A 56216-nucleotide genomic window follows, 5' to 3' on the forward strand; every position below is an offset into this window, starting at 1 on the left:
GCTCCGGTGCTGTCGATTTGGGGATTGAGGAGGTACGCGGCGTGCGCTTGGTTGGTGAGCCGGGGGTCGTCGGCGCCGCCGAGACGGATTGAGCGGACCAGCAGCCGCAGCATTTGCTCATCAGCTTCCGGCATCGCCGTCTCGGTAGGGGTGAGCCAGTAGCCGAGTTGGTGCGGCCGCAGCGTTTCCAGCGTCACTCCGCGGGCCCGCGCCGCTTCGATCGCGCGGGACTCTACGTGCCGTTGGTGTCCGGTGCTGTCGTCGTCAGCGCAGTGTTCGTCAGCGATCCAGGCCAGCACGAAGCGGCGCCAGCGGTTGGCGAAGCCGGGGTCGTACAGCTGCTGGTGCTGGAGTTCAGCCGTGAACGGTACCGGGCCGATCTCCGGGCTCCGGGGGCGAAAGCGCCATACCCAGTGGTGCAGCCGCGGTGTGAACCACGCCGCTTCCGCCAATGCCCTGGTGTCCGACGGTGCCAGGCGCCCCTCGGCTACCGCCGTGAGCGCCGTCAGTGCGTCGGCGTGCTTCAGCCCCGCACTCTCGGAGAGTGGGCCGTCTGGCCCGGTCCACCAGGCCCTGGCCGAAGCCGAGAGACAAGTCTCCTCCTCCGCTGCCTTCCTGAGTGCGCCCCTGCTCCGTTGCATGTAGTGGATCGACCGCGCCAGGCGGAGCAGGCTGTCCGACTCGGAAGTGCTCAATGCCCCGGCCTGTACGGCCTCGTCGAGCTTCGCACGCACATCGACGAGAGCGACCGACAGCGGATGGCCGTCCGGAGTGTGTGCAACGCCAACCTCGTCGTCCGCATCGATCACACCGGAGCGGTACATCTCGAAGACACGGCCGATGCCGTGCATTCCGTACGGATGCAGCTCCGCGGCACGCAGCGCGCCCATACTCGCCGCACCTGCGACGGTGACGCCCTGCGCGAGCAGCCACAGGATCTCCTTGTGCCGCACGGGAGGGACGGTGTGGAAAACGCCGTCGATGAGGAGGACGACGTCACCGGCGCGGTAGTCGAGGGCCAGCAAGTCGCCGTGCCGCACCGGAGGGTGCGAGCAGAAGTCACCCAGGATCTCGGTGACTTCGCGGGCCGTGACGCTCGGTCCGTGGAAGACGTGCACGGTCATCGAACGCCCCCTTTCGTCAACTGCCGTGATGCATCGGGCTGTTCGTCATGCAGCATCCCTGGGGCGACCACCCTCACCACGGCGAACTCCTCGCGCTCAGCTAGTACGACACGCATGGGCGCGCTTCCGGTCACCTCGTGGACCCGGCCGGCCAGCCAGTCGGCTTCGGCGACGTCCGTCTCGAAGGGGCGATCGGGATAGCCGGAGAGCACGTCGGCCCAGGCCACGGCTTGGTCGGGTAGTTCGGGGCGGGAGAAGTGCCCAGGACGGTACCTGGCAGAGGCGATGTCGTCGCGAGCGCCGGAAATCTGGGTGAGCCGCGACTGCGCGGCCTCAGTGATCGCGCGGGACAGAGCGACGGCCGGGTCGCCGTGCGCACCGGTACCGTGCATCACCGAGGACGCCAGGTCCTCGTGCCAGAGGCGAGCGCTCATGCACGGCACATGAGTCCGGCCCGGGATGTCCTCAAGCTCCAGGAATCCGCCGGCGCTGGAGATCCGGGAGATCAGATCGGCGCAGTGCTCGTCGTCGACGGATGCCGGATCGATACATCGACGTTCCTGTACGGGCATCTCAGCTTGAACGGTGACGCTGTCCCGTTCGATGACTTCGTACAGGGCATGCACCGTTGCTTCCGCGAGCGTGTTCCCCGAGGCCAGACCGTTGGACGTGTTGGTGAGACCGGGAACCTGCCAGGAGTCCGGCATCTCCCCCAGGGCCACAGCGCCACGGGGTACGGGCACCGTTTGGCCAGACGGGAGGAGCTGCGCGTCAATCCAGTCCAGCCGTGTGTGCTCGGAGATAAGACTCCCCGCGGGCCACCTCAACTCGGTGACGTCGTAGGGCAGACGAAGACCGGACGCCGCGACACCGGAGAGTGTGGGAGGCGGAACCGCGTTCTCCGCATGCCACAGCTCAATAGCCTCCATGGCAGCGGAGAGACTGGCCAGCAGCTTGCTGGCGCCCTTGCCCTGGGACACCGACAGTGTGGTGGCCAGCGGCCGCACTGACATCACCACAGGGATGCCGAGCGTATCCAGGCCCGTCACGTCGGCGAGCCGCGTGATGCCGTACTCACCAAGGAGCGGCAGCAGTGCAGCCTCGGTCTCCTCCGGCGCGCGAACCCGGTGAGTTCCGGTGAAGAACACCTTCTGCACGCATCGACCCCCTGCTCTGTCATGTAATCCCGTGTTGTCATTAACACCGCAGGCCATTTATTCGGACAGGTCTGGCGGCCGGCGGCTTGCTGCGCATGATTCGTCAACTGGTCAGAAACACAGTCGGGTTTGTAGCTTCAAGAGTCGCCGAGACGGGCGTTCGGCCTCATAGGCCAATAGCCTCAATCCGACTTTTTGCTCGCGGCAAGATAAAGCTCTCGCGGGCGTGGCGGCGGCTGTGCGCCGCCGCCACGCCGTGCACGAAGGAACCCCAACAACGATGAGACCGCTATCAGGACCCAAGCGTGCTCAGGACCGAAGGGGTCAGCGGTCGACCAGCGTGAATCCTCCCACTGTGCCATCGGCCGCGCTGTAGGGAGTGGTCTCGGTGTCAGTGAAGAGGTCGTCAAGCTCGGCGTTCTCAGCGGCGGTCAGATCGATCATCACTTATCTCCCGTTGCGTCTTAGCTACGTGACATTCCGAGGAAGTGCTTGCATGCGCAAGACATCCCGGAGATGTCCTTGCCCGCAAAACCCTAGGCGAAACCGCTGATGGGACGTCAAGTCCCTTGCAGTTCCGTGTCATTGGGCGAACCAATGTCCAACGCGCACACACTTTATCCACAGTGTGTTTTGGGTTAAAGAAACGCTAGGGGTGGATTGATTGTCACTCTGGTCGAATACGGGCAAGATCGCCCACCGCTACGGGTGCAGAATCATGAGAGCGGGGGGATGTCCCATTAGGGAGTTCTGTTGCGAAAAGACGGGTAATCGTGCGCGGTTCGTGCTCGCGCCGTGATGCCCGCAATGCAAACTTGAGTGGCAATATTGAGCGACTTGCACGAACTTCGAATGAGCCGTCATGACATGCCGGTCTGTCCGCGCGTTTCGCTCTTACGTATTGGAAACAGAGAACGTGAAGTGCGGAAACTCCACGCTGCTGGCGGTGCCTCAATAGGCGACCCGCTGTGGAACCAGCCAGAATCCATCAGGAATAACCCCCGCGCCCTGTGCACAGTGATCCGAGGGTCGTTGCCATGCTGAAGCCACGGGTGGACGTTCCCCTCCCCCCACCAGCACGCACCCTGATATTGGCCCAGTTGATCACCGCGACGGGCAAGGATGCCTCCATGACGTGCGCGGTGCTGTACTTCGCTCGAATTGTGGGCTTATCCCCGACCCAACCACGATCTTCTTGCTGACCGGAATCTCGTTTTTTGTCTGCGGGTGTGGCCGAGGGGGCTCAGCGGCTGATCGACGCCATGAACGCGGTGGAAGCGATGGCCGACCTGCAGGAGAGCGCGAGAGCGATCAGCGAGGTGCTGGCCCGTCGGGCCAACCGTGGTGGGGAATGGCGCAAGATGTGCCGCCAAGTGGTGCTGGATCTGCGGGCGCGGGAGCCAGCCGTCTCGTACAGGAAGATCGCCGCGCTGCTGTCCTGGCGCAACGACACCGGCCCCGCTCGCTCCCGACCGGCGCCGCCTCTGATCCGCGAGCCCCCTCTGGCCTTCGGGCCGGAGGGCCCTCTTCGTCTGTGCGTACTCAGCCGGTCAGGAGCCTCAGCATCCGATCCGTGTCAGCTAGGTCGTTAACCACCTCTGCGGCTCCTGCGGCTCGCAGCTCATCGGGGGTCGTACGCCCGGTCGCGACGGCCACCACGCGGACGCCCGCCGCCAAGCCGCCCCGCACATCGGAAGGCGTATCCCCGACGAGCACGGCCGACTCCTGCGTCGATGAGCGGCAGCAGTGCAGCCATGGTCTCCTCCGGCGCGAACCCGGTGAGTTCCGGTGAAGAACACCCTCTGCACGGCTGCGCATGATTCGTCAACTGGTCAGAAACTCAGTCGGGTTTGTAGCTTCAAGAGTCGCCGAGATGGGCGTTCGGCCTCATGGGTCAATAGCCTCAATCCGACTTTTTGCTCGCGGCAAGATAAAGCTCTCGCGGGCGTGGCGGCGACTGTGCGCCGCCGCCACGCCGTGCACGAAGGAACCCCAACAGCGACGAGACCGCTATTAGGGCGCGAGCGTGCTCCGGATAGAAGGGCTATCAGCAGCCGACTGGCGTAAGTCCCTCTACGCCATCGGCCGCGCTGTAGGGAGTGGGCTCGGTGTCAGTGAAGAGGTCGTCAAGCTCGGCGTTCTCAGCGGCGGTCAGATCGATCATCACTTATCTCCCGTTGCGTCGTGAGCGACGTGACATTCCGGAGACGTGCCTGCATGTGCAAGACATCCCGGAGATGCCCTTGCGCCAGCAACCCTAGGCAGGGCAGCTGAAGTGGCGTCAAGTCGTAAGGCCAGGATTTCTCCTCCCCCCGTCAGGTTTCAGGACAGACGCCCCCGTACGTTTCGATAGGTACCTGGTTTCACCAGCATCGCCTTTACCCTCATCTGCTACCGATATCGGGCCAATTGAGCGACCTGCAAGACCGGCTTCGCCATTGCATGCGCACCAAAGATGTCCAATGCGCACACACTTTGCCCATTTTGCCCACAGTGTGTCCCAGATCACAAGAGCATCAGGGAACGATCGATTGCCACCCTGGTCGAATGCAGGCAAGGTCGTCCACCGCTACGGGTGAGGAATGCATGAGGGCGGGGGATGCTCTATCAGGGAGTTTCGTTGCGAAAAGACGTGTAATCGTGTGCAGTTCGTGCTCACGTCGGGGATAAGCCCCGCACCCTGTGCATAGTGATTTGGGGGTCGTTGCCATGCTGAAGCCATGGGTGGACCTACCCCCGCCAGCACGCACCCTGATATTGGCGCAGCTGATCACCGCGACGGGCAAGGGTGCCTTCATGACGTGCGCGGTGCTGTACTTCACTCGAATCGTGGGCTTCTCCCCGACCCAACTCGGCATGGGGCTCAGTGTCGCCGGAATCGCAGGCGTGGTTGCCGGTGTCCCATTCGGGCATATGGCAGACCAACGTGGCGCGCGCAGAGTGTCGGCACTACTGGTCGTATTGACCGGAGCTGTGACCGTCGCGTACGTCTTCATCGACTCATACCGGCTCTTCATAGTGCTGGCATGCGCCTACATGCTCTTTGATCGTGGTGGTCAGGCTGCTCGCCAGTCGCTGATGACGGCAGTTCTCAAGGACCGGGATCTCGTGATGGCCCGTGCTCAGTTGCGGGTCACCATCAACATCGGCGTCTCCATAGGTGCAGCGTTCGGTGCCGTCGCGTTACAGCTAGACAGCCGGGCGGCGTACATCACGATCTTCTTGCTGACCGGAATCTCGTTTTTTGTCTGCGCCGCATTCATCACACGCTTGCCTCGGGCCGAGCCAGCACCCACCCGACAATCAGGCGAGCCGAGGTTCGCCGTGCTGCGAGACCGCCCTTATGCGTTGGTATCACTTATCAATATGTTCCTCGTGACACACGCACCACTGTTGGATGTGATCCTGCCCCTGTGGATTGCGCTGCATACCGGTGCTCCGCGGTCCCTCGCTGCGACGCTGATCGTCCTGAACACCCTGACCGCCGTAGCGCTTCAAATAAGAATCAGCAGACGTATAGACACCCTCGCAGGTGCTCTGCGCGCCTTCCGCATGGCAGGACTGGGACTCGCGGCAGCCTGCGTACTCTTCGCTCTCTCATCGGGAAGAGGGACCTGGTCGGCAATCGCCGTGCTCATCCCAGCGGCAGCGCTGCACGTATATGGCGAGATGACGCAGTCCGCCGCATCCTGGGTCGTGTCCTACGAACTGGCACCTGACACCCAGCAGGGGCAGTACCAGGGCCTTTTCAACACCGGCATGGCCGTCAATCAGACGCTTGCCCCAACGGCACTGACCTTCCTCTTGATCGGATGGGGCGTACCGGGCTGGCTGATCCTCAGCTGCGTGTTCCTCCTGGCAGGCTGGGCCATGTCGCCCGTAGTTCGTTGGGCCGTGCGCTCACGCCCCGCGACCGACCCCGGTCTGGCGGCCGGAACGAACGGGCATGTGCGGCGAGGGGCGGAGTGGGCTCCTGGCCCACAAGCCACTCGCCAGGATGCTGGAGGTGCTGGGCGTTCCGCGGGCTGAGTAACGGGCCGCGGAAGCGACTGCGCAGGAGATCGCAGTGTCCGACGCCGTGGTGCTGCTCACCGACCAGGCGGAATTCGACTACGAGGCGGTGCTGCAGCATGCGCCCTCCCCATAGTCAACTCGGGCACCGGGCCGGTATCGCGAGGTTCTTACGGGTCCGCTTGTCCCGCTATCAATTGGGGTTCCGCCCCTACCAACGCAGTCCGCGACTTCTATTCTTCGAAGAGGTTCCTTCACGTTGGCCAAGGCGCCGCAGGGAATGCTGCGGCAGTTTTCCGAGATCACCCAGCTCACTGTCCACCACCACGCAGGCAGCGGAGAGGCGGAGATCAGCATCAAGCTGCAGCCGTCCATGTGGGAGGTCGGCGAAGGCGGCGCCGGGGATGCCCTCCGCGACTCATGCCGAAAGCGGACTGCCCTATCGGCGCAGCGTCAACTCGCCGCGCTCGTAGATCCATCCCCGCTGAGGAGGGTGCGCAGCCGGCGAGCTACGTCGGTGGTGCTGTGCCCGTCCCACACGGGCGCCGTCTCTACCTCGGGCACGTCACCGAACAACGACCAGCTATTGGCTCGGTAGTGATTGCTGACCTGCCCCGTGGGGAGCTGCGCCACGACTATGAACCAGCCGCCCCCGAAGCATGGTTCACCGTCGTGGTGCTTCCATGAGCGGACGACGGGATACTTGGCGGCCAGCCACGCCCGGACTGCGTGTGCGTGGTAGAGCAGCCTGAATTCGTACAGCTCGTCGAAGGTGTGGAACCCGTCGGAGACGCTGCCGGTGTCGGTCATCACTGGCTCCAGATTGTGTAGAGCCCATGGCGCGGGCTTCGCCGCTGACACGCGGCGGGTCCTGCCCACCTTGCCGGGCACCTCGACAGCCTGGCCGGGCCGAAATGGTCAGCCCGAAAATGTAACTAAGGCCAGACTTCATTGCAAGCGTTGTCTGCCGAGAGCCGCTCGAGTGAGGACCCGGGATAGCGGCGGCAGACTTAGGGACCGCTCCCAGATCGGGTTCTTGCGCGGTAGAATCGACCTTTTCTGGGTCGAGTAGGAACGCGTCGCCGCTCTCGGCGCGACGCAGGTCCCGATCCGCCGAGCGCGCGTGACGACGGCGAGGCTCGACGAAGCCGCCAACCGCAGCCCCGTCGATCGAGCTGGTGAACTGGCGCGAGACGTAAAGGACGTGTTGGTGATGAACAGCAGCAAGCCTCGTCGGCCGGACGTCACGACGGTCGAGATCATCGGTGGTCCAGAAGCGCTCGAGGTCGGCCTTGGCAGCTATGACGCCCGGTGGGCGGAGGTCTACCTGCATCACCGGCGTCGGATCCTTGACGCGTTGGCGGCAGTGGACGTCGATATCGAGCACATTGGATCGACTTCGGTTCCAGGCCTTGCCGCCAAACCGATTGTTGACATCGTCGTCGCGGTGGCCGACATCACAGCGGAGGAGGACTACCTCGACGCGCTGTTGGCCGCAGGTTACGAACTGCGGGTTCGCGAGCCAGGACATCGGCTCGTGCGTACGCCGACTCGCGACGTTCACGTGCACGTATATGAACGAGGGGACGCAGCGGTGCACGAGTACCTTCTCTTCCGTGACCACTTGCGCACCAATGCGGACGATCGCGCCCTGTACGAGAGTGTCAAACGAGCTCTGCTCAGCCAGCAGTGGAACGACATGAACGACTACGCCGACGCCAAGAACGACGTCATCCTCGCGATCAAGACTCGAGCCAGGGCAGCTCGCCAATGACGCTGGATGGTGTCACGGGTTCGTGATCTGTGAATCCGTTCGACTGGCGACGCCTACGTCACCGGCGCAGAACAGCCAGCAGAACAGTCATGAGTCACGAACTGCCACCGTCGCCGGGATCCACTGAGGTTTTCGGGTTGTCGTTGGTGGTGACGGTTGATGATCCCGAACCTTCGGGGAGCGCGTCGTCCGGGCAGCCGCAGCGGGCGCCCGGGGGTTCGCTCCCACAGTTCCTCCGCCACGGTCCATGGTGACGCCCCCACGAGCCAGACAACGCTCAGCTCGGCTACCCGACAGGTTCACCAGCAGCACGCTGTTTCATCGCGTTAGCCGTAGAACCGGCCCGGGCCTGTCATTTCGCGGTCTGGGCCAGGCGGTACGCCTTCGAGGTCGGTTTCTCGAGGAGGGCGCCGACACGGGCCTGGCAATAGCGTTCGGCGATCGTCAGGAGCATGTCGGCAAGCTGCGGGAGAGCAGCACGCCGATCCACGTCCAGGCGGGCTTCCTTTGAGCGGAGTGCGGCGACGACCTGCCGGGCGTGCTCGTCGAGAGCTTTGCGGCGGTGCGAGAAGCGGGGCACGCCGCTCCGCGGCCGGTACGCAGTGCGTAGGCCGCGGGCGACAGCGCCGAGCCCGACGTCACCCAGCTCCTGCCGCTGGTCGATGGCCTGCTGCCGGTGCGGGGCAAGCGGGGCCGGCCCCGCCGCAAACCGCGAGCGGTCTACGCCGATCGCGGGTACGACCACGACATCTATCGCCGACGGCTCCGCGAACGGCGCATCACTCCGCGGATTGCGCGTCGCGGACAGACCCACGGGTCAGGGCTGGGCCGCATCCGCTGGGTCGCCGAATCCGCCATCGCCCATCTCCACGGCCCGCGTCGTTTACGCATGCGCTGGGAGGGCCGGGACGACATGCACGACGCGTTTCTCCAACTCGCTCAGTGCATGGTCCTCGCCCGCAGACTCCCAGCTTTCTGAAAGCACTCCTCAGCGGAAGCCTTCCTGTCCCAGCCTCGGACGAGCACGTCCGGGGTGAGCTCTGCGATGCTGGCGTAGCCGTTCAGGCCCATGGTCAGGTCTGCTTCTGCGAGCAGGCAGGAGAGGACGAACTCGATGCCGGCCTGGCCTCCGATCGCGGCGCCGTAACCGTAGGGGCGGCCGATGCCGACGGCGGTGGCACCCAGCGCGAGGGCCTTGACGATGTCAGGGCCTGAGCGAAGGCCGGAGTCGAAGATCACCGGCATGGCGTCGGCGGCCTCGACGACCGCGGGCAGCAGGTCGAGGGCGGGGGCGGTGGCGGCCTGCCGGCCGCCGTGGTTGGAGCAGTAGATGGCGTCGACGCCACCGTCACGAGCGCGGCGTACGTCGTCGGGATGGCAGATGCCCTTGAGTAGGAGCGGGAGGTCGGTGAGGCTGCGCAGCCAGGTGAGGTCGTCCCAGGTCAGGGTGGGATTGCCGAAGGTCGTCGCCCAGTGCATGGTTGCGGCTTCTGGATCCTCCTCGGGCGGGGCGGCAAGCCGTGAGCGGAAGACCGGGTCGCTGAAGTAGTTGGCCAGGCAGTATCCCCGCAGTTGCGGGAATGTCGCGTGCCGCAGGTCGCGGGGCCGGTAGCCCAGGGTCCAGGTGTCGAGGGTGACCACGATGCCGCTGAAGCCGGCGGCATCGGCGCGGCGCACGAGGCTTTCCGCGAGGTCGCGGTCGTTGGGTGTGTAGAGCTGAAAGAATCCGGGAGTGTCACCGAGTGCGGCGGCGACGTCCTCCAGTGGGTCCTGCATGAGGGTTGAGGCCACCATCGGCACACCGGAGGTCGCCGAGGCAGCGGCGGTTGCGAGGTCGCCGTGCTCGTCGTCGGTCATCACGCCGATGACGCCGATCGGTGACATCAGCAGCGGGGTGGGGAGCCGGTGGCCGAACAGCTCGACCGACAGGTCGCGCTCGGCTGCGCCGGCGAGCATGCGCGGCATGATCCCCCACTGCTCGAAAGCGGTGACGTTGGCGCGCTGGGTGTGCTCATCACCGGCCCCACCCGCGACGTAGTCGAACAGTCGGTGTTCCAGCTTCTCCCGCGCAGCCGCTTCCAGGCCCGCGAAAGTCACCGGGTACGGCGGCGGGTTGTCGCCCCCGAGCCCCGTGAAGTAGAGCCCGATATTGAAGTCCGCGTAATTGGCCATCTCGTCTCTCGCTCCTACTGGCGGTCGGTCCTCTGGGAATCGCTTGAGGGGTCGGAGGAGGCCCGCGAGAATGCGTCGAGAACTGACGGCAGCATCAACCGCTCCATGAGCCGGGCATCGAGGCTTCCCGGCTCCACGAACGCCTGGGCGTTGCCGCCTTCACGCAAGGCGACCGCGAAGCGGCCCACCAGAGCGGGATCAATGACGAACTCGCGGCCGGCCATCGCCAGTAGTTCGGTGAAGATCCGCCCGATCTCCTGACGGACCTCCTCGTCCTTGCGGGCCAGGGCGGCCGCCGCCGCGGGGTTGCGGATCGCATACAGGGTGAACTCTGTCGAGATGAGGAACCACTGCCGATCGTTGTCGGACTGGCGGCTCGCGAGGCTGGCGAAGTGCTGGAGCGGATCGCTCGCTCCAGAAGCCTGCTCCAGAGCGGTCCGCAACCGTGTGAGCGTCACATCGGCATGCGCCTCGAACATTGCGAAGAAGAGCTCGTCCTTGCTTGCGAAGTTGGAGTAGAACGCGCCGCGTGTGAAGCCGCCCCGCTCGCAGATCATTCCGATACTGGCCCCGTTGAAGCCACGCTCGGCGAAGACCTCGGCGGCGCTCTCCAGCAGCCGGGCGGTCGTCACGGCACGCTGGCCGGTCGATCCTCGTGGCACTGCTCCTCCATGCTCGTCCCTGCAAGATACATGAGTGTATCCGAAAACCTCCAGTCAGTGTGCGTCGATGGCGACGCTTCTCGCCAGAGCTGCTGGTGTGGCGTGAGTGGTGCGCTCACCGGCCGAGCGATGGAACCCCCGGACCGCTATGGGTCGTTCCCTCTCCCTGGCCTTCCCTCGCAGGTAGGGGGTCCATGCGCCCGCCGATCACGCCACCCTCGTCGTTCCCGGGTGGACCGCACCGCTTGACACGTCGGCCGGATAGGCCGGAGTATCGGCCCTATCGAATACAGGTCTGTATTTTATAGAAGGAGTAGTGATGACGAGCACAGTCACGCCCGACGTCCTGGAGATGGTCCGCGCCAGCATCGGGCCCGCTCCCGACGACTTCGAACTGCCGCTGCCTCCGGTCAACCTCACCGTCGAGGAGGAGCGGGAGCACCGCAAGCGTGAGCTCGCGGCCGCGTTCCGGGTCTTCGGCAGGCTCGGTTTCTCCGAGGGGGTGGCCGGCCACATCACCGCCCGCGATCCGGAACACGCCGACACCTTCTGGGTCAACCCGTTCGGCATGAGCTTCAACCAGATCAAGGTGTCGGACCTGATCCATGTCGACCACGTCGGCAACCTGCTCCATGGCAAGCGACCGGTGAACCGGGCGGCGTTCTGTATCCACTCCGAGGTTCACAAGGCCCGGCCGGACACGGTCGCCGCCGCCCACGCCCACTCACCGCACGGCAAGGCCTTTGCCGCGCTCGGCATCCCGCTCGCGCCGATCACGCAAGACGCGTGCGCGTTCTACGAAGATCAGGGGCTCTACTCCGACTTCCGCGGCGTCGTGAACGACATCGAGGAGGGCCGGCGGATCGGTGTCGCGCTCGGCGGTGCGAAGGCGGTCATCCTCCAGAACCACGGTCTCCTCACCGTGGGGCAGTCCGTCGCGGCCGCCGCGTGGTGGTTCATCACCATGGAGCGCTCCTGCCAGACCCAACTACTGGCGATGGCTGCCGGCACGCCGACCCTCGTCGACCACGACACGGCGGTGGACGTGCGGAATCAGACGGGGAATCCGGTCGCCGGCTGGTTCCAGTTCCAGCCTCTGTGGGACCAGATCGTCGCGGACTCTCCCGATCTGTTCGACTGACCTCCGCACACCCGTGGTGACCGTGGTCAGCGTCGCCCGCGCAGCTTTCGCAGAACTCGCGTGATTCCCGCCATGCAGCTGAGTGCTGACGCTATGCCCGGCGTGGTCCGCAGATCGAAAGGTTCCCCTCCCGATGGCAGCCGACACGCACTCAGCCGCCGCTCCACCGCCGGGCCTGGTTGTCTCGCGACTGGCGAAGGTGATCGGACTCCTCGTCTTCACCGAACTCGTCTACGGCATCATGCGCGGCTTCTACAGCCCGATCATCACCGATGTCGCCGACCACCTCGGTATCTCCGATGGCGAGTTCAACTGGTTCGAGACCATCCAGCACGGCATGGCAGCACTCATGGTGCTCGCTTTCTCCCGACTCGGCGACGTCCGAGGGCACAAGCAGGTGCTGATCTGGACGACGTCTCTCACGGCGGTGGGGTCGTGGATTCTGGTGTTCGCCCCGTCGTTTACCACCTTTCTCATCGGCTACGCGCTGCAGGGGGCATGTGCTGTCTGGCTCCCGATCGAGATCGCGATCATCTATCGACGGACAGCGGGGTCCGAGGACCAACACCGCCTGAGCCGACACGCGGCAGGATTTCTTGTCGGTGCGTTCTACATCTCGATCATCGCCGGGTCCGTCTCCAGCGGCGCCCTGGCGGGCGCGGTGCCGCTCCCGGTGTTGCTGTCGATCCCAGCCGTCCTGACCACCGCCTGCATCATCGTGGTCCGGTTCGGCATCGAGAGTGACGGGCCGACTGCCTCTGCGGCGCGTCCGGACTGGGTGGGGCTCGGGCTGCTGGCGGCCTCGCTTGCCTCGTTCCTGGCCGGCATGGTGCTTCTGCATCTCCAGGGTGCGACGAGTCCACTCGCCTGGCTGCTCGTCATCGTTTGCCTGCTCATCCAGATCCCGTTCGTACGCTACGAAGCGCGCCAGCGTGAACCCGTGATCGACGTGCGGCTTTTGAGGATCCGCGCGCAGTGGCCCGTGCAGTTGGCGGCGCTCTTGTTCGGCATCGCGGTTCTCGGCGCCGAGATCCCGCTCGTCACCTTCGCCCGCACGGACCCCGACGTCACAGGCTATGGATTGGGCGCCGGCGCACAGTTCGTGTCCGTCGCGATCGGAACTCACGTCATCTTCATCGCGATCGGTGCGGTCGTCTTCCCGTTTGTCGCGGGTCTGCTCGGAGCACGCCGGGCGGTGGTGTCCGCGGCATTCGTCGGCTCGGCCGGATTTGGCCTCTGGCTGCCCTTCCATGATTCGCCCGGTCAAGCGGTGGTCAACCTGGTTGTCACCGGTCTGGGTTCGGGAGCCGTCATGGCTGCCTTTCCCGTTCTGGCAGCGGCGGCGGCGCCATCGGATCGAACCGGATTCGCAACGGGAATGACCAATGCGGCCAAGACCATCGGCGGCACCATCGCGACAGCTGTCTTCGCCATCGTGCTGTCCGCGACCGGTTCGCTGGGAGGGCTGGACGAGGGATACGCCCCCCTTTCGGGATACCTCACCGTGTGGACGACCTGTGGAGCAGCCGCACTCCTTGCCGGACTCACGCTGTTACTGCTTCCGCGGTCGATCGGCGACGAGCCCGCGACGACGGACTCAGCTGTGTCGCAGTCGGGAGGTCACTGAATCCTCCGGTCCGCCGACGGCAGTCCGTGACAGCAGCTCCCAGCAAGGCACCCCGCCTTCCGACGAAAGGACCCCACGTGGCCGTCATCACCCAGGCCGAGGTGCACCACCTCGCCGTCCCGCAGCCGCACCCCATTCGGAGCAGCTACGGGTCCGCCCTCGATGTCCTCGGTGTGGTGGTGGTGCGGGTCACGGACACCGACGGCAGGGTGGGGGAGGGGTGGACCACGGTCATCGGCGGCGGCGGCGCCTCCGTGGCGTCCTTCCTCAGCACCGAACTGGTTCCGCTCGTGATCGGGACAGACCCGGCACGCGTCCGCGACCTGTGGCAACGCATGTTCATGCACTCGCTGAGCCGGGGCCGCAAGGGCGTGGCCATGTACGCCATCTCGGCGGTCGACATCGCGGTGTGGGACCTGCGCGCGAGGACGGCGAACCAGCCGCTCCACGCCCATCTCGGCAGTGTGGCCCCCGAGGTTCCCGTCTACGGAGACGGCTGCTGGGTCTCGATGTCACACGACGAGCTACGGGCGGCCGCCGAGGACTACGCCGCCCGCGACTTCTGGGGCGTCAAGCTGAAGGTCGGAGCAGACCTCGACGACGCGGTCCGACGGGTCGAGATCGTGCGCGACGCGGTCGGCCCGTCCGGTCGCGTCATGGTCGACGCGAACCAGCGCTATGACCTGCTCACCACCCGTCGTTTCGCCGCCGCGATCACCGACCTGGACATCACCTGGCTCGAGGAGCCGATCCTCGCAGACTCCATCCACGACTACGGTCGGCTGCACGGCACGATAGGGGTGCCGATCGCCGCCGGTGAGAACGAGTACTCGCGTTACGGATTCCGAGAGCTGCTGGAGCACGGAGCCGTCGACATCCTGCAACCCGATGCCCATCGGATGGGCGGGGTCACGGAGTTCATGCGCGTCCTCGCGCTCGCCGACACCTGGAACATCCCCGTGGCTCCCCACACCTCATGGGAACTGCACAGTCAGTTGGTGTGCTGTGGAACCACAGCCCTGGTAGTCGAATACTACGACTGGCTGCCAGAAGACTTCTTCGCGGTCCGTCCGCAGGTCACGAACGGTTTCGTGGCGGTGACTCAGGTGCCAGGAACAGGTGTCTCGATCGATCCCGCCTCGTTCGAAAAATACCAGGTCGCGCAATAGCCGCTGCGGACGCCGCGCGCGACCCCCGACGTCAACTCCGGCTCCGGCACCGGCACCGGCTCGAGAACGTTGCGACATTCCAGGAAGGCACCTCACATGGGCATACGGCTGGTCGGTTTGCGCGAGGCCGGCGGGAACACCGTCGTCGCGAGGCTCGCCGAGGATGGCGCCGGGGTCGCGCCGATCTGCGGGCTGGAAGAGTTCTGGGCCGATCCCCACCATGCGGTGACGCTGCCACCGAGCGGACCTTCGCTGGCCGCGACCGATGTCGACCTGGTGCCGCCCGTGCTTCCCGACGCGCGCGTGATCTGCGTCGGCTTGAACTACCTGGCGCATCTGGCCGAGGGAACGTACGCAGCAGACGGGATCCCTCCCCATCCCACGCTGTTCGCTCGCTGGCCGGCCTCACTTGCGGTGGACGGGGCGGAGATCCCGATTCCCCCCGATGAAGACGGTCTGGACTGGGAGGGGGAGGTCGTCGCCTACGTCGGCGCGACCCTCACCGACGCGACGCCGGAAGAGGCACTCGGCGCGGTGGTGGGCTACTCGACGTTCAACGACGTCACCGCGCGCAGAGCGCAGAAGCTGACCTCGCAGTGGACCCTGGGGAAGAACGCCGACCGTTCCGGACCGCTCGGGCCACTGGTACCCGCCACCGAGGTGGGCGACCTCCGCCACGGGCTCACCATCCGGACGCGGGTCAACGGTGAGGTGGTGCAGGAGGGCAGCACCGACCAGATGGTCTACACCGTCGGTGACACTCTCGCGCTGATCAGCCGCACGTTCGCCCTCCGCGCGGGCGACCTGCTCGCCACCGGAACCCCTTCAGGGGTCGGCTACGCGCGTACGCCGCCCTGGCTGATGCGGCCCGGCGACGTCGTCGAGGTCGAGGTCGAGCGTCTCGGCACCTTGCGCAACACCGTGGTGGCCCGTCCCGGCCGGGTCGCACAGTGACCGGGCCGCTGGACGGCCCCATCACCGGAGCGCATATGGAGCGCGTTTCGTGAGTCGGCAACGCGTACTCGAGCCGCCTTGGTGCCGGACAGTCCGCTCCGCATCGAGTGAGTCGCCTCATCGAAAGGGAAACGGCCATGACTGGATGTCACCTCGCCGGCCTGCTGGAGAACTCGGCCGGTATGTATCCGGAGCGCACCGCAATCGTGTTCAGCGACACCAGATTGACCTACGCCCAGGTGGACAGGGCGGCGAACCAGGTGGCGAACCTGCTGGTCGAGTACGGCGTGAAGCCCGGCGACAAGGTTGCGCTCTCGTGTCCGAACCTGCCCCTCTTCCCGATCGTCTACTTCGGCATTCTGAAAGCCGGCGCGACTGTCGTGCCGCTCAACGTGCTGTTGAAGGCGCGCGAGGTGGCCTACCACCTCAATGATTCCGCCGCTGTCGCCTACTTCGCCTTCGAGGGCACGGCGGAACTCCCCACAGGCGACACGGCACGCCAAGCGGTCGACGGGACTGATGTCGCTCTCGTGGTCTTCGGGAGCGGGCCGGCGCCGTGGTCGCAGCAGTCGCCCGCCTTCGAGAGAGTCGAGCGCCACGACGACGACACCGCGGTGATTCTCTACACCTCGGGAACGACGGGTCAGCCCAAGGGCGCCGAGCTGCGCCACCGCAACATGCACTTCACCGCGCTGTCGGGTAAGGGCATGTACGGCGCGGACGCAGAAAGACCCGACACGTACCTGTGCGCACTGCCACTGTTCCATGCCTTCGGCCAGACGGTGATCCAGAACGCCGCGTTCGCCTTCGGCGGCACTGTGGTGATGCTGCCGCGGTTCGAGGCCGCATCCGCGCTCGCCACGATGGTTCGCGAGAAGGTCACGTTCTTCGCAGGTGTTCCCACCATGTACTGGGGTCTGCTCGGCGCGCTGACCCCCGACGTCCCGGTCGCCGAGATCGCCGCCCACCTCCGCGTCGCCGCCGCGGGTGGCTCAGCACTACCTGCCCAGGTGCACACGGACTTCCAGAATCGCTTCGGCGTCACCATCCTCGAGGGATACGGGCTGTCGGAGACCTCTGCCATCTCGTCATTCAGCGTCTATGGGGAAGACCCACGCGTCGGCTCCATCGGCAAGCCGATAGCAGGCGTCGAGATGAAACTCATCAACGACGACTGGAGCGACGTACCCACGGGCGACCCCGAGATGATCGGCGAGATCGCGATCAAGGGCCCCCAGATCATGAAGTGCTACCACGGCCGGCACGAGGCCACGGCCGAGGCGATCAAGGACGGCTGGTTCCGCTCCGGCGATCTGGCCAGGAAGGACGGCGACGACTACTTCGTCATCGTCGACCGGTCCAAGGACATGATCATTCGTGGCGGATACAACGTCTATCCCCGCGAACTCGAAGAGGTGCTGATGACGCATCCTGCGATCTCGCTCGTCGCGGTGGTCGGCGTCCCGCACGTCTCCCACGGCGAGGAGATCAAGGCCGTCGTCGTGGCCGAGCCAGGCGCTCAGCTCACCGCGGACGAGCTCATCGCCTGGGGCAGGGAACATTTCGCCGCGTACAAGTACCCGCGCCTCGTGGAGTTCCGCGATGCGCTGCCCATGACGTCCACCGGAAAAATACTCAAGAGAGAGCTGAGCTGACGATGGCACACCTGCGAGACCAACCCGCCGGGGTCGACGGGATCACGATCGACTGGGACGCCCCGATCCGCGTCAGTGACGGCACGGTCCTGCGTGCAGACGTGTTCCGTCCGACGGAGCCGGGCGACTATCCCGTGATCCTGGCGATGGGCCCCTACGGAAAGGGCCTGCACCTGGCCGACGGCTACCCGGCCAACTGGCGGCGCATGCACGAGGCGTACCCGGAGGTGGCGCACGGGTCGACGGGTCGCTACCAGAACTGGGAGATGGCGGACCCCGAGAAGTGGGTCCCCGACGGATATGTGTGTGTCCGCGTCGACTCCCGGGGCAGCGGACGGTCCCCGGGCTTCTTGGACGTCTTGACCGCGCTCCAGGCTCGTGACCTGTACGAGTGCATCGAGTGGGCCGGGCAGCAGGAGTGGAGCAACGGGAAGGTCGGCCTCCTCGGTATCTCCTACTTCGCGGCCAACCAGTGGCAGGTGGCCGCCCTGCGGCCACCCCATCTCGCGGCGATCTGTGTGTGGGAGGGCTTCGCCGACCACTACCGCGAGGGTGCGCGCCATGGCGGGATCGCGTGCGAGTTCGTCAAGGGAGCACAGGCACGCCAGATGTTCACCGTCCAGTACGGCATGGGCAGCCGGGGACCGACCGACCGCAACACCGGCCGTCCCGTCGCTGGTGACGTCGATCTCGATGACGACGTCCTGCGGCAGAACCGGCGCGACCTCTACGCGGAGCTCCTTGCGCGCCCGGTGAACGGAGAGTTCTATCAGGAGCGCTCCGCCGATCTGTCCCGGATCGAGGTGCCCTTGCTGTCGGCCGGCAACTGGGGCGGGATGGGACTGCACACGCGCGGAAACGTAGAGGGGTTCCTGGCGGCCGGATCCGAGCTCAAGTGGCTCGAGATGCACGGGGACACCCACTTCAATCCGTTCTACAACGATCGCGGGCTCGGGCTGCAGAAGCAGTTCTTCGGCACATTCTTGAAGGGGGAACAGAACGGCTGGCTGGATCGGCCGCCCGTCGAGCTTCTCGTGCGCCATCCAGGAGAGAGGTTCGAACCGCGATTCGAGCAGGAGTGGCCGATCGCACGGACCGAGTGGACCGAATTCCATCTGTGTCCGGAGACCATGGAGCTGCGCACCTCGCCGGGCGCCTCGGGCACCTTGAGCTACCAGCCGGAACACGAAGACCTGCGCTTCAGGCTCCCGCCTGCCGGCCACGACCGAGAGTTCACCGGTCCAGCCGCGGCGAAACTGCGGATCTCGTCCGCCACGGCCGACGCCGATCTCTTCTTGAGCCTGAGGCTCTACGACCCGCAGGGCACCGAGGTCACGTTCATCGGGTCCAACGATCCGAAGGTGCCGATCGCGTTGGGCTGGCTCCGCGCCTCCCACCGGCGACTCGACACCGACAGGTCCGAGCCCTATCGACCGGTGCACAGCCACGACTCCATCGAGTTGCTCGTCCCCGGCGAGCCCGTCGACGTCGACATCGAGATCTGGCCGACGAGCATCGTGGTCCCGGCCGGCTACGTCCTCGAGCTGGGCATCGGTGGTCGCGACTACAGCAACCAAGGCACCGAAATCGAGAACGCGATGTATCCGACGACGGGCGTCGGTCCCTTCATCCACACCGACCCGGAGGATCGTCCGGCAGAGATCTTCGGCGGCGCGGTCACCCTGCACTTCGGTCCCGATGTGACGTCGTACCTGCTGCTCCCGGCGATCCCGGCTCCGTGAGCAGTCGCTAGGCGGATCTGCGCGCACAGCGGATGGCGGCTGTAAGGAAGTGACGAGGTGGACAGCTTCCGCTGGCGACGCGGATCCGTGGGCCCTGTGGGTCCGGGGACCAGCCAACGGTAAACGGGTACCTCGGCGACGCCGCCGCGGAGGTACCCGTTGTTGTGAACCGCCCGGCGTACCGGGTGGCGCGGGTGGGGGTCGTCGGACGCCGGTGTCCGAGGTCCATGACGACGTCAACTCGGCATCGCAAGAAGGCGGACGGGCCTACGCCGGCCGGCAGCCGGACACCCCTTCTGCCTCCGATCCCGGTATCCATGAGCTTGAGTGTGCCGTTGCGGCACAGTGTTGACTCAGGTCAGGGCTGATCAACATCGCTACGCAGTGTCTGACGCGGTCGTGACCGGCCGGCCGAGACCCACGCGAGGCCGTGGCCCGGACGCCGATGACGTGGCCGGGACGCCGATGACCGAGGCGTGACGCCGGACATGCCGCGGACCGGCCCCCTTATCGCTCTGATGGGAACACTCGTATGGGTATTACTTGGGAAGAGTACCGGGAGCACGACGCCGTCGGGCTGGCCGAGCTGGTGAAGTCCGGGGCGGTGAGCCCGGTTGAACTGCTCCAGGCGGCGATTGACCGTGCCGATGCCGTCGAACCGACGATCAACGCGATCCGCCACCGACTCGACGACGACGCCCGTGCCCGCGCTCGCGGCCCGCTGTCCGGGCCGTTCGCCGGCGTCCCGTTCCTGATCAAAGACTTGGGCCAGCATCTCGCCGGGGTTCCGACCGGCAGTGGGAATCGATCGCTGGCACGCTTCGCGCGCCCGGAGACGTCCACGGTGGTACAGCGTTGGCTCGACGCCGGTCTGGTCGTCTTCGGCCGTACCGCGACCCCGGAGTTCGGCGCTCGCGCGATAACCGAGCCGGTCGCGGGGGGCCCGACCCGCAACCCCTGGGACCCGTCGCGGACGCCCGGTGGCAGCTCCGGCGGGTCCGCGGCGGCCGTCGCGGCCGGGGTCGTCCCGGTCGCGGGCGGGAACGACGGCGGGGGCTCCATCCGGATTCCGGCTGCGGCCTGTGGGCTGTTCGGGCTCAAGCCGGGGCGTGGCGTCGTCCCGTCCGGGCCGGACGTCGACGAGGTCTTCCACGGCGCCGCGGTGCAGGGCGTGCTGTCGCGTACGGTCCGTGACTCCGCCGCGATGCTCGACGTGCTGGCCGGCTCCGTACCGGAGGGCCCGTACCGGGTGGCTCCGGCGGAGCGTCCGTACGCCGACGCCGTCGTCGACGGCCCGCGCCCGCTGCGGATCGGGCTGAGCACGGTGTCCTCGCTCGGCGGACCGGTTGATCCGCAGGCCGCCGCCGCGGTTCTGGACGCGGGGGAGCTGCTCACCGCACTCGGACACGTCGTGGAGGAGGCCGCCCCGGCCATCGACGGGCAGCGCCTGGCCACCGACTTCCTCACGACCTGGTACGCGATGGTCGCCGCCGAGGTCGCCGCTGCACGGGAGTTCACCGGTTGTGCCGAGGACGACTTCGAGATCGAGACCCGGATCATGGCCGCGATCGGCCGGAGCCTTCCGGCGCCGAGATATCTGGCCACGCAGTCCCGCTGGCACCAGCACACCCGGGCGCTGGCCGCGTTCCACGAGCGCTACGACATGCTGCTCACCCCGACCACGGCCCGGCCGGCGTGGCCCATCGGCGAGTTCGATCTCGCCCTGCCGGTCCGGCTCGCCGCACGGGGGCTGCTGGCCGCCCGGATCGGCGGTGTGCTGGGCCGGATGAACCTCGTCGAGAAACTGGCCGCCGCGAACCTCGAGCCGGCGCCCTTCACCCAGCTGGCGAACGTGACCGGGCGTCCGGCGTCGTCGGTGCCGCTGTGTCGGACCACGAGTGGGCTGCCGCTCGGCGTCCAGTTCGTCGGGCGCCCGGGTTCGGAGCCCGAGCTGCTGGCACTGGCCGCGCAGCTGGAGCGAGCGCGGCCGTGGGCGCATCTCCGGCCGTCATTGCCCGAGCAATATGGACGCTCCTTTATGTAAAAGGATGTTACGTATGACCACTTTGTTCTCGCGTATTATCGCTGGCGAGCTGCCCGGGCGCTTCGTCTGGCAGGATCCGGAGATCGTCGCGTTTCTGTCCATCGCTCCGTTGCGGCCTGGTCACACTCTTGTTGTGCCGCGGCGTGAGATCGACCGGTGGACGGACGCTGACGGGGCCCTCCTGGCGCGTTGCTTCGAGGTGGCCCAGGCCATTGGGCAAGGGGTGCAGCGGGCTTGGAACGCTCCGCGCGCCGGCCTGGTCATCGCAGGCTTTGAGGTGCCGCATTTGCATATACATGTCGCTCCCGTCTGGGACATGTCCGACTTTGATTTCAGCAAGGCCAAGCAGGAGGAGGATCAGTCAGCCTTGGATGAAGCCGCAGCAAAGCTCCGTGCCGCCCTGCTGGAACTCGGTTTTGAACAGGCAGGGGACTTCCGCCCCGGAGCGTGAACCGGAACTCGTGCGAGCTCCCAGACCGCTGGCGAAGATCTGCTCGGCGTGGTTGTTGAGCCCGTAGCCGCTGGTGAGGGCAACCGCCGTGAACAGCCCGGCCTGCTCCGTCTCGGCCGCGAAGTGGCGGCCGAGACGGTACGGAGGCCGTGAGGCTTGGCGGCGATCCCCTTTGTGGCCACTTCAGGGTGCCCATGGCAGCAGTTGCAGCCGGGAGGACTCCTCGAAGACTCCCGTTCCAAGCCCGGCGCCTGCAAGAACGTGGCCGCCTTGCCCCAGGGTTCCGCAGTCCCGTTCCGGTCAGGCATTGAGGTCCGTGTGGACCGCGCGGGCGACGCTCTCGATGGTGTCGATGCCTTCGTTCATCGTGCCGCTGCCCTGCGAGAGCACCGTGAGCGTGTAGTCGTGGCCGCCGCCGGTGAAGGTGCCGAGGCTGTGCACGCGCCAGGCGTTCGTGACCCGCTCCAGCCAGCCGTTCTTCACGTGCGCCTGGGCGTCGCTCGGCGCGCCGGCCGGGGCGCCCCAGCGTTGTGAGGGGATGACCTCGCCCGTCAGCTTCAGGATGTAGGCGCGGGAGTCGTCGTCGAGCACCCGGTTCGCGCGGGTCACGAGCTGGAGGAGCTTCGCCTCGTCGTTGGCGGTGATCTGGGTGAGCCCCCAGAGGCCCTCGCCGTCGAGGGTGGTATCGGTCATTCCAGCGGCCCGCAGGAATCCGTTGACCTTGTCGGTCCCGAGCTGGTCCCACAGCGTGGTGGTGGCATTGTTGTCGGACTCTGTGATCATGGCGGTGGCCAGCTTCCTCTCCTTCTGTGTCAGGGCGCGGTCGTCCTTCCGCGCGTCCCACAGCAGCGTGGCGAGCACGGTCACCTTGACGGTGCTCGCGGAGTCGAACTTCCGGTCCGCGTCCAGGGTGCAGGTGGTGTTCGTGGTGCGGTCGTGGAGGCTGATCGCCGTCGTGGTCGTGGAGCCGTCCAGTGCCGACGCGATGTCCTCGGAGAGCCTGGCGGCGAGTTCCGGCTCGTCCGAGGTGCAGACCACCGGCTGTGAGGGGACGACCCGGGCTGCCCCCGCCGAGGTCAGCGTCGGCACAAGCGCGCCAACGGCCAGCACGGCTCTTGACGCCGGGGCGGTACGGGGAAGCCGGGATATTCGTCGGTGTCGGCCCATGGTGTGCTTGCCCATTCTTTCGTGGTGCGGTTCGCCACGCGGGTACGTCGCTCCGTTGCGACGGCACCCAGCGTTCTGGCTCTGTACGACGCCACGGTCAAAAGGGGGGTGGGGTTCAAGGACGGGTCCGGGTCTCATGGGATCGTTCCACGATGGGCACAGCACCCCAGGGGGTGTTCACTCCGCGGAAGTCCGCCCCGAGGGCGGGCGGCGAGCCAGATCGTCTTCCGCGCGACGGTGGTGCGGACGCGCTGCGTGCCGCGACGGTCGGCGGTTTCGCTCTGGTCAGCGCGTGACGGCTCACCGTGGACCCTGACCGTGAGCGGTGAGGCCGGCTCAGCCACGGACCGTCCGCCGTGCGCAACCCGGAGAAGCTGTCGCACATGCAAGATCTTCGTCGTTCTCGAAGGATCAGCCGATGGCCGTCTCTCTATCCGGGCATCCACTCCGACGCCGGGAGAAACCCCCGGATCAGGTAGGACCCGTACACCGCTCCGCAGGACGCGACCCGCGCATATGATCGTTCGCAGGTCACCGAGCTGGTACCCGGCACACTTGTGTGTCGACGTGAGCAGGGAGCGGAGATGGCCGGCGTGGCATCGACCAAGCGCAGTGGGATGAGCGAGCACCGGCGTCATCGCTTGCGGCTGGAGATCTCACGGGAGGCGGCCCGTCTGTTCTGGGCGCAGGGTGTGGACGCGACCAGCGGCGATCAGATCGCGGAGGCCGTGGGCCTGTCGACGCGCACCATCTGGCGGCACTTCCGCAGCAAGGAGAGCTGCGCCGAGCCCATCGTGATGCGGGGCGTGGAATGGGAGATGGCCATGCTGCGGAGCTGGCCCCGGGACCTTTCCCTCGAAGACCATCTCTCAGCGGAGCAGATGAGATTCGGCCGCGAAGCCGGCGAGATCGACCAGGCTGACCAGGTACTCGCGATGAAAATGATCTTGCTGGGAGACAGGGAGCCGGCGATTCGCACGGCATGGCTCATGGCCTGCGATCAGATGGAGCGGGAGATGACCGGGGTCATCGCGGTGCGACTGGAGCTCCCGGCCGACGAGCTTCAGGTGCGTCTGTACGCGGCGGCGGCCTCGGCTGCCCTGCGGGTCATCAGCGAGGACATCGGTGCCGCCTTGCTGGAGGGCGCCGACCCCCGGGGACTCGCCGACGCCACGGAACGTCTGGCGGGCGCCATCCGCAACGCCACCGGGGGAGCCCTGGGGGACCCGATCACCGCTTAATGCGGCACTCCGGTTGACGAGCCCGCCCACAGGTGGTGGCGCGACGCGACATGAGGCGATACGGCAACCACGGGGCACCCTGCCGACCGCGCTTGTCACGCGGTCGGCAGGGCCGGGCGGACGCCACGGGGTACGGGGGAACCCCGGCGCCGCCATCGCCTATGTCACGGCAGAGACAGCCGAATGGTTCATTGCGACGCCTCACGGTCGACTCTGAGCCGCTGGCCGACCGGGCGGCTGCGAGGCATCGGGCGGCGACCATTCTCTTCCGCAGGGTGGTCAGCTTCCCACGCTCGGCGGTGGTGAGCAGGTCGTCGCGTTCGCCGACGTCGGCGTCGGCCTCGGCCTGGCGGATCCAGTCCCCTTGCCCAGGGTGCATTTCTGGTGGGTATCGATGCGGCTCCGCACCTGGGCGGGGTTCGCGCCGCCCCATTCCAGGGCGCCGTTGATGGAGCGAATCGTCTCGCCGAAGCCGGGACCGCCGGCTATGGCGTCGTGGGCACGCTGACCGTGCCGAACAAAGCCCCGGCGGATTCATGAACGCGACCCGCGGACCCGAGCGTCGGCGCCTTCCCGTCGTACCCCTCTCGGCCTTCGCCGCGGTCTTCGCGGTGATCGTGGCTTATGGGTCCGGTATCCCGAATACCCGTCCGCGGAGATAGGCCCGGGGCCCGCGCCATCGGACGTCTTTGCCGCGCGGCCGCTCACCGGCCCGGCCCCACCCACCTCTTGTGCTCGGAAGCCGTATCTCAACCAATCCTGGAACCTGCGAGTCAAACGGAGACGGCCCGCTCCTTTGGAGTCCGGGTCTCCTCCGCGTGCGGATTTCGTCGGTCGCTACTACGGGACGGGCGCGGACTCGGTTCAACATTCTTCGGGAACACGAGTGGCCGCGATGCCGCCGGACGGGATCGGCTGAACGGTGGTCGGGGGACCCCGGGCATCGGCGGGTTCGAGTCGGTCGCCCATCCGCTCGGCGGTGGTCATGCCCGTGGGCATCGTCGCGTCGGCCAACTTCCCTCGTGTCATCTCACGCGACGGATTCGCGTTGAACTGATGTGCCGCCGTGCCCGTTGCGGGATGTACTCCGCCGTGACCGCCATGTGCTCGCACTCGCGCGGATCCGCCACCGGCAGGGCGATCCCCCCCGCCCATGAGGAGCTGCTGCGCGCGTTTGCCGCCTGGCGGCTGACCGACGACCCGGCGTCCGCCGCCGGCTACGACCGGGAGCTGCTCGCCGTGTGGTCCGGGCTTGCGGGCCGGGGCCGTGATGCCGCGGGGGACGCCACATCGGTGCTCCACGTCAAACGCCGTATACACGCCCTCTCCGCCGCGGCCGCCACGCCAGAAACCGGAGCAACCTGAGAGGGAAATCGCAGGTCAGCGGCGTGGATATGGCGAAAGAGCCGCCTCCGTCGCCGCGGTATCCGGCCTTCCTGATCACCGGAATCGACTGTTCTATCTGTCAATCGAACGTCAAAGCGATGTGGAACTCCGCTCGAAACACTCGCCCCGAATCGCGGCCTCCGAGCCCTGCTTGGCGGCCTGACCTCGACGAGGTCACGCATCGAGGGAGTAGTACGAACGTGAGTTGGACCGCCATTGGTTCTTCGGGGGCGGAGAGCGCCCGGGAACGCGCGCTGCACACGCTCTACGACGAGCAGGCGGGGCCTCCGTACGCCTATGTGGTACGGCTGTTGGGCGGTGACCGATACCGGGCCGAGGACGTGGTGCAGGAGACGCTGCTGCGCTGCTGGCGCACGCAGGACCTGAACGCCGACCGGCCGCTTCGGCCGTAGCAACTGTCGCCCAAGCACCGGGAAGTGCTGTACGAGACGTACTACTCCGGCAGGTCGACGCAGGAGACGGGCCAGTTGCTCGGCATTCCGCCGGGCACCGTCAAGTAGGCAGCCGGTCTGCGAACGACGCCGTGGTTCACGTCAGTGCTGTGGCGATCTTTCTACGCTCCCAAGGCCGACCGCAAGCAGACGCAGTGCCTCATATGACCGGCTGTCCGCCTCTGCGGAGTAGACCACCAGCTGCTGCCCCGGTGCGGAGGGCACGGGAAACCGTTCGAGATCGAGTGTGAGGTTACCGACCCGTGGGTGAGCGATCGTTACCCTGCCATGGGTGCGGCCCCCCACATCGTGCCGGGCCCAAAGACGGCGGAAGCTCTCGCTGCGCATGGACATTTCGCCTACCAGCTCTTCCAGGTCCGGATCGTCGGCCTCCGCGCCGGCCAGCCCGCGCAGGCACGCCACGAAGTCCTGACGCGGATCCGGTTCGACCAGGAAGTCGTCCGGCTCCAAGAACACGGTTCGGACGAGGTTGGTTCCCGGTGTGTGCGCGGGGGAGAGGGCCTGGGCCAGCGGATTCGCCGCCAGCACCAGGAAGGTATGGGTCTGTACGAACGCGGGAGTCACCGGCCAGGAGTCGATCAGCCGAGCCAAGGTGGGAGACACCCGATGGCGGTGAGCATGCCGGCGCGAACGCGGGACAGAGCTGGCGAGCGCGAACAAGTGCGTGGTCGCTGACTCGTCGAGCCGTAGGGCCTGAGCGAGCGCCCGGAGGATCTCCGCTGACGGCCGCCGGTCACGGCCCTGTTCGAGACCGAGGTAGTAGTCCACGCTGATACCGGCGAGAGTCGCGACTTCCTCGCGGCGCAGGCCGGGCACGCGCCGTCGTGCGGTCTCGGGAAGACCGACATCCGCAGGACGCACCAGCTCGCGACGGGCCCGCAGATAGTCGCCCAGCAGATTTATGGCGCGGTCATCCATGAAGGCAAGGGTAAGCCGGAACGAGCGACGGACCCTGGTGCCGGCAGCACCAGGGTCACGGCTCACTTCCTCGGCTGCGACGCGGGACCTAGCGTCTGGTCCATGGCAGCAGAAACACTTGACGGCCTGACCGCCGTCGTGACCGGAGCCAGTTCCGGTGTCGGCGCGGCGGCGGCACGGCGGATGGCCGCGATGGGTGCGTCAGTCGTCGTCGTGGGCCGTGCGGTGACCAGAACCCGTGCTGTCGCCGACGAAGTCGGTGGCACCGCCCTTCCCGCGGACTTCGCGCGCTTCAGCGAGGTGCGGGAACTCGCTCAGCACCTGATCTCCCACATACCGCGGATCGACATCCTGGTCAACAACGCCGGCATCGTTTCGCCCAAGCGGAAAACGACGTCAGACGGTCATGAATTGACCGTGCAGGTCAATTTCCTATCGCCCTTCCTGCTGACATCGCTTCTCTGGGAGAAGCTTCTGCAGGCCCCCTCCGCCCTTGTCATCAACACCAGCTCCAGCCTCTACCGGTTCGGCAAGCTCGACCCGGACGATCTGGATCAGAATCGGAGCCGTTACGGGCAGATGCGCTCGTACAACGCCTCGAAGCTGGCAAGTGTCGTACATGCCGCCGAGATCAACCGCCGGGCACCGGACACCATGACCGCTGTCGCGTTCCACCCCGGCACCGTCCGCTCCGGCCTCGACCGCGACTCCGCACTGGTCACGGCGGCAAAGGCAAGCCTGGTCGGTCGGCGCCTGACGCGGTCACCGGAGGAGGGCGCCGAGCCGATCATCAGGATCGCCACCACCGACCGCGGCAGACTGAGAGACGTCTTCTACAACCGGTTTGAGCCGGAGCCACTGCGCACCCCTGCCGCGGACGCGGATCTCGGTGCCCGGCTGTGGCAGCGGGCCCACGAGCTCACCCACGCATCGACATAACAGTCGCTACCGAGACGACGTGCTATCCGGCAGATCCTGGGTCGCGGTGGTCCGCCGCTGTGCTGCGGGTTCTCACGAATTTCCTCGCGCCGACCGCCGACCGCCGACCGCCGACCGCCGACCGCCGACCGCCGACCGCCGACCGCCGACCGCCGACCGCCACGGCCCGGACGGCGGTTACGTCGCGTCCCGGCCGTGTCCGAGATGCTCGTCCAAGAAGCGCTCCACGGCACGGTACAAAGCGATCAAGTTCTCCGGGTTCTCGACGGAATGCCCTTCGTCCGCCATGAGCATGTACTCGACCGGAACCCCCCGTGCCCGGAGGGCCTGGACCATGTTGTCGGATTCTGCCTGCGCTACCCGGGCGTCGTTGGCGCCCTGGGCGATGAGCAGCGGTGTACGGACCTGGTCCACCCGGCTGATCGGTGAGCGGGCCAGCATGTCGGCCTCCTGCCGCGGATCGGCGGGGTCGCCGACCCAGCGGAACCAGTTGGCGGCAAGGGCCGGCCGGACGAACTCCGGCTGACCGCGCATGAAGCTGGCGAGGTCGGAGACCCCGAAGATGTCCACCGCGGCGGCGAAGACATCGGGGGTGAAGGTGACTCCGACCAGTGCCGCATAGCCCCCGTAGGAGCCGCCCAGGATCGCCACCCGGTCCGGGTCCGCGTATCCCTGCTCGACGGCCCAGTTCACACCGTCGATCAGGTCGTCGTGCATTTTGCCGGCCAGCTCCCCGATGCCGGCCTTCATGAACGACTTGCCGTACCCCGTGGAGCTGCGGAAGTTCACCTGAAGCACCGCGTAGCCCCGGTTGGCCAGCAGTTGGACGAGGGGGTTGAATCCCCAGCTGTCCCGGTCCCAGGGACCGCCGTGCACGAGCAGGACCAGCGGCAGTCGGTGCGGCTCTGTCCCGACCGGCAGGGTCAGGTGGGAGGGGAGCGCGAGACCGTCCCGAGCGGTGATCGTCACCGGTGTCATCGGCGCCAGCTGCTCGGGATCCAGGTGACCACGGGGCCGGAACAGCAGGCGACTCTCTCCCGAGGAGTGGTCGTAGAAGTAGGTGGCCCCGGGATCGCGGTCGTGGGTGAAGCTGACGACCCACCGCTGCTCGCTCTCGTCGGACGAGATGGAGGCCAGGTCGCCCTCGGACAGGTTCCTCAGGTTCTCCAGGACCTCGGCGAAGTGCGGGTCCAGTGCGTGGATCACCTGGCGTTCGCCGAGGTAGCGAACCCCGATGAGCTCGCCGGTAAGCCGGCTGAAGATGAGGGGCGAGGGCAGTGCGGGAAAGACACGGGCTCGTGTGTCCAGGTCGTACTGCGGGTGGGAGTCGACCTCCGTCTCCTCGCCGGTTGCTGTATCCAGCCTGGCCAGGCGGAGTCTGTCCGAGCCCCGGTTCGAACCGAAGAGCACGCCGCCGGCGTCGGGGGTGACCTCCAGCGGATAGACGCCCAGCGGGTAGTCCGCACCGTCGAACTGCGCGATGTGGCGCGACGTCTGCGTGGCCTCGTTCCAGCGCGAGAGCCGGAGGTCGCCCTGTTCGGTGACGTCGATGGTGAAGGGGGCTCCGCTGCCGCCGTAGAAGAGGGTGGTGGCAGCGCCTTCGGTGTTCTCCGCGAGGGTCCGCAGGTCACCGGTGGCGATGTCCAGCTCGAAGAGATCGAACGCAGCGGGGTTCCGGCTGTTCGAGGAGAACACCGCCTTACCCGGCCGCGCGGCAGGCAGCTTCAGATCCATGATGCGTGCGCCGGGGAAGGGAGTCAGGTCGGTCGCCGCTGCGTCCGGGTCTTCGAGATCGACGCGGTACAGGTGCCGGTTCTCGTCGCCCCCCTGGTCCCGGGTGTAGAGCAGCCACCTCGGATCGTCGGTCCAGTGGTAGCTCAGCAGGTTGCGGTCCTCGGAGGTGACCCGCCGGGCGCCCCCGGGCGTGTCGACACTCTCGATCCACAGGTTCAGGTGGTTCTCCCAAGGAGCCAGGTACGCGATCTTGGTGCCGTCCGGCGAGAGGGAGGCTCTCGAACGGACGGGAGGGGCGAAGAGCTCCTCGACGCTGATGGTCTTCGGCAATGCCATGTCGGTCCTTCCTGCGGCTGTGCCGGACAGCGAGTGGTGGGCCCCGCGGCTGAACGGCAGGGGCTCTCGGTGGATCCGCAGCCTCCGGCCCGCGGCCGTAGCTGTCACTTAATGACATTGTCATTAAGTAACAGTCATGGCAAGCGCACTCGGCTGACCCATGCGTCGGCTCGGCTGTGGCAGACGAAGCCGTGTCCCGGCGAGCCTTGCCTTCCCGCGAGCGGTTGATCGATCCACGGTCAATGTATGGCGCAGATCACACATGTGAGGGGTGGCCAACGAGTGTCACTAAGTGTCAGAGTTGCATTTAGTGACGCATCGGTGAGGCCGCTCACGGTGACCTCGTCAGCGCCTTCCCCGCAGGGGGAATTTCAGCCGGTGCTTTGACGGAACGCGCCCTTTGTGTGTCGCGCCACATCAGTTTGAACTGATGGCGAGGGGTGCCAATAGTCCCCCCCCCGTCCTGTTTCCACGCATTCAAGGAGTCCACATGGATCTCACGCTTCCCCAGCAGATCTACCTGTGCGCCTACGCCTTTGAAAAGAATAAGTTCCCGGCTACTCTCCTGCAGTTCCGCGGTCAGCGGCTGCGCGCTGCGGCCCTGGTCGAGTTGATCCTCGCGGGACAGGCTGAGGCCGACGGGCGCCAGGTTCGCCCACTTGGAGACCTGCCACCGACCGACCCGTTTCTCGCCTCTGTTTGGGAAGAGCTGCGCGCGGGGCCGAAGCGCTGGATGCCGCTGGTGCACAACGCTGCGCACAAGGCGGAGAAGCCGGTCGAAGACCAGTTGATGGCTGCTGGGATCGTCGAAAAGAAGGCCGGCCGCACCTTGAGCCTGCTTACGGGAAGCAAGGTTGTCTTGCGGCGGGAAGAGGAGGCCCTAGCCGTACAGCAAGCGTTGCGTACGCGGGTCACCACCACTCCCGACCCGTCCTCGCTACCCCTGGCGCAAGTGGCACTGCCGGTGATCGCCCTGGAAAGCGACGCGACCATGGGGGTCGTACTGGACCGTCCCGAGCGCCGTAAGTACAAGCGCACGCTTGAGGAACTCGCCAGGACATTCGATCGAGGAATACCGGGCCTGCGCAAAGCCCTGTCAAACTCGGTGCTTTCCAGTCGGTCCGTCGGCGGCGGGTGGAGCTGACCAAGGAAAACCTTGAAATGCGTGCGTCCTCAAAACGCGAGCCCAAGAAGGCCGGATCAACACGTTGCTTCACGGCCTCTGCGCCGTCGGTGTGGTAAGCGCGTACCAGGCGAGGTTCGTGACCAGCTTGCCCACGGGCCGCCTGACCGCTGAGGTCGAGTCAGCGGTGGCCCGCCCCGCCTCTCTTCCGAAGCCTTCAGGGTTCGTTCCCCGCTACCCCGTCGCCCCCGTCTCGGGGACACAGAAGACATGTACTTAATAGTGAATACTGGACAGAAGTCGAACGACTTCACCACGCTCGTGCCCATGCCTTCGGGGCATACCGCTCATCTGCCGGACGGCGACCGCGAGGCCCCGGTGTTAGCCACGACCCGACCGACCGCGGCCGGCGGTGCGGGCGCGTGAAATCCAAAATCGATCCGCTGACCGTCGCGGCGATGGCGGTCGCCGTGGTCGCCATCTCGGCCACCGCCCCTCTCACCGCCGCCGCCTCCGCCTCGCCGCTCGCCATGGCCTTCTGGCGCAACGCCCTGGGCTTCGTCACGCTCGGGCCGTTCCTGCTGATACTGCGCCGCCGCGAGGTGGTGCGTGTCGCACGCGGTGAACGCGGCCTGCTGCGCCGGGGGCAGTGGCGGCCCCTGGCCTACGGCTTCCTCGCGGCCACGTCGCTCGCCCTCCACTTCGCGGCTTTCATGACGAGCACGCGGATGACCACGGTCGCCATGTCCACGGCACTCGTGGCCACTCAGCCCGTTTGGCAGGCCCTCATCGCCGCGGGTCAGGGCATCCGGGTCGCTCGCAGGACCTGGGCGGGTCTGACGCTCGCCGTGGTGGGAGCGGCCGCGGCCGCCGGTCTCGACATACAGTCCGGCGGCGCGGCACTGATGGGCGATCTACTCGCCCTCGCCGGGGCCGTGGCTCAGGCCGGATACACCGCCCTGAGTCAAAAGGCTCGCACGGATATCAGTACCCCCATGTATTCGACGGTCACCTCGCTGGTCTGCGGCCTGGAACTCCTCGCCGTCTGCTGGCTGGCCGACATCCCGCTCACGGGATTCGATACGTCCACCCACCTGTCGCTGCTCGGGCTGCTCATCCTCCCCCAGCTTCTGGGGCTCGGCTCGATGAACTTCGCCCTCGGCAGGGCATCGGCAACGACGATGAGTGTCCTCCTGCTGCTGGAGACTCCGGTGGCCGCTCTCGCCGCATGGTGGCTGATGGGGCAAGGCGTCGAGCCCACGTCCATTCCCGGGCTCCTGCTGATCATCGTCGGCGTCACCGTCGTGGTAACGAGCGGCGACGGGGAACAAGCCGCGCCACAGCAAGGCAAACGCCGCAAGGGAACACCGCCGTATCCGGACCACGCCCCGTACACACCACAACTACCGCCGACGACCGGTGGATTCACCACTGGTGAGCGGGAACTGGCCACGCCGAACCGAGCTTTCATGGCCGCCTGGCCGACGTCACCGGAACCCCAGCCTTTCGGGCACCATGCCAAACGGGATCCCAGAGTGGCATGGGCGGGACTCGGCACGGACGAGAATCCGACGATCACGCTCACCTATCACGGCGCCGGGGCCTTCGACACCGAGTATTCGGGCAGGCCGCAGGTGGAGTAAGTGCCTGATTGCCAAGTGCCAGAGGCCGCTCAGCGGCCGTACTCCCTACTCCGGCGGGCTGACCTCGTTTTACCTGTGCGGTCGCGTCCGCAGCAGCTTCTTGTCCGGCTTGCCCGCGTCCGTCAGCGGCAGTTGTTCGGCGAAGGTGATGCGCGCCGGTTCGTACATGGCTCCGCGCTGTTTGCGGACCATGGCCCGCAGTTCGCCTGCGTCCACCTCAGCCTCCGGGGCCCGTACCACCACCGCGTGCACCTGTTCCGTCCGGTCGCTGTCGGGCACGCCGAAGACCGCGCTCTGCAGTACCTGGGGGTGGGAGTTGAGGAGGTCCTCCAGTTCGGTGGTGTAGACGTGGCCGCCGACCACGACGATCATGTCCTTGATCCGGTCGACGATGGTCAAGTAGCCCTCGTTGTCCAGGAATCCGACGTCGCCGGTGTGCAGCCAGCCGTCCCGCAGTACCTCGGCTGTGAGCTCGGGTTGCTTCCAGTAGCCCTGCATGACGTGCTGGGAGCGGACGCAGATCTCGCCGTGTGCGCCGTGGGGCAGGTCGTGGCCGTCCGGGTCGCGGATGGCCACCTCGACGCCGTCGAGGACCCTGCCCGCGGAGCGCAGCCGTTCGGGGCGGTCCGGGTCGTGGTCCTTGGGCCCGAGGACGCTGATGCTGCCGGACTCGGTCTGGCCGTAGCCCTGCAGGAGGACGGGGCCGAAGCGGCGTATCGCATCGGCGATGCGGGCCGGGGACGCCTGGCAGCCGCCGTACATCAGCTGACGCAGGCTTGAGGTGTCGGTACGGCCCGCGTCCGGGTGATCCATGAGCCGGTACAGGAGCGGCGGCAGCAAGTAGAGGTGGGTGATGCGCTCGCGTTCGATCGCCGCGAGCACCTGGCCCGGGTCGAAGTCCTCCAGCAGGACCACGGTGCCGCCTTCGGCCAGCAGGTGGTCAGCGATCAGCCCGGCACCGTGCGCGAGGGTGGTGGCCACCAACTGCCGGGGCAGGGCGGCCTCTTCCCCGCGGGGCGTGCGGGGCATCCGACCGGCCCTCTCGAAGCTGGTGCAGATGCCCTTGGGATGGCCGGTGGTGCCGCCGGTGTGGCGGATGGAACAGATGTCCCCGGGGCGGGCCAGGCCCGATATCGGCTCAGCGGACTCGGCGGCAGCCAGCTCCAGCAGGTCGGTGCCCAGCTTGCTGACGCCGAGCGTCAGGACGTGCGGCACCGGGGCCTGGGCGATGACCTCGGCGGCCTGCTCGGCGTAAGCGGGATCGACGATCAGCGCCTGGGTCTCCACGTCGCGCACGATGGCGGCCTGGGCGTCGGCGGAGAGCTTGTTGTAGAGGTGGTTGACCTGGCAGCCGACCAGGTTGGCGGCATAGCGGGCGGCCAGGGCCTCGGGGAGATTGCCGCTGAGCAGCGTCACGGTCTGCCCGCGCCCAAGGCCCTGGGCGCGCAGTGCGTGTGCCAACCGGTGGACCAGGTCGCGGAGTTGCCCGGCGGTGATCCGTCGGCCTTGGTGAACCAGCGCCTCGTGTGTGGGGGCGGCCCCGAGCGAATCCAGGATGTCATCCGCGAACGAGCGGAAAGGCAGGGAAGTTACGGACATATCAATTTCCTCCTGATGTGCGTTGTGCTGTTCTTGCGCACTCACCCGAGCGTTACGGCGAGCAGGGTGGGCGAGCGGCTGTGCTGGTGCATCACATCCGTCACTGCTCTGCTTGGCGAAGACCGAAGAGTTCCTGGTTCTCGGCCCGGTACAGGGCTCGCGGGCCGGGTGCTCCAGGAAGCGACGACCCGGGGCGGCGGGCTTGCCCGTGATCCGCGCCGCCGAGGCCCCGAGCCGACAGCGACGGTCGCCGTGACTGCGGTGGTGACAACGGCACCGGTGGTAACCGTGCGCCGGACCTTCGTTCTTGTCATTGCTTCCCTCGTGACCTGTGAGCCCTGTCCACCCCCGGCGGGGGATGGGAGCAGCGGTCAGGCGGTGGTCCAGGTACGGAGAAGGCGGTCGAGGGAATCGATGGTCCAGGTCCACGACTCGCCGGGATCGGGGCTGCTGTGGGCGTAGGATCCGGCGAGCTCCAGGTCGGTGAAGCCATGGAGGACGGCCCCGAGCAGGCGGACCGCATGGGTCTGCTCGGGCTCGGGCAGGCCGTAGCCGCGCAGGACGGCCCGCATCATCTGCGAGTGCCGCACCGCGGCGCTGGAGGCCGCGGTCTGCGAGTCGAGCTGGAAGCGGGAGGCTTGATACCGGCCCGGGTGCTGCCGGGCGTAGTCGCGGTACACGGCAGTGAGTGCGGCCAGGGCGTCCCTTCCGGAGCGCCCCGCCACCGCGTCGGCGGCCCGGTCGGCCATCTCCTCCAGGGCAAGCAGGCAGATGCGGGTCTTCAGCTCCTGCGCGTTCGCCACATGGGCGTACAGACTCTGGACCTTCACGCCGACATGCCGGGCGAGGGCCGACGGGGTCACCTGGCCGAAGCCGACCTCGTCGGCCAGTTCGGCGCCGACCTGGGCCAGTCTGTCCAGGTTCAGTCCTGCTCGGGTCATGATTGCTCCTCCGCTCCAACGAAGGCCATCATGCATTTGCCTGAAGCTTTCAGGCAAATCTATTCCCGGCTCCACTTCCGCACCGCCGACGTCACCGGGGCCGTCGACTCGCCCGAGGGGGCGCGGCCATCCAACCCGGCGACACCATCCAGGGGTGGCCTCCGAGTTCTCGCGCCTGGCCACATGGGAAACCGTCACACCGGTCCCGCTAGTGTCCGGTTTGTGTGGCTCGCGTCACTCTTCGATGCGAGAAGGGCGGCCCGTCCTCCAGCGGCTGGTGGGCCAGCGCAGCCGTGCCTCCGGCTGAACCGTCGGCGCCGTGGTCTCGTTGTTGCTCGCCAGAGGACACACCCGAAGTCAGACAGGACCGGTCCGAACGGCCCTTTCTGGAACTACACGAATAAATCCGACATGTCGCGGCGGTCATCTCCCGCATCTCCCACCGGCCCTGGTGGCCGCTGACCGAGGAGTGCGGGGCCTTCCACGCGGCGGTCTTGCTATGACTCAGATCACTCCTCCAAGGGTGGCCGGTGGTGGCACTAAATGTCAGAGTGGCAGTTAGTGTCACTCGGGTGTGCGAGGGCAGCACGTCGACCAAGACGCGTTGCAAGCCGCAGAGCCACCACGCACCGGACCCCGGGGCCCTACCTGATGAACAGTGCAGCGCGCAGAAGGAGAATTCATGAAGTCGTGGCGTTCCCGCATCGCCGCCGGCCTCGTTGTCGGTGCCGCAGCGATCGCAATCCCGCTGACCGCCACCAGTGCTGTCGCCAGCCCCCCGCCCGGCAGTGGCTGGCACGTGGCTGGTGGTATGACGTACGACTCGAAGGGGCAGTGCGAGGCCGAGGAGCTGTCGAACGCCCAGCACAACGGGTATGACGAGGTGTGGTGCGACGGTCCGGGCGGTCGCGCCGAGTACACCGTCTGGGTGCGCTGACCGCTTCCCGAGGCGCAGAAGAGCCGGCCGCCCTGGCGCGCTGCGCCGGGGTGACCCGGCTTCCCGATGTCTCACCAACCGCCCCGGTCCATCTGCTGCCGCTTGGGCCGCAGGCCGGTGGGCGGGGGGTGCCCCGGCCGGCGAGCAGCGCTGATCCTCGTCACCGAGCGGTACCAGTACCACGAGCCGGTCTCGCCGGTCCTCCAAAGGGACCGGCGAGACCGGCTCGCGTCGTGGAGTCACCGGACAGGGCGTAGCGCCGTCGTCAGGGCTCCTGCTGCCAGGGCAGGTATCCCGCCCCGTCGTACCGTCCGCGGCGTGTCGTGGTCGCTCAGGTGGTGACGGGATCTCCCACGGCTCCGCCGGTGGCCGCGCGTACCGCTCGTGCGATCCGGGCAGGCGCGTCGGCGAAGTCCCGGGGATCGGTGCCCTCCAGGATGGCGGCGCCGATGTGCTCGTTGAGGACCCGCAGCGCGGCCGAGGCCGCAGCGGCGTGCACGCGTACGTCGAGGTCCTCGGCCGGAAGTCCGAGTCGCCCCGCGATGATCTCGGCCATCTCGCGCTCTACTTGGTCGCATGCCATCAGCCAGGCCGTACGGATGGCCGGCTCGGTGTCGGCCAGCCGGATCATCTTGATCGCGAGCTCGGTGTCCATCCGCTCCACGTCACTGGCCTCACGACCGAACTTGCTGCTCTCCGCGGCGAAGTGCACCTCCAGCGAGAGCTGCGGAGGCCAGCTGCGCAGCGTGGACATCTCCCACTCCACGCCCCGCATCACGATGGGCTCGGCGCAGCTCTCCTTGCTGCGGAAGTGGCGCCAGATGGTGCGCGTCGACAGGCCCACGGCCTCGGCGATCTGATCGCCGCTGGTCGCGTCCACACCCTGCGCCCAGAAGAGCCGGGATGCTTCCCGTGAGACATCCAGACGCAGGCGGTGGCGCCGCTGATCACTCATGCCGCCACGTCCCTTGGTCGGTGCCGTACCGGCCATCCCCTTACTCCTTGCTCCCGACTGCAGGTGAAAGGATGGCATTTAGTGACGCCAATGACCAGCCAGCCGATCACGCAGGGTGCCTGGGACGATCCACCGTCCCGGCCACCCTGCTGTTCCGGTCTCGTTCGTCACGGCCGCCCGGACTGGACGGAACCGACCCCTGGCCGGGGGGTTCCTCCACCGCCCCTGGTCGACCCCTCGGCGACGTCGGCACGGGGTGTGTCGGCGGGGGCCGGGAGGGCGCGGCAGCCGGTGGCGATGGCGCTCTCCCCGGCGAGTCGCTCCGTGCTGGTGGTCGTCTTGAGCGGCTTCTCCTCGATGAACAGGACGGCGATCAGCGCCAGCAGGGCGAACGGGGTGGCGCAGAGGAAGAGTTCGGCGGTGGCGGTGCCGTAGGCGTTCTCCACGAGCGTGCGCAAGGGGGCGGGCAGGGGCGTCGCGTCGGGGACACCGTGCCCGGCTGCGCCTCCCGGCGTGTCACCTCCCGCCGCGCGGCCGGCGGACAGTTCGATGGCGACGCGGTGGGCGAGCACCGCCCCGAGGACGCTGGTGCCCACGGTCCCGCCCATGCTGCGCGAGAAGGACAGGACGGAGGTGGCGCTGCCCAGGGTGTCGGCGGGCACGTCGTTCTGCGCGGCGAGGACCAGGTTCTGCATCAGCATGCCGACGCCGGTCCCCAGGACGGCCATGTAGACGCTCAGCACAAAGAAGGGCGTGTGGGATCCGATGGTGGACAGCAGGGCGAGGCCGGCGGTCATGAGGACGGCGCCTGCCACGAGGTACCGCTTCCACCTGCCGGTCGCGCTGATCCGGTGTCCGGCGAAGGTGGAGGCGGTGAGCGATCCCAGGATCAGCGGCAGGCTCATCAGACCGGCGGTCGTGGGCGACTTGCCCATGGCCACCTGGAAGAACTGTGAGAGGAAGACGGTGCCGCCGAAGAGGCCGACACCGGCCAGCAGGGAGGCCAGGCTGGTCAGCGCCACGGTGCGGATGCGGAAGATGCTCAGCGGGATGATCGGCTCGGCGGCCCGGGACTCGACCCGGACGGCAGCCGCCAGCAGCAGCGTTCCGCCACCAACCAGGGCGGCCGTCTGCCAGGAGAACCAGTCGAACGTGCTGCCCGCCATCGAGACCCAGATGAGCAGTGGGCTGACACCGGCGACGATCAGGGAGGCACCGATCCAGTCGATCTTCACATCGCGGCGGACGTGCGGAAGGTGCAGCGTGCGCTGCAGCAGCGCGATGGCAAGGAGCGCGAACGGCACGCCAATGAAGAAGCACCACCGCCAGCCGAGCCAGGAGGTGTCCACCAGGAGGCCGCCGATCAGCGGACCGGCCACGGTGGCGCCGGAGAAGACGGCGCCGAAGACGCCGGAGTACCTGCCCAGCTTCCGCGGGGGGATGACGGCCGCCATCACGACCTGCGTCAGTGCCGTGAGTCCGCCTGCCCCCAGGCCCTGCACCACCCGGCTGAAGATCAGCGTGCCGGCACCTTGGGAGAATCCGGCAACGAGCGAGCCGACCACGAACAGTCCCAGCGATATCTGGAGGAGCAGCTTCTTGCTGCAGAGGTCGGACAGCTTGCCCCACAAGGGAACGGTGGCCGTCATGGCCAGCAGCTCCGCGACGATCACCCAGGTGTACGAGGATTGGCTCGCCCCCAGCTCGGCGGTGATCCGGGGCAGCGCGTTGGCCACGACGGTTCCGGCGAGGATGGCGACGAACAAGCCGGCCACCAGTCCGGAGACCGCCTGAAGTACCTGCCGGGGCGGCATCGTCATCGCTTCCGGCTTCGTCGCGGGTGCACCGTCGGTAGTCACCGAGTCTTCCCTGGTCCGTGTCACACCCGGCGAACGGTGGATCCGGCGGCGTCGTCGCTCACTCATCCCAGGTCCGATGCGTTTGCGCACCTGCATGGGGTCACCTCGTCATATATCCGTGGGAACAAACGCCACTTGTGCCGGACGGGCCGTGGGAGGCCTGTCCGGCACGGACCGGGAGCGGAGAGGGCGTCCGTCAGGTGCGCTTGGCGGGCAGCAGCCCTGCGGCCTTCAGCCGCTTGTCGGAAGCCCGGGCGGCCCAGGCGACGGCCAGGAAGCCGACGGCGAGGAGCGGGTAGCCCATGGCGATCTTGGCGAAGCCCAGCGAGCCGACCTCGTCGGCCTGGTAGAGGTACTGCTGGACGGCGAACCGGGCGCCGAAGATGGCGGCCAGCACCAGGGTGGCGATGTCGTAGTAGCGTCGCGAGCGCTTGTCCGCCCGCCAGACGGTGCCCTTGCCGGTCGCCGAGTTCCAGATCAGACCGGCCAGGGGCCAGCGCAGCACCACGGAGAGGACGAAGGCGACGGCGCCGGCCAGGCTCGCCCAGATGCCGATGAGGAAGAAGTCCTTGGCGGATCCCGTGTACCAGGAGATGCCGGCGGCGATCGCCACGCCGAACACGCCGCCGAGCGCGGGCTGGAGCGACTCCTTGCGCGTCAGCCGCTCCACCGCGATGCCCAAGGCGACGAGGAGGGCGGCGAGGATGCCCACCTTGAGTCCGCCGACGTTGTTGGCGATGACGAACACCACCGCGGGCAGCGCCGAGAAGATAACCCCCTTGGTGCCGCCCGCCTGCTCGAGCGCCGACTTCTGCTTCCGTCGGCCTGCCGTCTGCACGTCGGTCGCCGACTCCTGGGGCCTGGTGGTCTGCATGATGATCAGCTCTTCCGGGTTTTATCTGAGGGGACGGGGTGTCACTAAATGCCATTCTGGCGGTTAGTGACGCAAGAAATCAATGCGTGCGTCGTGATCTGGGTCACACTTGACGAAGCCCCTGGTCAGCGAGTCGCCCGTCGTTACCTACGGCGGCGCGGTCCGTACGGCGGTTCGGCGATCACCGTCGACCTGTCCCGGGTTGGCCGGCTCGCTCAGTTCCGATGTCCGACGACCCGCGCGAGTGCGCTGCGGACGACGGTGAGGGTCAGGCGCCCGGCGGCGCGTCGGCGCCGCTCCGGCCGCCATGCCCGGCCGCGGCGACAGCCGATGACGGGCTCCAGCGATTGGTTGACCCCATATCAGGGCTCTGACCCACACGGGCCCTGATCAGCTAACGTGCGAGGGCACACGTGCCGGCGGTACGTGATGCCCTGATGAGCCGGCGGCGCTTTTCGCGGCTACGGTCCGGACCGGAGGCTGATGCTCAGCTTCCGAATCCCAGGCCAACGGCTCAGCACGTTGAACAGATGTGGGACGTGTACCAGGCTGGTCGGCTTGGCGCGGTGGTTGCCGCGCTTCCTGCGCTTCCCCGCTATGGCCTGTGGCCATCTGACTCATCTCCTACGCGGGTACCAGGCGTTGCATATGTGCACAACGCTATGTGTAGGGGATCTACGCCGTGCCGATCGATGCCCTCCGCGCGGGCCGGGTGGGGCGGGTCCGGTGCTGCGTGGAGAAGCGGTTGCAGGCGGCGGAGGACGTCGAGCTGGGCGGGGTTGTAGAGGTCCTCGATGGCCTTGCCGATCGTCTGTGCGGCGAAGTGCGCGCCGCCCGGGGCGTCGGCGTGCGCGTTCCGCAGCCCGGGGTGCTCCGCGTGGAGCGCGCGGACGTAAGGGGCGGTGCGCTCGGCCAGATCCTGGCGGGTCTGTTCGTCGGCGTCGGCGGGCAGGGCGGCGAACTCCGATGCCAAGGGATAGGTGGGACGGCTTCGCAGCAGCTCGGAGTAGGCCCGCAAACCCTGTGGGCCGAGGATTCGGGTCATGACGACGATGAATGAGCGGTCGACGTCGGACAGTTGTGCTTCTGCGGCGGCCGCGGCGAACTCGGATGGCAGGTCGGTCGTCGCGGCTTGGCGCAGGATGAGGCCGAGTTCGATGCGAGCCTGTCGGAGGCGTTCGATGGTGGCGGCGAGTTCGGTGTCGAGAGCGCGCAGGGCTTCTTCGGGTTGGTCGTCGGAGTCGCCCATTGCGGCGATCTGGGACAGGGAGAACCCGAGGTCGGTCAGGCGTTTGATGCGCAGCACCCGGATGAGGTGAGCGACGCCGTACTGCTTGTAGCCGTTGGCGCGGCGCTCTGGCTCCTCGAGCAGACCGACCTCGTGGTAATGGCGTACCGCCCGCAGGGTCGTGCCTGCGATCTCGGCGATCTCGCGGGTGCTCCAGGCCATCGATCGTTCCCGTGTTTCGAAAGCGGCTTCGTCGACGCGGCCACGCCGACGGGGAGGGTGCCGCGCTTGAGCCGCCGTGAAGGGAGCGTCAGCGGGCGTGATAGACGCTCTCCACCCAGACGTTCAGTCGTTCCCGCCACGGCGCCAGGTAGGCGATCCTGGTGCCGTCGGGCGAGATCGAGGCCCTGGTGCGGAGGGGCGTGCAGAAGAAGTCCTCGACAGTGAGGTCCGCCATCTCGTGCGGAATGGCGGACATGCGGATACTCCTTCTGGCTTCAGCTCAGCTCAGCTCAGCTCAGCTCAGTTCGGCGCCGTGCGGTTCGGCGCGGTTCCGTTCAGGCGATGGGGGCGCCGACGACTCCACCGGTGGCTGTGCGGATCGCGTGGGCGATGCGCCGGGCGACGGCCGTCATGTCGGTGAACGGCGTGAGGTCGGCGCCGGTGAGGACGGCGGCCCCGATGTGCGCGTCCAGGACCCGCACGACCGCGGCGGCCGCCGCGGCGTACATGCGCCCCTCCAGATCACCGGCCGGGCGCTCAAGACGGTCACCGATGATCACGCACATCTCGCGTTCCACCTGGTCGTAGGCCATCAGCCACACGGTGCGGAGCGCCGGCTCGGTGTCGGCGAGCCGAATCATCTTCATCGCGAGCAGGTTGTCGACGGGCGGCGGCTCGTGACTGATCCTGGTCAGTTCCGTCGCCAGGTGGTCGTCGAGGGACCTGTGCCGGGGCCAGCTGCGCATCAACGTCACCAGGGTGACGACACCCTGCATGATGACCGGTTCCGCGCAGCTCTCCTTGCTGCGGAAGTGCCGCCAGATGGTGCGCGTGGACAGGCCCACCGCCGCCGCGATCTGATCGCCGCTCGTAGCGGCCACCCCCTGCTCCCAGAACAGGCGCGCCGCCTCCCGGGAGATCTCCAGCCGCAGCCGCGCACGCCGCTGCTCGCTCATCCCCCTCCACCGCCCTTCTTCGTCGTCATGGCGCTCCACCTCCTCCCGGTCTGTCATTAAGCGATATCTTGTCACTAAGTGACGCCAGCATGCAAGTGTGGACCTGAAGACCTTCGGGTCCGGTGAGGTCTGCCGCGCTACAAGGCCGCCTGCGACACCCTCGGCCTGGACCTGCTGGACAACCCCGCGCTGGTGGAGACCAACTCCGCGGCGCCCTGAGAAGTCGGCCTCCGACACTGGAACACCCAGACCGGCCCCGGGAGCATGGCGCCGCACGACGCCATGGCCGGCGGTCCCGGCTTCGGCGAGACGATCCGCTCCATCAACGGCGCCCTGGAACGCGGCGGCGCGAGCCCCGCCCAGGTGCGGAGTCGCACCGATACGTGAGGGAGTACCCGCTGGAGTCGCGTGACCGCACGGTCCGCATGCATCGCGCCGCCGAGCCGAAACCCGTCATCCGCCGCATGGCCGAGGCGCCCCAGGTGGCAACCGCGACAGGTTCGGACCGTCGGCACATCCGCTGCCGTGAAAGCCATGTCCTTTGAGGAGGCCGAGGGTCACCCGGAGTGGTGGCGTAGGGCTGTGCCGGTTGGCAGTCACAGCACGGCCGGAGGCAACTGGAGCTGGTCGCGTGCCACGTACTGTCCGACCTGGTCGGGTAGTTGACCTTGCTCTAGGGTCATCATGCATGAGCTCTGCTGACGATCAGAATTTCGGCGTCCAGGTCGACGTCCGGGTGCGGCAGGCCGATCTTGGCCAAGACGGCTGGGCAAGCACGATTGGTATGGCCCGCTGGCTGGAAGACGCCCGGATTCGGCTGCGACTGCGCCGCTTCGAACATCTCATCGGCACGGGCGGGTTCGGCCCGTACCAGATACTGCTCGTCGGCCAACGGGTCAACCGACTCGCTCAGGCTGGACCGACCGGTACCCGCGTGCAGGTGCACACCGGCGTTCGCCGGGTCGGGCGCTCCTCATTCACCTTCGAACAGGCGATCGTGGTCGGCGGCAAGAAGGTGGGGAGTGGCGACGCCACTGTCGTGCTGGCCGACAACACGGGGCCGCTCCAGCTTCCCGACGAGCTGATCGCCGATCTCGCCGAGATGCAGCTGGCGGAGACAGGATCGTCGGCAGCTGCCCGTCCACGCCCAGAGCGCCTGCAACGTGCCCACTACCTGCATTGGGCCCCGCTGCGTTCCCGGATCGGTGACGTCGACTCCAACCAGCACGTCAACTTCATCGCACTGGCCACTTGGTACGACGAGGCCGTCGCCGCGTTCACCTTGCACTCGATCGGGACGAGTGGTGCGGGCTCGGTGCCAGATCTGCCCCCTTGGTCGTACCAGATCCAGTATCTCGGTGAGGTGACCTACCCGGGCGACTACGAGATCGGGCTCACGGTCCGCTCCGTCGACACCGAGTCCGTGCACTACGAACTCGGTGTCTTCCGCGACAGTACCTGCCTGGGCGTGGCCGACGCCGTCGGCCCACTCGGCGAACTGACGGCCGAAGCTCTGAAAACGGCCCGGGCAGCGGACTAACAGATCGTGGTCGCCGCTGCTACTTGCTGGGCGTCAGACTTTCGCGTGTGATGAGGCAGAAGGGGTGTCCAACTGGGTCGGCGTACACGCGGTAGCCGATTGGCTTGTCCGATCCTTCAAGCAACCTGGCGCCCAGGGTGAGTACCTTCGCCCCTGCCACATCCAGGTCATCGACCATCACATCAACACGCATCTGGGCCGGACGATCGGGATCGGGCCACTGGGGCGGCCGGAAGCCGCCTACACGCTAAAGGGCCACGGTCTCCGTGCCCGTTTCCACAGCAGACGGCCGTACTTGTCTCAGTCGTAGCCGCAGTCGGCAAAGAGTCGCACAGCCCACCGCCTCAACGAGGACCTGGCCCTCAACCCGCCACCCTCCGGCCGGACCCGTCACGCAAGCTCGGACGCTGGACCGAATCCAGCGTCCGGGACGTCCTCACCAATCCGAAGTACACCGGCCACCTGGTCTGGAACCGCCGCGCGATGAAGACCCGCAGCGGCAAGGTCAACCCGATCGAGGACTGGGTGTGGTCCCCGCGCTTCACCCATCCCCCGCTGGTCTCCCTCGAAGCCTTCGTCCGCGTCCGCGCGATCCCCCAGGAGCGCGAGCGCTCCCGCAGTGAACCCGGCACGAACACCGCCCACCCCCAGGCCGCCCGCACATACGCACCGCGCTCGTTCCTGTTCTGCGCGATCTATGAGCGGCGCATGTTCGGCAAGGCACGACGAGGCCGAGGCTTCTACGTCTGCGCCCCCAAACCCGAGTGCATCCCGCCGGACCATCCCAAGAGTCTGTGGATCAAGGAGACCTACCTCCTCGAGCCGCTGCACGCGTTCTTCGCCGCGCGGATCTTCGGTCCCGACCGACGGGAGCTACTGATCCAGACCAAGGAAGCGGAGATCACCAGCCACCGGGGGAAGGCGCCCATCCGGCAAGATCCCGCGCTCGTCGACGCACTGCCAGCCGGGCGGTGCGAGATCGCGAGACTCCCGACCCCATGCGCCGCCGGATGTTCGAAGCCTGCCGACTGCAGATCCACTACGACAAACGCACCAGCAGTGCTCGCTGCCGGGTAGTGCTCACCAGTGACACGGTCGACGCAACGGCCCGCATCGCCACAGAAGCGATGCGGGCCGACCGCACGGACGGGATCTCGTCTCCCATCTGCGTTGTGCCCCCGGCAGGATTCGAACCTGCGACACCCGCTTTAGGAGTTCGGCTCGCGGGCCCGTCCAGCGCCTGCTCGGCAGTTCCTACCTGGGGGCGTCGTGGTCGCTCAGAGCCGCCACTGTGTGCCGACATCCGTGCTTGTTGATGTCAGGCGTGGATGTCATCCCTCGCCCCCTACCTGCACTTTCACCACCCACCCTAACCACACTCCTCCCTAGCTCCCATCCCGTCGCCGTCGTCCCACACACCGTGGAGCGGGCGTGGTTCAGGGCGTCAAGGTGGAGCGCGCCACTGTACGAACGACCTTGACGCCCTGGGCCGCGTCTGCTCGGCTCTGCCTGGGACGACGGTGACGGGATGGGAGCTCCCCGCGCACGCCACGATGGACCTGCGGGCGCAGACGGGGCCCCCGCCATCCCGGACCCCGAGCGCCCCCGCCGGAGGCATGCTCTCTGGCCTGAGGCTGGCCGATCGGGTCTCACCACTCGACCCCCGGCCTTCTCGCCTGTGGGCGCGCGTCGGCGGACGGTGCGCGGCGCGGGCCGGAGGCAGGAGCAGAGCGCGACCGGGAGCCGGGAGCGCGCCCGGCGAAGCGGAGCGCAGCCGGGGACTTGATGAGGTAGAGAAACCTGTAACAGCACCGCACATACACAAGCCACACTGGCGCAAAACCCCCTCTTGGCGTGCGCTCGCGCGCGTGTTGACTTGGAAGCCTAAGATCGACGGTGGGGGAGGGAACGGTGGAAGAACTTCGTGTTCAACCGTGGCGACGGTATGGCCATGAGCGGCTATACGTGAACCGCTCTACGGACGGTGAGGCTGTTGCCTGGTATGACTGCAAAACCGGGTCATTATCCGTCCTTCATGAGGACTATCGGGACCTCGTCTTAACGGTTCTGACGCCCTATCTCACAAAGCCAGTCTCTTCAGCCACTGCCTCGGCTACACCGACTGCTGAACCCACACCACCATCACCGCCCCTGGTTATAGAAAGCGATGACGTATCTCTCAACCGCCCGGGGGATACTCTTCGACAGCACATCCTGTCCTTAGAGCCGAATGCGCTGCTGCGTGTGCTTGCGCGCTGGTGGAACATCAGCGAAGCCCATAGCTGGATAGTTGGCCTACGAGGCGAGCGTGTAACGGGAGCGCGTCTTGACCGACTCACAAAACATGGATGGCACGTACTGCATTCGATAGAGCTGCCTTCCGGGTCCGATATAGATCACATTGCGATTGGTCCACCTGGAGTGTTCACTGTGAACACTAAGCACCATCGCGGAAAGTCCATTTGGCTTGGCGACCACGCCATAACCGTCAACCGCGCATCGACACGATACGTCCAGATCAGTCAGTCTGAGGCAGCAGTTGCAGCAAAACGGCTATCTGCAACCTGCGGGTGGCCAGTTGAGGTACGACCTGTGGTAGCAGTCGTCGGGGCAGCCAAGATAGCCGCAAAGAGCGCCGTGCCCCCTGTGCTCGTCATGGACGGCGCTGAGGCTGATCGGAAACTGTCAGGGCTGACCCCCAACCTGTCACCAACCCAAGTCAGTCAGGTGTTCGCAGCGGCTCGCCAACGACGGACGTGGCAATAGCGAGCGATCAGGCATCGAAGTCGTATTCGAGCACGTAGGCGGCCGAATCAAGAACCATCTCATTGACTTCGACCGGGCGTCCCTCGTCGGCGAATGCCGTACGGCAGATGACGATTACGGGTGTGCCCATCGCCAATTCCAGTCGGTTCGCCTCGTCATACGATGGCATGCGAGAACGAATCTCTTCCCGGAAATGGACTGGCTTGTGCCCCAATTCCGCTAGTCGCTCATACACTCCGCCCGGACCGGTGTCTTCCTGCGTAATAGCCGATCCGGCAACGAGATCTGCCGGAAAGTATGACGTGGCCAACATGACTGGCTTACCGTCCAGCACGTATCGGCGACTTCGAACGCACGTTGCCTCACCCGTCTGGGCATTCAGAACTGCGCCGATGGGGTCGGGGGCTTCTTCTTCAGAAACTCGAATCTGATCCACAGCCAAGGTGCGGTCACCTATGTCGGCTGACCAGATTGATCGACCCGCTCCCCACTGATCTTGAGACAGTCGCTGAATACCGCGCCGCCTCAGCGGCCGGAAGGCGCGAACAAAGACCCCGACTCCCTTGCGGGACTCGGTGATGCCTTCGTTCTGCAACACACCAAGCGCCTGCCTGGCGGTCATGCGCGCGACCCCAAAGGTGGCCATGAGGTCGTTCTCTCCAGGCAGTCGATCACCCGGGCCGTACTCGCCCGCCTTTATCGCGTCGCGCAAGGCGTCGGCAATCCTCTGATACTTCGGCTGACGGTCGTTGCCCTCGGTGGCCATGACGCTCCCTCCTCTCTCTTCTCTAGACAGCTTAGGTGACGCGCGTGAGTCACTCACGCGCACACCCTCTCCTTTCCGCAGGCGCCAAGCCGAACCAGGTGGGACGCGCGCAAAACGACTTGCGCACGGCGGCGGCACATCCAGGCGGCCTGATCTCTAGAGAGGTATTGACGTCTCTAGAGACGTACGCTTCACTGGAGTCATCTCTAGAGAGGCTGCCCAACAGGAAGGCGCCTCGCAAGCAGAGGAGATGCACTCATGCCGTCCTTCAAGATCGACACTTCGACTGCTGTGGTGTTCGTCGCGACCGCGCCGACACCGAAGCTGGTGAATAAGCAGACCGGTGAGCGGGCCGTGGACCGGGAGACCGGTGCGGGCCTGTCCACGGTGGGTCTGCTGATCTCCGATGAGGGTGAGGGGAACCTGTACCAGGTGACCGTTCCCGAGACGGGTATCCCGGAGGGGCTGAACCCGGGCATGCCGGTGTCGGTGGTCGGGCTCAAGGCCCGTGACTGGGAGAACACCTTCAACGGCCAGACCCGTCACGGCATCTCGTTCCGTGCGACTGCGATCGTGGCGGGGGCCTGAGTCGTGTCGGACCTGGTGACGCTGCTGGAGATCGGTACCCCGCTGGCCGGGACTGCCGGGGGCCTCGGGTACGCCCGAGTCAAGGCACCGGCGGTCTACTGGTCGCTGGTGGGCATGCCGATCACACGCACTCGGTTCGCCTTCACCTACCGCACCACGATGGACGTGTGCGGCCTCACGGTCGCTCCGTCCCGCCTCCGGGCCTTCCTCTCCCGCACCGTCACCCGCAGCCGTGAGGCACAGCCGGTTCCGCCGAAGGTCCGCCGGGTCCGCCCCACCTCGACCGGACTGCGGGTGACGCTGCGCCTGCCCGCCGGGATGGAACCGGCCGACATCGCCGCCGCATCCAACCGACTCCGTCACGCCTGGGGCGTTCACGCCGTGCACGTGGTGGAGGTCAAGCCCGGCACGGTCGAGCTGCGCATGACCGGCTACGACGTGCTGCGCTGGGTCCGTATGCCCCGCCGGGTACCGCGTCGCCCGATGGTGATCCCGGTCGCGCGCCGCGAAGATGGGACCGCGTTCGTCCGGGACTACCGAGCGATCCCGCACGCCCTGACCCTCGGGGCGAACCAGTCGGGCAAGTCCATGTACCAGCGCAACCTGATCAAGGGACTCGCTGAACACCGGATCGCGCTGGCGGGGATCGACTGCAAACGCGGTGTCGAACAGGCCCCGTTCTCCTCCCGCCTGTCGGCCCTGGCCACCAACCCGGATGAAGCGTCCGGCCTGGTAGATGCGCTTGTGGATGAGCTGGAAGACCGCTTGGACCTGCTCAAGGAACACCAGGGCATCACCGCTGGTACCCCGGAAGTGGAGATCACCTCCGACATCTGGGGACTCCCGGCGGACAAGCGCCCGGTCCCGATCGTGGTCCTGATCGATGAGGTGGCCGAACTGTTCATGGTCGCCACCAGGAAGGACGAAGAGCGCCGGGATCGCATGGTCACCCAGTTGATTCGCATCGCTCAGCTCTCCCGGGCGGTCGGCATCTACCTGGAGATCTGCGGGCAGCGCTTCGGCTCCGAGCTGGGCAGGGGCGCCACCATGCTCCGCGCGCAGCTCACCGGCCGTGTGGTGCACCGCGTCAACGACAAGCAGACAGCCGAGATGGGCCTGGGGGACATCGCCCCGGAGGCGGTGTCGGTCGCTACCACGATCCCGCCGGACCGCCCCGGTGTGGCCGTGGCCGGTGACAGCTCCGGCGGCTGGTCCCGCATCCGCACCCCGCAGATCAGCATCAGCGAAGTCGCCGCCGTCTGCCGCCAGTTCGCGCACCTGACCCCGGACGTCCCCGCGATCGCCGCTTGGCGCCCGGTCGCCCCGGCCATCTCCGATCCGGCGGATGCTCCGTCGCTGGTCAAGCCCAAGCCGGTCACCGAGTAACACCCTCACGCACCACGGTCGGCGCGACCGCTTCGCGCCAGGTCCCTACCACCGCCATGCCTGAAACACGGGAGTGATCGTCATGGCCGCACGGAAGACCACCGCCCGGCGCACCACCAAGAAGACCACCGCCCCGGCCAAGTGCTCCACCTGCAAGGGCACCGGTGAGATCGCCACCGAGGTCCGCGTCGGCCGTGGACGCCGGAAGACCGGACACCACCAGACCGGACTCTGCCCGGACTGTTTCGGCTCCGGCCTCGCCTCCACCTGAACACCACGCCCCGGCGCCGGGCGGCAGACCACCGAGCCCCGCCTGGCCCCGGGCCTGACACCTCAAAGGAGGTGACCACCATGACCCGTTCGCTCCGTCTCGACCCCGTACTGATTCAAGCGCTCATCGCGGGGGCGCTGTCTTTCGCCCACCTGCATGACCTGGCCGAAGCCGCCGGACAACACGGCTGGAAAGCCTGGGCCTACCCCGTGTCCGTGGATCTGCTGCTGGTGGCCGCATGGCGCCGGATGCGCGCACTGCGGGCCGCTGGTGCCGACTCAGCCCGCGCCGCCTGGTGCTGGTTCATCATCGCGCTCGCCGCCTCTCTCGGGGCCAACATCGCCACCGCCGGACTGCTCGACATGAACCACATCCCGGCCGTGCTGCGCATCATCGTCGCCGGATGGCCCGCGCTGGCCTTCCTCGGCGGCACCCTCCTGGCCCACACCCCGACTCCCGCCGACGCCCCGGTTCCCGACCCCGCCCCGGCGGTGTCGCCCGACCTGGAACCGGCCCCTGACGTCACCGTGGACCGCGCCCCGGAACCCGCCCCCGAGCTGCCCGCACCCGCCCCTGATGCGCCCGCACTCGCCCCGAAGGCGCCCGCCGTGCAGGTGCCCCCGGCCCTGGTCGAGCACGCCCGCAAGATCGCCGACACCCACCACGCCACCACCGGCGCCCCGATCGACACCGACACCCTGCGCGCCCGCCTCGGTGTCCCGCCCCAGATGGCCGACGCCATCGCCGCCCAACTCACCTGAAAGGAGCCCCGCCCATGCGTCCGCACCGCTTCCGCGACGTGACCCGCATCGGCCCCGTCCAGGTCGGCACCCACAACGACCGCCGGGGACGCGAGAAGCACACCGCCGCCTGCACCGCCCCCGGCTGCGGTTTCTCCGCCGACTACCCGGACCGTTCCGCCGCCGAACTCGCCGCCCGCACCCACCGCTGCACCTGACCTGAGAGGAGGTGACCTTGATGCGCTACCCGGACGCACAGCTCCGTGCCGGACACCGCCCCGCGCACCTGATCCCGCCCGGCGCCGACCCCTCCCGCGTGGTCATCGTCCAGGCCCCGCCCCGCTCCTACACCGGGCCGATCCTGCTCACCATCACCATCACCGGCGGCATCGTCCTGATCATCATCGTCATCGCCATCACCTACCAGATGGCCGTGGCCGCTACCGCCGCCGCCATCCCCACTGTCGGCGGCGCGGGCGTAACGATCCGCCTCGCCAAGAAGGGCCGATAAGCCATGGGCCTCCGCGATCGGTACTCCAGCAAGAAGGAAGAGACCCCGGCCAACCCCGCCATGGCCGAGCTGGGCCGGGAGTACGCCAACGCCAAACGGCACGGCGACCGCAAGACCGTGCGCCGGATCGCCCGCCAGTTCGCCGAGCAGTCCAACGGCGACACCGACGCCGCCTCCTTCGAGCACGGCAAGAACACGTACGAGGCCATCCCGCCGGGCTACTCCAAGCCCCGACGCGGACGCCGCCACTAACGGCCCCCAGGGCGGCTCTCTCGCCAAAGACCGCCGCCCCGGGCGCCTCACCACCTTCCAGATCCACCGGACCCGAAAGGGAACCACCATCATGCCCCAGCACACCCATGCCCACACCTCCCGCTGCCCGGCCTGCGACGGCTTCCCCGTCGCCTCCATCACCACCGGCGCCCGGCACCGTGACGGCTCCCGCGTCACCATCCGCGTCACCTGCCCGGCCTGCAAGGGCACCGGAAACGCCACCCCCGCTCGCACCGTCGCCACGGCCGGGAAGTGATCGCCGTGGCCGACCTGACCCCCACCCCGGACTTCCCCGGCATCCGCATCGCCGACGGCCAGCAGACCGGCACGCCCTTCGCCGACTACGTGTGCCGCTGCGGAGCGAGCGACCGCGCCACCGGCACCAACGACGTCATGGACCTGGTCGCCGACTACACCGCCAACCACGGCCCCGCCCACCGCCGCGAAGGAGGTGGCCGGTGATGCCCAACCTCCTGAACTGGCGCGACAGCTCCCACTTCGACCGCACCGGCGACAAGCCCTGCGTGATCTGCACCAAGCCCACCCCGCTCCGCTCCGACAAGGGCAAGCCCGTCCACAAGGTCTGCGCGGAGGACTGGCTGGATGCCCACTCCACACCGCAGGAGGGCCGCCGGTGACCGACACCGCCACCATGGCGGGCCTGGACCCGGCCACCCTCGCCGACGTGCTGAGGCTGGCCGGGTCTCCGGACCTCGACCGCATCCAAGACCAGATCCGCCGCAACGGCGGCTGCGCCGACCCGATCCATCTCACCGGCTCCACCAAGACGCTCGACCCCACCACCGGCACGGTCCTGCACCACTACAGCACCGACGCCGAACCGGGCGGACGACTCCGCATCGCCTGCGGCAACCGCCGGGCCTCCCGCTGCCCGGCCTGCGCCTGGACCTACGCCGGAGACACCTACCACCTCATCCGCGCCGGACTCGTCGGCGACACCGCCAAAGGCACCCCCGACACCGTCCGCGAACACCCCCGCGTCTTCGCCACCCTCACCGCCCCCAGCTTCGGCCCCGTCCACAACCGCCCCACCTCCGGCTGCCGCTGCCGCACCCACCACCCCGAAGACGCCCCCGAACTGGGCACCGCCATCAACCCCGACACCTACGACTACGCGTCGGCGGTCCTGTGGAACAACCACGCCTCCGACCTGTGGCGCTACTTCACCATCTACCTGCGCCGGGAGATCGCCAAGCGGGCCGGACTCACCCAGAAAGCAGCCCGTGAGCAGTCCCGGCTGTCCTTCGGCAAGGTCGCCGAATACCAGAAGCGCGGCGCCGTCCACTTCCACGCGGTGATCCGCTTCGACGGACCCGAAGGACCGGGCACCCCGCCCCCTCACTGGGCCAGCGTCGCCCTGCTCACCGACGCCATCCGCGCCGCCGCCGCCCGCGTCGCCGTCGAGGTACCCCCCGTCGAGGACCAACCGGCCCGCACGCTGCGCTGGGGCACGCAGCTCGACGTGCAGCCGATCGGCGCCTTCGGCAACGGCGAAGAGATCACCGAACAAGCCGTCGCCTCCTACGTGGCCAAGTACGCCACCAAGGCCGCCGAGACCACCGGCACCGTGGACCGCCGCGTCGGCAACAAGGAAGCCCTCATCTTGCTCGAGGTTCCGGACCACCCGCGTCGGCTGATCGAAGCCTGCCTAGACCTGCACCCGCTCTACCCAGACCGCAAGCTCCTCGACTGGGCCCACATGCTCGGCTTCCGGGGCCACTTCTCCACCAAATCCCGCCGCTACTCCACCACCCTCGGGGCACTCCGACAGGCCCGCGCCGACTACCGCGCCGCCCAAGAGCGACGCGAACGCGGTCTGCCCGACCCCGACGACCACCCCGACCCCGACGACCACCCCGAGGCCACCACCCTCGTCGTCGCGCACTGGGCCTACGCCGGACATGGCCACACCCCCGGCGAATCCTGGCTCGCCGCCAACATCCGCCGCGACATCGCCGACGCCCGCGAAACCGCCCGCCAAGCCCTGTCAGACCTACAAGCCCAGGAGGGGGACACCGCATGACCGCCAACACCGAAGACCTGCTTACCGTGCCCGAAGTGATGATCCGCCTCCGACTCGGCCGCTCCAAGGTCTACGACCTGATCCGCTCCCGCCGCCTCCCCTCGATCACCATCGACCGGGCCAGGCGCATACCCGCCAGCGCCGTACGCGGCTTCATCACCGACAGGCTTGAGGAGGCTGCCTGATGGCCGCTCAGCGCAAGCGCAACCCCAACGGGGCCGGAACCATCACCAAGCGCAAAGACGGCCGCTACCAGGCCGCTGTGTACGTTCTCCAGCCGGACGGCACCCGGGCCCGCAAGTTCGCGTACGGCAAGACGTGGGCCGAGTGCGACGCCAAGCGCCGTGTCCTGCTGGCCAAGGTAGACGGCGGTATCCCTGTGCCGACACGGTCGGCCAAGCTGAGTGAGTGGCTGCCGTACTGGCTGGAGCACATCATCAAGCTTCGCCGCAAGATCAGTACCTTCGACAAGTACGAGGCTCACGTACGGCTCTACCTGGTGCCGATGATCGGAGCCAAGCGGCTGGAGTCGCTGGGCGTCGCCGACGTGCGACGTTTCCTCGTCCAGTTGGAGAGGAAGACCACCGCCGCCACGGCCAAGGAGTCGCACCGCGTACTGCGTACCGCGCTCTCGGCTGCGTGCCGGGAAGAATTGATCACGCGCAACGTAGCCAGTCTCGTGGAGCCACCTCGGGCCAAGGGGCGAGAGCTGAGCCCGTGGACGCTGGACGAGACGCTGACGTTCCTGGCCGCCGCTCGACGCGATCCGCTCTATGCGGCCTTCGTCCTTGCCGTCACGATGGGACTGCGCCGGGGTGAGATCGTCGGGCTTCGCTGGGCTGATGTCGACCTGGAGAAGCGTGTGCTCTATGTACGCCAGCAGACACAGCGACGGCGCGGTGTGCTGTACGACGATGACCCCAAGGGGCGACGTCGCCGGGCAGTACCGCTTCCCGTTATGTGCGTCGCTCCGCTGCGTTGGCACCGGTTGCGGCAGGCAGACATTCGGGAGCGGGCCGGGGAGAAGTGGCAGGGTAGTGGGCACGTCTTCACCACCCGCACCGGGCGCCAGGTCGAGCCGCGCAACATCTACCGCTCCTTCACCCGAGTCGCTGAGAGCGCCGGGCTCCGGGTGATCCGACTGCACGACGCCCGGCACGGCTGCGCCACTCTGCTGACGGCCGCCGGGGTCGCTCCGCGTGTCGTGATGGAGATCCTGGGGCACAGCCAGATCAGCATCACCATGGACGTGTATACGCACGTCGTCCAGGACACCCAGCGGGAAGCCATCAGCCACATGGACCGGCTGCTCAAGCGGCGCCCCGGCCCTGGTGGCGGCTCTGGTTGACCGCTGCCGTTGATGTCAGAAGTAGATGTCAAACGCCCCGGGCCATGATCGGCTCGGGGCGTTTTGGCTGGTGCCCCCGGCAGGATTCGAACCTGCGACACCCGCTTTAGGAGAGCGGTGCTCTATCCCCTGAGCTACGGAGGCCCGGCGTCGGGGCGGCGTGGTGGTGCCGTCGCGGCGCGCCGTCACAGTGTAGCGGGTCGGGTAGGTGGGCGTTCGGGTGCTCCGGGGGTGGTGAGGGGGCGAGTGGGTCCCTGGGGGCTTCGGGTGGTTAGGGGTTTGCTTTCAGTCCCGCTATCGGGTTCTTCAGGGTGCCGATCAGCTGGAGTGCGCCGGCCGGGTCCTGGAGGTCTACCATTTCGCGGTTGTTGCGGAGCTGGAGGCGGTTGAGGCAGGAGAGGGCGAAGTCCTGGGCGAACATGTCGTACTGGGTGAACTTGTCCGCGAGGTGGGGGGCCGAGCGCTGGTAGGACAGGACGCAGTCGGCGACCGTCTGCCAGAAGGTGTCTTCCTCCAGTAGGCCCTCGCTGACGAGGATGCCGTTGAGGAAGCGGAGGAAGCAGTCGAAGACGTCCGTGAAGATCGAGAGGAGTTTCTTGTCCTCGGGGACGTCTACGCGGATGCGTTCCACGGTCGGGGGGAGGACCGCGGTGGGGTCCATGACGGCGATCTCCTCGGCGATGTCCTTGAAGATCACGCGCTGGACGGCGCCGTCCTCGATCACCAGGATGACGTTCTCGCCGTGCGGCATGAAGACCAGGTCGTAGGCGTAGAAGCTGTGCAGCACCGGGGTGAGGTACGCGTCCAGGTAGCGGCGTAGCCAGGTGGCGGGGGTGAGGCCGGATTCCTCGATGAGGGCGCTGACGAAGGAGGCGCCGTCGGGGTCGGTGTGGAGGAGGGAGGCCATCGTGGCCAGGCGCTGGCCGGGTTCCAGGGACGGGACGGGGCTCTCGCGCCACAGGGCCGCCAGCATCTTGCGGTACGGCGAGCCCTTCGCCGTGGCCGTCTCGTACTGGCGGTGGTGGTAGCCGATGGCGGCTCGTTCCCGGATGATGGAGAAGCCCTTCGACCGGAAGGTCTCGTCCGAGGCGATCAGGGACGCCAGCCAGTCGTTGATGGCCGGTGTCGCCTCCATGTACGCCGCCGACAGGCCCCGCATGAAGCCCATGTTCAGCACCGACAGCGCGGTCTTCACATAGTGCTTGGACGGGTCGCTGGTGTTGAAGAACGTCCGGATCGACTGCTGGGCCAGGTAGTCGTCGTCGCCGGGGCCCAGGCATACCAGGTGGTGCCGGGCGACCTCGGCGGCGAAGCTGACCGACAGCTTGTTCCACCACTGCCAGGGGTGCACCGGCAGCAGGTGGTAGTCGGCCGGGTCCAGGCCGAGGTCGGTGAGGGTCCGTGCGAAGCGGGCGCGGGTTTCCTCGCTCAGTTCGGAGTGGATCAGGGCGTCGTAGTCCAGGTCCGCGGAGGACGTGAAGGTGGAGCGGTCGCGGCGGGCGGCGAGCCAGATCAGCTGGACGGGACTCGCGGTCTCGGGGGCGTACGAGAGGTACTCGTGGATGCCGAAGCCCAGGCGGCCGTTGTTGGCGACGAAGCAGGGGTGGCCCTCGGTCATCCCCGTCTCGATCTCCTGGAAGCCGGACTTGGCCAGCTGTGCGGCGGCCTCCGGCTCGCCCGCCAGTTTGAAGGCCGTCCCGGACAGAGTGGAGCTGATCTCCTCGAGGTAGACCGGGAGGATGTCCTCGCTCAGGCCGAGCCGCCCGCGC

At 67.4% G+C, this 56216-nt stretch carries 54 protein-coding genes, 1 tRNA gene and 4 pseudogenes (1 of these 59 running past the window's edge); 37 read left to right on the forward strand and 22 right to left on the reverse strand.

Going from position 1 to position 56216, the window contains the following annotated elements; genetic code table 11:
* The 3 genes from VT50_RS38220 to VT50_RS41240 all read right to left on the reverse strand — a co-directional run.
* On the reverse strand, positions 1-1124 hold a 1124-nt coding region (locus tag VT50_RS38220), incomplete at its 3' end, for a TfuA-like protein (RefSeq protein ID WP_107424709.1).
* A complete protein-coding gene (locus VT50_RS01880; RefSeq protein ID WP_046090867.1) occupies positions 1121-2281 on the reverse strand; it encodes a YcaO-like family protein in 1161 nt (386 codons plus the stop codon). The genes VT50_RS38220 and VT50_RS01880, both read right to left, overlap by 4 nt.
* 1542 nt (positions 2282-3823) lie before the next feature.
* Entirely contained in the window at positions 3824-4099 is a 276-nt protein-coding gene (locus VT50_RS41240; protein WP_420822164.1) for an HAD hydrolase-like protein, read from the reverse strand.
* Positions 4100-5038: 939 nt separating this feature from the next.
* Between VT50_RS41240 and VT50_RS01895 the strand changes: the two genes are divergently transcribed.
* Positions 5039-6310, forward strand: a complete 1272-nt coding sequence (locus tag VT50_RS01895; protein ID WP_158083177.1) for an MFS transporter — start codon at positions 5039-5041, stop codon at positions 6308-6310.
* 435 nt (positions 6311-6745) lie between these two features.
* Here VT50_RS01895 and VT50_RS01900 read toward each other — a convergent pair whose 3' ends face one another.
* Positions 6746-7102, reverse strand: coding sequence for a WDGH domain-containing protein (locus VT50_RS01900; protein ID WP_046084958.1), 357 nt, complete (start codon positions 7100-7102; stop codon positions 6746-6748).
* Between the two features lie 400 nt (positions 7103-7502).
* On the opposite strand from VT50_RS01900, the gene VT50_RS01905 reads away from it, so the two are divergent.
* A complete protein-coding gene (locus VT50_RS01905; protein ID WP_046084957.1) occupies positions 7503-8066 on the forward strand; it encodes a GrpB family protein in 564 nt (187 codons plus the stop codon).
* Positions 8067-8700: 634 nt separating this feature from the next.
* Positions 8701-9045, forward strand: a pseudogene (locus tag VT50_RS01915) (transposase); the annotation flags it as partial.
* Here VT50_RS01915 and VT50_RS01920 read toward each other — a convergent pair.
* Together VT50_RS01920 and VT50_RS01925 are read right to left on the reverse strand one after the other, a co-directional pair.
* The gene (locus VT50_RS01920; protein ID WP_063893199.1) at positions 9006-10238 is read right to left on the reverse strand and encodes an alpha-hydroxy-acid oxidizing protein; all 1233 of its coding nucleotides are present in this window, start codon (positions 10236-10238) and stop codon (positions 9006-9008) included. The pseudogene VT50_RS01915 and the gene VT50_RS01920 sit on opposite strands and share 40 nt — an antisense overlap.
* 14 nt (positions 10239-10252) lie before the next feature.
* On the reverse strand, positions 10253-10900 hold the full coding sequence (locus tag VT50_RS01925) for a TetR/AcrR family transcriptional regulator (RefSeq protein ID WP_167396577.1): 648 nt from the start codon (positions 10898-10900) through the stop codon (positions 10253-10255).
* A gap of 319 nt (positions 10901-11219) precedes the next feature.
* Here VT50_RS01925 and VT50_RS01930 point away from each other — a divergent pair, with 319 nt between their 5' ends.
* From VT50_RS01930 to VT50_RS01965, 8 genes are all read left to right on the forward strand, one after another.
* Positions 11220-12041 carry a class II aldolase/adducin family protein gene (locus tag VT50_RS01930; RefSeq protein ID WP_046084955.1) on the forward strand — a complete coding sequence of 274 codons (822 nt, stop codon included), beginning with the start codon at positions 11220-11222 and terminating at the stop codon, positions 12039-12041.
* Positions 12042-12174: 133 nt separating this feature from the next.
* The gene (locus VT50_RS01935; protein ID WP_046084954.1) at positions 12175-13668 is read left to right on the forward strand and encodes an MFS transporter; all 1494 of its coding nucleotides are present in this window, start codon (positions 12175-12177) and stop codon (positions 13666-13668) included.
* Between the two features lie 77 nt (positions 13669-13745).
* Positions 13746-14837 (forward strand): mandelate racemase/muconate lactonizing enzyme family protein, encoded by a 1092-nt coding sequence (locus tag VT50_RS01940; protein WP_053048455.1) that lies wholly within the window; start codon positions 13746-13748, stop codon positions 14835-14837.
* A gap of 96 nt (positions 14838-14933) precedes the next feature.
* Complete coding sequence (locus VT50_RS01945; RefSeq protein ID WP_167396578.1) at positions 14934-15791, forward strand: fumarylacetoacetate hydrolase family protein; 858 nt, start codon at positions 14934-14936, stop codon at positions 15789-15791.
* Positions 15792-15928: 137 nt separating this feature from the next.
* The gene (locus VT50_RS01950) at positions 15929-17446 is read left to right on the forward strand and encodes a long-chain-fatty-acid--CoA ligase (protein WP_046084953.1); all 1518 of its coding nucleotides are present in this window, start codon (positions 15929-15931) and stop codon (positions 17444-17446) included.
* Between the two features lie 2 nt (positions 17447-17448).
* Positions 17449-19188 (forward strand): CocE/NonD family hydrolase, encoded by a 1740-nt coding sequence (locus tag VT50_RS01955; RefSeq protein WP_046084952.1) that lies wholly within the window; start codon positions 17449-17451, stop codon positions 19186-19188.
* 532 nt (positions 19189-19720) lie between these two features.
* Positions 19721-21232 (forward strand): amidase, encoded by a 1512-nt coding sequence (locus tag VT50_RS01960; protein WP_240529008.1) that lies wholly within the window; start codon positions 19721-19723, stop codon positions 21230-21232.
* Positions 21233-21245: 13 nt separating this feature from the next.
* Positions 21246-21683 carry an HIT family protein gene (locus VT50_RS01965; protein WP_046084951.1) on the forward strand — a complete coding sequence of 146 codons (438 nt, stop codon included), beginning with the start codon at positions 21246-21248 and terminating at the stop codon, positions 21681-21683.
* Positions 21684-21983: 300 nt separating this feature from the next.
* On the opposite strand, the gene VT50_RS01970 is transcribed toward VT50_RS01965, so the two are convergent.
* Positions 21984-22850, reverse strand: a complete 867-nt coding sequence (locus VT50_RS01970) for a serine hydrolase (RefSeq protein ID WP_053048458.1) — start codon at positions 22848-22850, stop codon at positions 21984-21986.
* A gap of 152 nt (positions 22851-23002) precedes the next feature.
* Between VT50_RS01970 and VT50_RS39235 the strand changes: the two genes are divergently transcribed.
* Together VT50_RS39235 and VT50_RS01975 are read left to right on the forward strand one after the other, a co-directional pair.
* Positions 23003-23146 (forward strand): hypothetical protein, encoded by a 144-nt coding sequence (locus tag VT50_RS39235; RefSeq protein ID WP_158083178.1) that lies wholly within the window; start codon positions 23003-23005, stop codon positions 23144-23146.
* Between the two features lie 288 nt (positions 23147-23434).
* Entirely contained in the window at positions 23435-24091 is a 657-nt protein-coding gene (locus tag VT50_RS01975; protein WP_046084949.1) for a TetR/AcrR family transcriptional regulator, read from the forward strand.
* A 279-nt stretch (positions 24092-24370) separates the two neighbouring features.
* On the opposite strand, the pseudogene VT50_RS40140 reads toward VT50_RS01975, so the two are convergent.
* Positions 24371-24589 (reverse strand): annotated as a pseudogene (locus VT50_RS40140) (hypothetical protein); the annotation flags it as partial.
* Positions 24590-25171: 582 nt separating this feature from the next.
* On the opposite strand from VT50_RS40140, the gene VT50_RS01985 reads away from it, so the two are divergent.
* The 3 genes and pseudogenes from VT50_RS01985 to VT50_RS40150 form a co-directional block, all read left to right on the forward strand.
* Entirely contained in the window at positions 25172-25456 is a 285-nt protein-coding gene (locus VT50_RS01985; protein ID WP_046084948.1) for a hypothetical protein, read from the forward strand.
* A 221-nt stretch (positions 25457-25677) separates the two neighbouring features.
* Positions 25678-25890, forward strand: coding sequence for a sigma-70 family RNA polymerase sigma factor (locus VT50_RS41545; RefSeq protein WP_046084947.1), 213 nt, complete (start codon positions 25678-25680; stop codon positions 25888-25890).
* A 3-nt stretch (positions 25891-25893) separates the two neighbouring features.
* Positions 25894-25995, forward strand: a pseudogene (locus tag VT50_RS40150) (sigma factor-like helix-turn-helix DNA-binding protein); the annotation flags it as partial.
* 36 nt (positions 25996-26031) lie between these two features.
* Here VT50_RS40150 and VT50_RS01995 read toward each other — a convergent pair.
* Complete coding sequence (locus VT50_RS01995) at positions 26032-26868, reverse strand: helix-turn-helix domain-containing protein (RefSeq protein ID WP_046084978.1); 837 nt, start codon at positions 26866-26868, stop codon at positions 26032-26034.
* A 102-nt stretch (positions 26869-26970) separates the two neighbouring features.
* Between VT50_RS01995 and VT50_RS02000 the strand changes: the two genes are divergently transcribed.
* Positions 26971-27807 (forward strand): SDR family NAD(P)-dependent oxidoreductase, encoded by an 837-nt coding sequence (locus tag VT50_RS02000; RefSeq protein ID WP_046084946.1) that lies wholly within the window; start codon positions 26971-26973, stop codon positions 27805-27807.
* Between the two features lie 177 nt (positions 27808-27984).
* On the opposite strand, the gene VT50_RS02005 is transcribed toward VT50_RS02000, so the two are convergent.
* Positions 27985-29877 carry a S9 family peptidase gene (locus VT50_RS02005; RefSeq protein WP_046084945.1) on the reverse strand — a complete coding sequence of 631 codons (1893 nt, stop codon included), beginning with the start codon at positions 29875-29877 and terminating at the stop codon, positions 27985-27987.
* 490 nt (positions 29878-30367) lie between these two features.
* Between VT50_RS02005 and VT50_RS02010 the strand changes: the two genes are divergently transcribed.
* Together VT50_RS02010 and VT50_RS02015 are read left to right on the forward strand one after the other, a co-directional pair.
* Positions 30368-31021, forward strand: a complete 654-nt coding sequence (locus tag VT50_RS02010; RefSeq protein ID WP_046084944.1) for a GOLPH3/VPS74 family protein — start codon at positions 30368-30370, stop codon at positions 31019-31021.
* Between the two features lie 437 nt (positions 31022-31458).
* Positions 31459-32643 carry a DMT family transporter gene (locus VT50_RS02015; protein ID WP_078840598.1) on the forward strand — a complete coding sequence of 395 codons (1185 nt, stop codon included), beginning with the start codon at positions 31459-31461 and terminating at the stop codon, positions 32641-32643.
* A 69-nt stretch (positions 32644-32712) separates the two neighbouring features.
* On the opposite strand, the gene VT50_RS02020 is transcribed toward VT50_RS02015, so the two are convergent.
* Both VT50_RS02020 and VT50_RS02025 read right to left on the reverse strand, forming a co-directional pair.
* The gene (locus VT50_RS02020; protein ID WP_046084943.1) at positions 32713-34242 is read right to left on the reverse strand and encodes an AMP-binding protein; all 1530 of its coding nucleotides are present in this window, start codon (positions 34240-34242) and stop codon (positions 32713-32715) included.
* Between the two features lie 371 nt (positions 34243-34613).
* Positions 34614-35183, reverse strand: a complete 570-nt coding sequence (locus VT50_RS02025) for a TetR/AcrR family transcriptional regulator (RefSeq protein ID WP_046084942.1) — start codon at positions 35181-35183, stop codon at positions 34614-34616.
* Positions 35184-35865: 682 nt separating this feature from the next.
* Between VT50_RS02025 and VT50_RS02030 the strand changes: the two genes are divergently transcribed.
* Entirely contained in the window at positions 35866-36120 is a 255-nt protein-coding gene (locus VT50_RS02030; protein ID WP_046084941.1) for a hypothetical protein, read from the forward strand.
* A 331-nt stretch (positions 36121-36451) separates the two neighbouring features.
* Here the strand turns inward: VT50_RS02030 and VT50_RS02035 are convergent, their stop codons facing one another.
* The 6 genes from VT50_RS02035 to VT50_RS02055 form a co-directional block, all read right to left on the reverse strand.
* Positions 36452-37111, reverse strand: coding sequence for a TetR/AcrR family transcriptional regulator (locus VT50_RS02035; RefSeq protein WP_046084940.1), 660 nt, complete (start codon positions 37109-37111; stop codon positions 36452-36454).
* Positions 37112-37242: 131 nt separating this feature from the next.
* Positions 37243-38889: an MDR family MFS transporter gene (locus VT50_RS02040; protein WP_107424711.1), complete on the reverse strand. Its 1647-nt coding sequence runs from the start codon at positions 38887-38889 to the stop codon at positions 37243-37245.
* A 241-nt stretch (positions 38890-39130) separates the two neighbouring features.
* Complete coding sequence (locus VT50_RS02045; RefSeq protein ID WP_046084939.1) at positions 39131-39808, reverse strand: DUF3159 domain-containing protein; 678 nt, start codon at positions 39806-39808, stop codon at positions 39131-39133.
* 595 nt (positions 39809-40403) lie between these two features.
* The gene (locus VT50_RS02050) at positions 40404-41258 is read right to left on the reverse strand and encodes a helix-turn-helix domain-containing protein (protein WP_078840592.1); all 855 of its coding nucleotides are present in this window, start codon (positions 41256-41258) and stop codon (positions 40404-40406) included.
* Positions 41259-41346: 88 nt separating this feature from the next.
* On the reverse strand, positions 41347-41514 hold the full coding sequence (locus tag VT50_RS39240; protein WP_158083179.1) for a hypothetical protein: 168 nt from the start codon (positions 41512-41514) through the stop codon (positions 41347-41349).
* Positions 41515-41593: 79 nt separating this feature from the next.
* The gene (locus tag VT50_RS02055; protein WP_046084938.1) at positions 41594-42271 is read right to left on the reverse strand and encodes a TetR/AcrR family transcriptional regulator; all 678 of its coding nucleotides are present in this window, start codon (positions 42269-42271) and stop codon (positions 41594-41596) included.
* Between the two features lie 81 nt (positions 42272-42352).
* On the opposite strand from VT50_RS02055, the pseudogene VT50_RS40155 reads away from it, so the two are divergent.
* Both VT50_RS40155 and VT50_RS02060 read left to right on the forward strand, forming a co-directional pair.
* Positions 42353-42601 (forward strand): annotated as a pseudogene (locus VT50_RS40155) (lysozyme family protein); the annotation flags it as partial.
* Between the two features lie 301 nt (positions 42602-42902).
* Complete coding sequence (locus tag VT50_RS02060) at positions 42903-43754, forward strand: hypothetical protein (protein WP_046084937.1); 852 nt, start codon at positions 42903-42905, stop codon at positions 43752-43754.
* A 19-nt stretch (positions 43755-43773) separates the two neighbouring features.
* Here the strand turns inward: VT50_RS02060 and VT50_RS40160 are convergent, their stop codons facing one another.
* Complete coding sequence (locus VT50_RS40160; protein WP_276207292.1) at positions 43774-43947, reverse strand: VOC family protein; 174 nt, start codon at positions 43945-43947, stop codon at positions 43774-43776.
* Here VT50_RS40160 and VT50_RS02070 point away from each other — a divergent pair.
* Together VT50_RS02070 and VT50_RS02075 are read left to right on the forward strand one after the other, a co-directional pair.
* Positions 43908-44831 carry a recombinase family protein gene (locus VT50_RS02070; RefSeq protein ID WP_240529013.1) on the forward strand — a complete coding sequence of 308 codons (924 nt, stop codon included), beginning with the start codon at positions 43908-43910 and terminating at the stop codon, positions 44829-44831. The two genes, VT50_RS40160 and VT50_RS02070, sit on opposite strands and share 40 nt — an antisense overlap.
* 1167 nt (positions 44832-45998) lie before the next feature.
* Positions 45999-46520, forward strand: a complete 522-nt coding sequence (locus tag VT50_RS02075; protein WP_240529014.1) for a nuclease-related domain-containing protein — start codon at positions 45999-46001, stop codon at positions 46518-46520.
* Between the two features lie 7 nt (positions 46521-46527).
* Here the strand turns inward: VT50_RS02075 and VT50_RS02080 are convergent, their stop codons facing one another.
* A complete protein-coding gene (locus tag VT50_RS02080; protein ID WP_046084935.1) occupies positions 46528-47286 on the reverse strand; it encodes a GntR family transcriptional regulator in 759 nt (252 codons plus the stop codon).
* A gap of 258 nt (positions 47287-47544) precedes the next feature.
* On the opposite strand from VT50_RS02080, the gene VT50_RS02085 reads away from it, so the two are divergent.
* From VT50_RS02085 to VT50_RS02140, 13 genes are all read left to right on the forward strand, one after another.
* On the forward strand, positions 47545-47874 hold the full coding sequence (locus VT50_RS02085) for an SCO3933 family regulatory protein (RefSeq protein ID WP_046084934.1): 330 nt from the start codon (positions 47545-47547) through the stop codon (positions 47872-47874).
* Between the two features lie 3 nt (positions 47875-47877).
* Positions 47878-49260, forward strand: a complete 1383-nt coding sequence (locus tag VT50_RS02090; protein WP_046084933.1) for an FtsK/SpoIIIE domain-containing protein — start codon at positions 47878-47880, stop codon at positions 49258-49260.
* Between the two features lie 82 nt (positions 49261-49342).
* Entirely contained in the window at positions 49343-49531 is a 189-nt protein-coding gene (locus tag VT50_RS02095) for a hypothetical protein (RefSeq protein WP_046084974.1), read from the forward strand.
* Between the two features lie 80 nt (positions 49532-49611).
* On the forward strand, positions 49612-50292 hold the full coding sequence (locus VT50_RS02100) for a DUF2637 domain-containing protein (protein WP_046084932.1): 681 nt from the start codon (positions 49612-49614) through the stop codon (positions 50290-50292).
* A gap of 14 nt (positions 50293-50306) precedes the next feature.
* Positions 50307-50489 carry a mobile element transfer protein gene (locus tag VT50_RS02105; RefSeq protein WP_046084931.1) on the forward strand — a complete coding sequence of 61 codons (183 nt, stop codon included), beginning with the start codon at positions 50307-50309 and terminating at the stop codon, positions 50487-50489.
* A 20-nt stretch (positions 50490-50509) separates the two neighbouring features.
* Positions 50510-50782: a hypothetical protein gene (locus VT50_RS02110; RefSeq protein ID WP_046084930.1), complete on the forward strand. Its 273-nt coding sequence runs from the start codon at positions 50510-50512 to the stop codon at positions 50780-50782.
* A 3-nt stretch (positions 50783-50785) separates the two neighbouring features.
* Positions 50786-51034 (forward strand): hypothetical protein, encoded by a 249-nt coding sequence (locus tag VT50_RS02115; RefSeq protein WP_046084929.1) that lies wholly within the window; start codon positions 50786-50788, stop codon positions 51032-51034.
* 91 nt (positions 51035-51125) lie between these two features.
* Complete coding sequence (locus VT50_RS02120) at positions 51126-51311, forward strand: hypothetical protein (RefSeq protein ID WP_046084928.1); 186 nt, start codon at positions 51126-51128, stop codon at positions 51309-51311.
* A gap of 5 nt (positions 51312-51316) precedes the next feature.
* Complete coding sequence (locus VT50_RS02125; protein WP_046084973.1) at positions 51317-51517, forward strand: hypothetical protein; 201 nt, start codon at positions 51317-51319, stop codon at positions 51515-51517.
* A complete protein-coding gene (locus VT50_RS39490; protein WP_167396579.1) occupies positions 51517-51693 on the forward strand; it encodes a hypothetical protein in 177 nt (58 codons plus the stop codon). The genes VT50_RS02125 and VT50_RS39490 overlap by 1 nt, the downstream gene beginning before the upstream one ends.
* Positions 51690-53099, forward strand: coding sequence for a replication initiator protein RepSA (gene repSA, locus VT50_RS02130; protein ID WP_046084927.1), 1410 nt, complete (start codon positions 51690-51692; stop codon positions 53097-53099). Before VT50_RS39490 ends, repSA begins: the two co-directional genes overlap by 4 nt.
* Complete coding sequence (locus tag VT50_RS02135; RefSeq protein WP_046084926.1) at positions 53096-53284, forward strand: helix-turn-helix domain-containing protein; 189 nt, start codon at positions 53096-53098, stop codon at positions 53282-53284. Before repSA ends, VT50_RS02135 begins: the two co-directional genes overlap by 4 nt.
* Positions 53284-54447, forward strand: a complete 1164-nt coding sequence (locus tag VT50_RS02140; protein WP_046084925.1) for a tyrosine-type recombinase/integrase — start codon at positions 53284-53286, stop codon at positions 54445-54447. Before VT50_RS02135 ends, VT50_RS02140 begins: the two co-directional genes overlap by 1 nt.
* A gap of 68 nt (positions 54448-54515) precedes the next feature.
* Here the strand turns inward: VT50_RS02140 and VT50_RS02145 are convergent.
* Positions 54516-54591: transfer RNA gene (locus tag VT50_RS02145), tRNA-Arg, on the reverse strand.
* A gap of 127 nt (positions 54592-54718) precedes the next feature.
* Positions 54719-56216, reverse strand: partial view of an IucA/IucC family protein gene (locus VT50_RS02150; RefSeq protein ID WP_046084924.1) — the 3' portion only. 293 nt of this gene lie beyond the right edge of the window; 1498 of the gene's 1791 nt are visible here — the last part of the coding sequence; its start codon lies off the right edge, out of view; its stop codon occupies positions 54719-54721.

This window comes from Streptomyces antioxidans (genome assembly GCF_000968685.2).
GTDB lineage: Bacteria > Actinomycetota > Actinomycetes > Streptomycetales > Streptomycetaceae > Streptomyces > Streptomyces antioxidans.

Excerpts from the sequence above, each read along its gene's own strand:
- VT50_RS41240 (WP_420822164.1), bottom strand. The coding sequence starts at position 4,099 with ATGCGCAGCCGTGCAGAGGGTGTTCTTCACCGGAACTCACCGGGTTCG.
- VT50_RS01900 (WP_046084958.1), bottom strand. The coding sequence starts at position 7,102 with ATGACCGACACCGGCAGCGTCTCCGACGGGTTCCACACCTTCGACGAG.
- VT50_RS01920 (WP_063893199.1), bottom strand. The coding sequence starts at position 10,238 with ATGGCCAATTACGCGGACTTCAATATCGGGCTCTACTTCACGGGGCTC.
- VT50_RS01930 (WP_046084955.1), top strand. The coding sequence starts at position 11,220 with ATGACGAGCACAGTCACGCCCGACGTCCTGGAGATGGTCCGCGCCAGC.
- VT50_RS01935 (WP_046084954.1), top strand. The coding sequence starts at position 12,175 with ATGGCAGCCGACACGCACTCAGCCGCCGCTCCACCGCCGGGCCTGGTT.
- VT50_RS01945 (WP_167396578.1), top strand. The coding sequence starts at position 14,934 with ATGGGCATACGGCTGGTCGGTTTGCGCGAGGCCGGCGGGAACACCGTC.
- VT50_RS01950 (WP_046084953.1), top strand. The coding sequence starts at position 15,929 with ATGACTGGATGTCACCTCGCCGGCCTGCTGGAGAACTCGGCCGGTATG.
- VT50_RS01955 (WP_046084952.1), top strand. The coding sequence starts at position 17,449 with ATGGCACACCTGCGAGACCAACCCGCCGGGGTCGACGGGATCACGATC.
- VT50_RS01960 (WP_240529008.1), top strand. The coding sequence starts at position 19,721 with ATGGGTATTACTTGGGAAGAGTACCGGGAGCACGACGCCGTCGGGCTG.
- VT50_RS01965 (WP_046084951.1), top strand. The coding sequence starts at position 21,246 with ATGACCACTTTGTTCTCGCGTATTATCGCTGGCGAGCTGCCCGGGCGC.
- VT50_RS01970 (WP_053048458.1), bottom strand. The coding sequence starts at position 22,850 with ATGGGCCGACACCGACGAATATCCCGGCTTCCCCGTACCGCCCCGGCG.
- VT50_RS39235 (WP_158083178.1), top strand. The coding sequence starts at position 23,003 with ATGGGCACAGCACCCCAGGGGGTGTTCACTCCGCGGAAGTCCGCCCCG.
- VT50_RS01975 (WP_046084949.1), top strand. The coding sequence starts at position 23,435 with ATGGCCGGCGTGGCATCGACCAAGCGCAGTGGGATGAGCGAGCACCGG.
- VT50_RS01985 (WP_046084948.1), top strand. The coding sequence starts at position 25,172 with ATGTACTCCGCCGTGACCGCCATGTGCTCGCACTCGCGCGGATCCGCC.
- VT50_RS01995 (WP_046084978.1), bottom strand. The coding sequence starts at position 26,868 with ATGGATGACCGCGCCATAAATCTGCTGGGCGACTATCTGCGGGCCCGT.
- VT50_RS02000 (WP_046084946.1), top strand. The coding sequence starts at position 26,971 with ATGGCAGCAGAAACACTTGACGGCCTGACCGCCGTCGTGACCGGAGCC.
- VT50_RS02005 (WP_046084945.1), bottom strand. The coding sequence starts at position 29,877 with ATGGCATTGCCGAAGACCATCAGCGTCGAGGAGCTCTTCGCCCCTCCC.
- VT50_RS02010 (WP_046084944.1), top strand. The coding sequence starts at position 30,368 with ATGGATCTCACGCTTCCCCAGCAGATCTACCTGTGCGCCTACGCCTTT.
- VT50_RS02015 (WP_078840598.1), top strand. The coding sequence starts at position 31,459 with ATGGCGGTCGCCGTGGTCGCCATCTCGGCCACCGCCCCTCTCACCGCC.
- VT50_RS02020 (WP_046084943.1), bottom strand. The coding sequence starts at position 34,242 with ATGTCCGTAACTTCCCTGCCTTTCCGCTCGTTCGCGGATGACATCCTG.
- VT50_RS02025 (WP_046084942.1), bottom strand. The coding sequence starts at position 35,183 with ATGACCCGAGCAGGACTGAACCTGGACAGACTGGCCCAGGTCGGCGCC.
- VT50_RS02030 (WP_046084941.1), top strand. The coding sequence starts at position 35,866 with ATGAAGTCGTGGCGTTCCCGCATCGCCGCCGGCCTCGTTGTCGGTGCC.
- VT50_RS02035 (WP_046084940.1), bottom strand. The coding sequence starts at position 37,111 with ATGGCCGGTACGGCACCGACCAAGGGACGTGGCGGCATGAGTGATCAG.
- VT50_RS02040 (WP_107424711.1), bottom strand. The coding sequence starts at position 38,889 with ATGCCGCCCCGGCAGGTACTTCAGGCGGTCTCCGGACTGGTGGCCGGC.
- VT50_RS02045 (WP_046084939.1), bottom strand. The coding sequence starts at position 39,808 with ATGCAGACCACCAGGCCCCAGGAGTCGGCGACCGACGTGCAGACGGCA.
- VT50_RS02050 (WP_078840592.1), bottom strand. The coding sequence starts at position 41,258 with ATGGCCTGGAGCACCCGCGAGATCGCCGAGATCGCAGGCACGACCCTG.
- VT50_RS39240 (WP_158083179.1), bottom strand. The coding sequence starts at position 41,514 with ATGTCCGCCATTCCGCACGAGATGGCGGACCTCACTGTCGAGGACTTC.
- VT50_RS02055 (WP_046084938.1), bottom strand. The coding sequence starts at position 42,271 with ATGACAGACCGGGAGGAGGTGGAGCGCCATGACGACGAAGAAGGGCGG.
- VT50_RS02060 (WP_046084937.1), top strand. The coding sequence starts at position 42,903 with ATGAGCTCTGCTGACGATCAGAATTTCGGCGTCCAGGTCGACGTCCGG.
- VT50_RS40160 (WP_276207292.1), bottom strand. The coding sequence starts at position 43,947 with ATGCGTGTTGATGTGATGGTCGATGACCTGGATGTGGCAGGGGCGAAG.
- VT50_RS02080 (WP_046084935.1), bottom strand. The coding sequence starts at position 47,286 with ATGGCCACCGAGGGCAACGACCGTCAGCCGAAGTATCAGAGGATTGCC.
- VT50_RS02085 (WP_046084934.1), top strand. The coding sequence starts at position 47,545 with ATGCCGTCCTTCAAGATCGACACTTCGACTGCTGTGGTGTTCGTCGCG.
- VT50_RS02095 (WP_046084974.1), top strand. The coding sequence starts at position 49,343 with ATGGCCGCACGGAAGACCACCGCCCGGCGCACCACCAAGAAGACCACC.
- VT50_RS02100 (WP_046084932.1), top strand. The coding sequence starts at position 49,612 with ATGACCCGTTCGCTCCGTCTCGACCCCGTACTGATTCAAGCGCTCATC.
- VT50_RS02105 (WP_046084931.1), top strand. The coding sequence starts at position 50,307 with ATGCGTCCGCACCGCTTCCGCGACGTGACCCGCATCGGCCCCGTCCAG.
- VT50_RS02110 (WP_046084930.1), top strand. The coding sequence starts at position 50,510 with ATGCGCTACCCGGACGCACAGCTCCGTGCCGGACACCGCCCCGCGCAC.
- VT50_RS02115 (WP_046084929.1), top strand. The coding sequence starts at position 50,786 with ATGGGCCTCCGCGATCGGTACTCCAGCAAGAAGGAAGAGACCCCGGCC.
- VT50_RS02120 (WP_046084928.1), top strand. The coding sequence starts at position 51,126 with ATGCCCCAGCACACCCATGCCCACACCTCCCGCTGCCCGGCCTGCGAC.
- VT50_RS39490 (WP_167396579.1), top strand. The coding sequence starts at position 51,517 with ATGCCCAACCTCCTGAACTGGCGCGACAGCTCCCACTTCGACCGCACC.
- VT50_RS02135 (WP_046084926.1), top strand. The coding sequence starts at position 53,096 with ATGACCGCCAACACCGAAGACCTGCTTACCGTGCCCGAAGTGATGATC.
- VT50_RS02140 (WP_046084925.1), top strand. The coding sequence starts at position 53,284 with ATGGCCGCTCAGCGCAAGCGCAACCCCAACGGGGCCGGAACCATCACC.